The organism is Nocardia sp. NPDC051030, from assembly GCF_040683015.1.
Taxonomy (GTDB): Bacteria; Actinomycetota; Actinomycetes; order Mycobacteriales; family Mycobacteriaceae; genus Nocardia.
Window position 1 is genome coordinate 112,704 of the sequence record NZ_JBFBCD010000003.1, and the last position, 56,896, is coordinate 169,599.

Here is a 56,896-nt window from a genome sequence, read left to right on the forward strand (position 1 = left end):
GGCCGTACTCGGTGTCATTGGCGATGCGCAGGGCGTCGGCCTCATCGTCGAAGGGCAGGACGCCGACGACCGGGCCGAACACTTCCTCGGTCAGCACCCGATCCTCGGGGCCCGAGGGCAGCACAACCGTTGGTGGGAACCAGAATCCGGGGCCTTCGGGCCGGGATCCGGTGAACGCGACCTTGGTGGACGGCTCCAGGAATCCGGCGACCCGCTCGCGGTGCGCGGCCGAGATGAGCGGTCCCATCTCGGTGGCCTCATCGGCGGGATCGCCGACGCGCACGCCCTGGACCGCGGGTTCCAGCAGTTCGAGGAATCGATCGAAGACGCTGCGCTGCACCAGAATCCGCGAGCGGGCGCAGCAGTCCTGCCCGGCATTGTCGAAGACGCCGTAGGGGGCCGTGGCGGCGGCCTTCTCGATATCCGCATCGGCGAACACGATATTGGCGCTCTTACCGCCCAATTCGAGGGTGACTCGCTTCACCTGCTCGGCGCATCCGGCCATGATCTGCTTGCCGACCTCGGTGGAGCCGGTGAAGACCACCTTGCGCACGGCGGGATGGGTGACGAACCGTGCGCCGACCACCGAGCCCCGGCCGGGAATCACCTGAAAGACGTTCTCCGGCAGGCCCGCCTGCAGTGCGAGTTCACCGAGACGGATCGCGGTCAACGGGGTCAGATCGGCGGGTTTGAGCACCACGGTGTTCCCGGCGGCCAGCGCGGGGCCGAAGCCCCAGGCCGCGATCGGCATGGGGAAATTCCACGGCACGATAATGCCGACCACGCCGAGCGGTTCGTGGAAGGTGATGTCGACGCCACCGGCGACCGGAATCTGATTGCCCAGCAGGCGTTCCGGCAGTCCGGCGCTGTAATGCAGCACGTCGCGGGCATTACCGGCTTCCCAGCGGGCATTGCCGATGGTGTGGCCCGCATTGCGCACCTCGAGCTGGGCCAGATTCTCGAGGTCGGCGTCGATGGCCTCGGCGAATCGGCGCAGCAGGCGGGCGCGATCGCCCGGTGCGATATCGCGCCAGCCCGGCGCGGCCTGCTGGGCGCGCGCGATGGCGGCATCCGTCGCGGCCTCATCGGCCAATTCGATGGAGGCCACGACCTTTTCGGTCGCGGGGTTGACGAGCTGCGTCGTAGTCACCGGTTGCGTTCCCTTTCGTATGCTGTCGCCCGCTCCACCAGGGCTCGCATGAGCCGGTCGTCGGTCGTGTTCTCCTCCGGATGCCATTGCACGCCGAGCAGGAAGGGGCCGGAGCCGGTTTCGACCGCCTCGATGGTGCCGTCGGCAGCGTGCGCGGTGGCGGTGAGTTCGGGGGCGAGCGTATCGATCGCCTGATGGTGGTGGCAGTGCGCCTTCACCTCGGGGCCGACGATCTCGGCGACCTGACTGCCGGGCAGGGTCCGGACGGTCGTGACGCCGAAGGTGCCCATGCCGCCGGAGTGGTCGGCATGACCGACGACGTCCGGAAGATGCTGGTGCAGTGTGCCGCCGAGCGCCACATTCACGAGCTGCAGGCCACGGCAGATCGCCAGTACCGGCATGCTCGCGGCACGGGCGTATTCGAAGAGCGCGAACTCCGATTCGTCCCGGTCCGGACGGGTTCCGAGCGTCTCGGGATGTGCCTCGGCGTGGTAGCGGGACGGGACGACATCCGCGCCGCCGGTCAGCACCAGTCCGTCCAGCCGCTCCACGAGTTCCGGGCGCGCGGGTCCGGCGGGCGGGAGCAGTACCGGGATGCCGCCTGCCTGCGCGACGAGATCGACATAGGTGCGGGGGAGTACCGCGCTGTCGACATCCCACTGCGTGTACCGGGTGCGTTCGGAGTAGGTGGGCAGGCCGATGACCGGCCTGCGCGTCTCAGAGTCGTTCGAAGCCACGGACTCGCTCCCAATCGGTCACCGCGGCGTCGTAGGCGTCGAGTTCGACCTGGGCCGCATTCCGGTAGTGTCGCACCACCTCGTCGCCGAAGGCGGCCTGAGCGATCTTGCTGTCGCCGAACAGTTGAGCGGCCTCGCGCAGGGTGCGGGGGACGCGCGGGCGTTGGGACCGGTAGGCATTGCCGTGGAATTCAGGTTCCAGGGGCAACCGTTGTTCGATGCCGTGCAGTCCGGCCGCTATGGAGGCCGCGACGGCGAGATACGGATTCACATCTCCGCCCGGTACGCGGTTCTCGTAGCGCAGCGAGGGACCGTGACCGACGACCCGCACCGCGCAGGTTCGATTGTCTCGTCCCCACGCGACGGCGGTCGGCGCGAAGCTGCCCGCCTGGAATCGCTTGTAGGAGTTGATATTCGGGGCGAGCATATAGGTGAATTCGCGCAGGCAGTCGAGCTGTCCGGCGATGAAGTGCCGCATCAGTGCCGATCCGCCGTCGGCATCGTCCCCGGCGAAGACCGGCTTACCCGCGTCATTGCGCAGGCTGAGGTGAATGTGGCACGAATTGCCTTCACGCTCATTGTATTTGGCCATGAAGGTGATGCTGCGACCCTCCTGGGCGGCGATCTCCTTCGCACCGGTCTTGTAGATGCTGTGGTTGTCGCAGGTGATCAGCGCCTCGTCATAGCGGAAGGCGATCTCGTGCTGTCCCGGATTGCATTCGCCCTTGGCGGACTCCACATACATTCCCGCGCCGGACATTTCATTGCGAATGCGGCGCAGCAACGGTTCGATGCGGGCCGTACCGAGCATCGAATAGTCGACGTTGTACTGGTTGGCTGGCGTCAGGTCGCGGTAGCCGCCACTGTAGGCCGCCTCGTAACTGTCGTCGAAGACCAGGAATTCGAGTTCGGTGCCGACATAGGCGTGCAGGCCGTGCTCGGCCAGGCGGTCGAGCTGGGCGCGCAGCACCTGCCGGGGTGAAGGCTTGACCGGTTGTCCGGTCGCCCCGTGCGGGTCCACCTGCTCCACATCGCAGAGCACCAGTGCGGTGCCCGGCCACCAGGGGACGAGCCGCAGCGTGGTGAGATCGGGTCGCAGCACGAAGTCGCCGTATCCGGTGTCCCACGAGGACATGGCATAGCCGTCGACCGTCGTCATATCGACATCGACGGCCAGCAGGTAGTTGCACGCCTCCGTGGCGTGGTTCAGCACCTCGTCCACGAAATATCGCGCCGAACAACGCTTTCCCTGCAATCGCCCCTGCATGTCGGTCATGGCGACCAACACGGTGTCCAGCATTCCCGCCTCGACCTGCTGTACAAGATCGGCAGCAGTCAGCATTCCGGCTCGCATCAAGACCCCTCTCGGCATCAACTTGCTCACGCTAAGCGAAGCGGGGGCCGGTGCGTGCCGGAACACGCAATGCCAGTTATCGGGTCAGTGCGACAAGGTCGTTCGAGGCCTGACGGCCGGTGACGCGTTGCAGCATGGGCGTCACGATGAGCGGCAGGGCGAGTTCGAACACGATCATGGCGAGGAAGAACGCGTTCGGCCAGCCCACATAGGCCACGGTCAGCAGCCGGACCAGGCCGCCGACAAAGAACAGCAGCATGAGCAGATGAATCAGCCCGGCATGCTTGTCCAGATCCCGCGCCGCCCACACACAGGCAATGCCGAAGGCGAGGAACAACACCATCACCATGCGGATATCGCCGTCCAAGCTGGGGTTCGGGGTATTCGCACCCGGAATGGTGCTCGGCCCGATCACGATGTGCGACAAGGAGATTGCCGCGCAACCGACTCCGAAGACGATGAGAATCCATTGCAATGCGGTGCGCATCGCCGCCCCTTCCCCGAGTGGAGGATGCCTGCGACATCCCTTAGTGGATGCGTGTCTACTAGCTGTGCATGCAGCCTACGACCGCTAGTAGACGCGCGTCAACTAGTGTGGGTGCGTGCCACCCCGCCGCCGACTCACCCCCGAACAGCGTCGCGCCGAACTACTCGACGTCGGCGCGCGAATCTTCGCCGAACGCCCCTACGACGCAGTCCAAATGGACGAGATCGCCGATCGCGCGGGCATCTCGCGCGCACTGCTCTACCGGCACTTCCCCAACAAGCGCGCCCTCTTCGCGGCGATCTACCAGCTCGCGGCCGACACCCTGGCCGCCACAGTCGAACTCGACTCCGGCACCCCACTGCACGAACAGGTCACCGCGGGCCTGGACGCCCACTTCGACTACTTCGCCGCCAACCGCAATACCGTGCTCGCCGCCAACCGGGCACTCGCCGGTGACCCGGTCATTCAAGCCATCATCACCGGCGAACTCGTCGCCGTACAGCAGCGCATGCTCGACGCCGTCGCCCCCGGCAACCTACCGCGCGAGGTCGCCGCCGCGATCCTGATGGCCTGGCTCACCTTCGTCCACAGCCTGTGCCTGGACTGGCTCGAACGCGGCACCCTGACCCGGGAACAGCTGCGCGACACCTGCATCGGCGCACTGGCGGGCGCGATGTCCGCCATTCAGCAGAATGAACGCACCTGATTGACTCTGGTGTATGAGTCTTTCGGCGCATCTCGAGGATGTAGGTTTCCCGCTGGTCGAGCGGCAGCTGGAACACCCCACGGTGGTGGGTATTGCCAAAGGTGAGCTGCCGGAAGCGGTCTTTCGATCCTGGCTCGAACAGGACTACCTGTTCCTACTGGATTATGTGCGGGTGTTCTCCCGGCTCGCGTGGCAAGCGCCCGCGGCGCATCTGGGCGACCTGGTGGATCTGGCGCATGCCACCTATCACGAGGAGCTGTCGCTGCATCGCTCGCTGGCGGGGGAGTTCGGGGCCGACCTCGACGGCGCGGTGAAAGGCGCGCCGTGCCAGGCATATACGACATTCCTACTCGATTCGGCCGCCTCCTACTCCGACGGCCTGGCCGCGCTCTACCCCTGCATGTGGGGCTACTCCACCCTCGGCTCGATCCTCGCCCGGAACCTCCCGCAAGAGCCCCGCTACCGCCGCTGGGTCGAGACCTACTCCGATCCGGGCTTCGCCGCACTCACCCGCCGCTGCGCCCAAATGCTCGACGAGTCCGATGCCGATCCCGCACGTGCCGAAACACTCTTCCTGGAAGGCATGCGTCACGAACTCGCCTTCTGGAACGTCCCCGACTGACTCGCCGGAAATTGGCTGGACATGCGGTGATGCGGTTCTGCACGATGCACCGATGACCTTCGACGTGCGCACCGCGGATCTCGACGCGCTCAATAGCGCGACCAAGTATCCGTCCATTCAGACCTACCACCAGCTTGGTGAACGTGGGTCGCTCACCGATGCCTTCACCGAGTTTCGTGGACCGGTCATCGGGACCGAGAAGGTCGACGGGAGCAATTCGCGAGTGATCTGCCTGCCCGACGGCTCCTGGCTGCTGGGCAGCCGGGAGGAATTGCTGTGCGCCAAAGGGGATTTGATCGGGAATCCGGCGCAGGGGATCGTCGCGGCATTGCGTGAGTTCGCGGATGCGCTGCCGCCGGTCGCGGAGGCGATCCGGGTGTACTACCTGGAGCTCTACGGGGGCAAGATCACCGCGGCAAGCAAGCAGTACACCGGGACCCGGACCGTCGGCTACCGCCTGTTCGACATGGTTGAGCTGCGGGACTTCCAGTCCGTCCTTGCCATGCCGGTCGCGGCGATCTCGGCCTGGCGGGAGGCGGGCGGGCAGCCCTTCGCACCCGAGCCCGAACTGGCCGCCGCTGCCGATCGGTCGGGTCTGGAACTCACCCCGCGCCTGTTCACCGTGGACGGCTCGGAACTGCCCGGCGAGATCGGTGCGATGCGGGAATTCCTCGCCGAGCACATGCCGATGACCCGATGCGGGCTCGACGAGGGCGGTGGCGGTCACCCGGAGGGGATCGTGCTGCGCACCCCGGATCGGTCGGTCATCGCGAAGGCCCGATTCGAGGACTACGACCGGACCCTGCGGCGACGGCAGCCCGCCGCCCGGTGAGCCCGCCACACCGAGTGGCCTAGGCGGTGACGTTGGGAGGGTGTTCAAATATTGGCGTGGGCGCAGGCCAGTGCGGCGGTGCGCTGCGCGGTAGTACGGCGGTGGAACCATGCCGCGCGCGCATCGCGTTCCTCACGGACCCGGATCCGGGCTTTCGCCAGCGCCAACTGCTCTTTGGAATGGTGCCGGTGATTCACGCGCGGCGTACCGGTCGGATCGATATGCGCCGGTGCGATCCACGCGGTACGACCCGGGAACTGCGAATCAGCACCGAGTTTCACCGTCTTCCAGCCGTCGGGGCCGTCGTTGACCAAGGCGTGGCAGTGATCGCACGCCAGCGTCAAGTTTTCGATGTCGGTGTTTCCGCCGTCGGCCCACTCCGACACATGATGCACCGCAGTGAGAGTGGCCGGGGCGTTGCAGCCCGGGCGGGTGCAGCCCCGCTCGGCGGCAATGAGCGCGAGCCGCTGTGCGGGGTTGGCCAGGCGCTGCCCACGCCCGAGGTGCAGCGGCATACCCGCATGATCGAACAAGGCCAGGAACGGCAACGCCTTCTCCGCCAGCTTCAACGCGGCCGGAATCGACACCGTCCCACCCGAAGCGGTGGTGACGACACCGGCGGCGGACTCCAACTCGGCCAAAGACATGGTGATCACCGTCGACACCGGCAGCCCACGATGGGAGCCGAGTTCGGTCGGTCCCATCTCCGGGCGCAGCAACGCCTGCAACGCATCGTGATTGCGTTGTGCGGCGCTGCGGTGATCCCGCTGGGCGGCCTGTTCGACCTGCTCGCGCGGCACCGAATCATCGGCCACCCACGGGCTTTGCGGGTCTTCGGGGTTGCACATGCCCGGGCGTGCCAGCTTCGCGAACACGGGGTCGAGCAGGGCACGCAGGCTCGGGGTGAGTTCACCCTTGATCGGGGACATCCCATCGGCACGCTGGCGCCCGATCACAATCCCGCGCAGGCGGGCGCGGTCGGAGTCGTCGGTGAGTGTGCCGTCCGGGTCCAGGTGATCGAGGATGCGTGCACCGACCTTGATCAGGTCATCCGGGGAGGCGGAGCGCGCCAACTCGACCAGGATCTGTTCGGCGGCTTCGCGGTCCTCGCGCGGGATCAGGTGCGGGATCCGGTCGGTGATCTTCGCGATCACGCGGGCATGATCGGCGGAGATCTCCCCGGCGGCTTGCGCGTTCGCGGTGTGCGCGAGCATCGGCGCCAACGCCCGCCCGCTCACGTCATGCCAGGTCCCCAGGTGCTTGGCGGCGTTCACGCGCGCGATGGCATCGGCGTGGGACAGGCGCAGGGTTTCTTCCAGGAACCGTACCGGTGATCCCGCCCCCACTCGCTGGGGCAGCGACCGTTCGCACGCTTCGACCAGGAGTCGGTGTCCGAGTGCGGCCAACTGGCGGGTGCTGGTTTCGATCTCGTGCAGCAGTGCGGTGAGATCGGATTCGGGCAGTGCGGTGAGGGAGGTGTCGAGCAGGGCATTCACCGCGGTGGCCAGCGTACCGGCCCCCGATGCGGTGAGAACTTCCCTGTTCGAACTCATGTGCTAATTCTACCGTGAATGATCAAGCAAGAGAAGGGAATACAGCATCTGAACTGCGGATATTCAGACTATCTCGTTGTTCGCAACCGGGCTGTTTATCCACAACCATTCGCGGCATTTGTCCTCATTTCATAGCGGCTTGTACGCGACGAGAGGCATACCAGGCCAACAACTCCGGCGAATCCACCGCAGTCGGGTCAACGACCGTCGTTGAATCTGCGCCCTGCAGTATGCGTTTCAAAGGAACCTCAAGCTTCTTACCTGTCCGGGTGCGGGGAATACCCGGCGCCTGGATGATTTCGTCGGGCACATGCCGCGCGGATACCTCGGTGCGGATGCGGGAGACGGGTGGGGTCCACCATGGGACCTGCATGGGGGCGACTGCCGGGCCGCGCCGCCCGAGGTGGGAATCGAGCATCACCCATCAATCAATGCAATTCCGATGTACTGCCGTGCCCCTTCGGGGCTTGCCACCCAACCTTGTTGCCACACAGGACATATTGAGCCGACTTTCACTCCAGGAGGTCGGCTGAGCATGACCTGAGCCGGAGCCGCTGACCGAGGGGGACCCACGAACACTCGCTCATGCCGAATCGAGGGCGTGTCACCACGGCCGGAGGCGGACTGAGTGTCAGTGTGGCTGGGTAGGATTCGCGACGTGTCACAGACTCTGAACGGCGGCTGTCTCTGCGGCAATATCCGGTTCTCCGCGACCGGCGAACCGGACTTCCCACATTTGTGCTCATGTGTGCACTGCCAGCGGCTTTCGGGTGCGCCGGTGATGTCCTGGGTGTCTTTCCCCGTAGAGGGCTTCGAGTGGACTGGGCCAGGCGGGGAACCGGCCTGGTTCGAGACTTTCAGTAGGTCTGTCGCGGGTTTTGCCCGGTCTGCGGATCGACCGTGGCGTCCAAAGGCGATGAGGCCGGCTTTGTCGGAGTCACGATAATGGCGTTGGACCATCACGCAGACCTGGTGCCAGTCAAGCAGAGCTTTGCCCACAACGCAGTCCCGTGGCTGCCCCGCTGGGATGATTTGGTGCGTCGGCGATACATCCGCAACTGCCGCGTATCGCGCTGTTTAAACCGGCCAAAGCGATGAGGCTGGCGGGTGAGATCCGCTGCGGCGCTAAATGTCCGCTCTTGCCGAGGTCCGGATTACCGGCCTATTCATGCACTAACCTCTGTTGCTGGTCAGTTTTCTGACTGTTCATGGGTCTAATTGCATGTTCAGGCCGGACGCGATCGCTGCAGTGCCTTCCGAACGCGGCATCCTGTCATGCCGCTGATCGCGCTGGATTGGTAGCTTGCACCGGCGTTAGTGTGCCGGATCGGCCCGGAGCTACATCCCCGACATTGTCGGATGACTGAATCGTGGTGCAGTGGCTACGATCCGCTTCGGTGTGCCGCGGGTAGCGGTATTTGTGGATGTGGGGGCGGATTGTGATGTTGCGGGCGTGGCTGGGACTGCGGAGCCGCTCAGATGTGCTCGCCGGGGTGCAGCGCAAGCACAGAGTGTATCGGCGCGCGGCATTCGATCTGGTCTGGCGGTCGCTGGTGGCGGACCAGGGTGACCGCGCCAACCATACGATGCGAACCAAACGCGTTGTCATCCTAGTCGTTTTGACGCTGGTCGCGGTGTTCGGCTGCTCCTCATGTTCGGGTCCGTCGGTCCATTTCACTCGACCCTCGAAATACGACGGCGCGAAGTTGTGTGATCGCTACCAGACCTTTCTGCGGAGCTCGCTGTCGATCACAGACGCTGCGGCGGACACTCTTACCTTCGAAGAGGGCGGCACCGTCGGATGGTCGACCATCTGTACCGGCCGCCACTCCGGCCTCGGCCTAATCGGCGCGCTCCAGGTACACAACCCACGAATAGACGACGGCGAAATCGACGGCATACCCACCGACTACCCGGCAGTTCCCGGCTTCGAAGGGAAAGCGTGGGTAGGAGCCCCGCTGCCGTATTGGACGGAAGTCCACGTCCAGGACGGACTTTGGAGTGCGGAAATGCGATTCGTGAAGGAGAGCCCCGAACAGGAGCTACTCAAGCCCGCCGACGTCCAGGCGGTGACCACGTTCCTGGTCCAGGTCGCACACGACCTCAAGGACTGATATCTAGTCGGCGCTGTTCCGGTCTGATGGGCTACGTGACGCGTTGTAATGCCGCGACCCGGGCGTTCTGAGGGACGTCGATAAGGTTGTGGCCGGATCGGTTCTGGTGGCCGGAATGGTTGTGCGGGAACGGTTGAGGCATGCGGGCGAAGCTGGTTGGCGTTCTTGTTGTGGGTCTGGCGTTCGGGGCGGTGAGTGGCTGTTCGGACTCGGAGAGCACTCCGACGGGGATGTTTGATCCTTGTGCGGAAATCTCGGACAACGCGATAAAGAGTGCTGGGTTTGATCCGGCCACGAAGGAGTCCGTGCAGGGCGTTACGCCCTACTCGGTGCGGTGCCGGATCTCTTCGTCCGGTCGCTCCGGCAGCTTGGGTCTCGAGCATCCCAACGGCGTGGCTCCCCCTCGGACCTATGAGGCCTATCTCGCCTCGGCACAGTCGGTTGCCAATAGCCCTGGCGGGCAGGCACCTACCGTCACCCAGATCAACGGTCGCGATGCGTACGTTGGTCCGCAGTCCATACTTGGTTGCGCAGTCCACCTCCGTACCGCCACCGGGGTATTGAGCATCAGTGTGAACTACTTCGACGCGAACAACTGTCCAAGCGCCGAAAGGGTATCCGCGATCCTCGAACCAAGCATTGGTGACCGCTGACCGCACGAGGACTTCGGCCGGACACTGCGGCGGCGGCAACCCGCCACCCGTTGAGCCACGCGCGACTGTCTCCGTACGTGCGGTGACGAGGCTTTGCTCCGGAGTCTCGTAACGTGAGCGGCATGAGTGAGCGGTTGGTGGTCATCGGTGGGGATGCGACCGGGATGTCGGCGGCCTCGCAGGCGCGGCGGCTTCGGAAACCGGGTGAGCTCGAGATCGTGGTGTTCGAGCGCGGGCATTTCACCTCGTATTCGGCGTGCGGGATTCCGTACTGGGTGGGTGGTGAGGTCGAGGAACGCGATGATCTGATCGCGCGGACGCCCGAGGAGCATCGGGCGCGGGATATCGATCTGCGGCTGCGGACCGAAGTGTTGGAGATCGATATCGACGGGCGGCGGGTGCGGTCGCGGGACTTGGAGTCCGGGGTTGAAACCTGGACTGGTTACGACAAACTCGTGTTCGCCACCGGGGCGACTCCGATCCGGCCGCCGCTGCCCGGCATCGATGCGCAGGGCGTGCACGGCGTGCAAACGCTCGACGATGGTCAGGCACTGATCGACACCCTCGAATCAATTGAGGGCAGGCGCGCGGTAGTGGTGGGTGCGGGTTATATCGGCGTGGAGATGGCGGAAGCGCTCATCCACCGCGGCTACCAGGTCACCATGGTCAACCGCAGTGCGGAGCCCATGTCCACCCTCGACCCTGATATGGGCGCTCTGGTGCGTAAAGCCATGGAGGGCATGGACATTCAGGTAGTCAGCAATGCCGAGGTGACCGGCATTCGCGCCGACGAGGCAGGTCGCGCACGAGCCGTCACCACCTCCGACGCCGAATACGAGGCTGATGTAGTCGTCCTGGGGATAGGCGTCCGCCCCAATATCGACCTGGCTCGCGCCGCCGGTCTCCCCCTGGGCCCGAACGAAGGCATCCTCACCGACCTTTCCATGCGCGTGCGAGGCCACGAAAACATCTGGGCCGGAGGCGATTGCGTCGAGGTCCTGGATTTGGTCTCCGGTTCTCTCCGTCACATCCCCCTGGGCACCCACGCCAACAAGCACGGCCAAATCATCGGATCCGGCATAGGCGGCGACTACGCCACCTTCCCCGGCGTAGTAGGCACAGCCATCAGCAAAGTCTGCGACCTCGAAGTAGCCCGCACCGGCCTCCGGGAACAAGACGCCCGCACCGCAGGCCTCCAATACGTCACCGTCATCATCGAATCCACCAGTCGCTCAGGCTATTTCCCCGGCACCGCCCTCATGACGGTGAAGATGCTCGCCGAACGCCGAACCGGCCGTCTCCTGGGCGTCCAAATCGTAGGCCGAGAAGGCGCGGCCAAACGCATAGACATCGCCGCGGTAGCCCTCACCACTCGCCTGACCGTCGAACAAATGACCGCCCTGGACCTCGGCTACGCTCCGCCCTTCTCCCCGGTCTGGGATCCGATCCTGGTCGCAGCCCGCAAAGCCGTCACCGCAGTCCGCCGAAACCCCTAGCGCCGCCAGGGGTTTCGGTAGTCGTACACCTCAGAAGACGAAGCCGCGCAGGGCCAGGAAGCGGGCTCCGCCGACCGCGGCCATGATGACGATTACGGCGGTTGCCTGCGCGATTTCGCCGAGGCCGGGGGCCCAGAAGCCGAGGGCGGCGAGGGCCGCGGTGCTGATCGCGAGGCCGATGAGGGCCAGGCCGCCGCCTTCTATCTGAGCGGTGAACCAGTTGACTCGGTCGGCCGCCTGGAAGGTGAGCTGACGGTGCAGTTCGTTCGCGATGATCGTGCTGACGATCGAACCGGCGATATTCGCGATGAGCGGGCCGGTTCCGCTCATGGCCATGAACAGCAGGACGTAGGCGATATTGCTGGAGCCGCCGACCAGGGCGAAGCGGATCAGCTGGGCGAAGACATGGTCACCGCGCAGGTACCGGCCGAGGCGGGCGAGCCGATCGAGGGATGTCGTGCGCAGCTCTTCGCCCGCACCGATGATCCGATCGAGGTCGTCGAGGATCGACTGGTCGGCGAAGGCGGTACCGGGGGTGGCGAATGCTGTGCTGTTCACGAGGGATACTTTCGCGAGCCGCGCTGTCACGGAGCTGTCATCGCGCTGACGCGGCGCTGACACGGCCGCTGACGTGATGTTCGTACTGGTCAGGTGGGGTAATTGGTGGTGGTGTCGAGATGCTCCGGGCGGTCATGAAGGCACCGCCTGGCGCGGCCTGTCAGGTACCTGTGGGTACGGTTCGAGTTCCGCCGCGGTTCAGCTCACGGTCCAAGGCCGCAGTTTCTCCGGATTGCGGATGGCCCAGATGCGGGTGATCCGGCCGTCGGCAATATCGAACGCGTAGACCGACACGACGCTGTCGCCGAGCCGCGCCACCAATCCGGGCTGGCCGTTCACGGTGCGCTCGATCAGCGTGACCTGCGGGGCCCGGGCGGTGATCTCGAGCCAGGTGCGGACGATCTGTTCGCCGCCGACGATCGGGTGCCGGAAGGCCTGAGCCAGGCCGCCGCTGTCGGCGGTCGCGATCGCCTGCGGATCGAGCAGGCCGATCAGCGCCCCGATATCGCTGGTCTCCCAAGCTCGTTTGAAGTCCCTGACCACCTCGGCGCGCTGCGTGCTCGACGGCTCCGACGCGGTGCGGATGCGGCGGCGTGCGGAGGAGGCGAGCTGACGGCAGGCCGCCGGAGTGCGCCCGACCACGTCCGCGACCTCGGCGAAGGAGTAGCGGAAGACATCGTGCAGGACGAACGCCACCCGCTCGGCGGGCGTCAGCGAATCCAGGACGACGAGGAAGGCCATGCTGATCGACTCATCGAGGGTGATCCGGTCGGCGGGATCGGCGGGGGCGGGAGCGCCGAGCCATTCCGAACTGTCCGGCACCGGCTCCGGAATCCATTCGCCCACATAGCGTTCCCGCCTGGCGCGCGCCGATCCGAGCAGGTCGAGGCAGATCCGGCTGGCCACCGTCGTCAACCAGGCTCCGGGATTCGCCACCTCACGGCGCTGCGGCTCGGAAAGCGCGTACCAGCGGGCGTAGGTCTCCTGCACGACGTCCTCTGCCTCGGCCAGCGAGCCGAGCAACCGATACGCGAGGTTGATCAGCTGACGGCGTTCGCTGATCACCGCACTGAGGTTCGGATCGGTCATCTCGGCTCCTTCGGTCGATGCGGGCCCTCACCGAACCGACGAAACAGCGACCCGGAATGTGAGGCGGCCTGACATTCCGGACGGCTGCGTCGTCGGTAGGACATGACCAAAATCGCCATCATTCTCGGCAGTACCCGTCCCAACCGTAGAGGCCCGCAGGTCGCGCAGTGGGTGTTGGACAAAGCGATTCGCCTCGGCAACGCCGAGTTCGAGCTCATCGATCTGTGCGATCACCCGCTACCACACCTGGACGAGGCGGTACCGCCCATGTTCGGCCCTTCCGCGAACGAGCACACCCGGGCCTGGGCCGAGCGGATCGCCCCGTTCGACGGCTTCGTGATCGTGACGCCCGAATACAACTACTCCGCGCCCGGAGCGCTGAAGAACGCCCTGGACCATCTGTTCGCGGAATGGGCTAATAAGGCGGTCGGCTTCGTCTCCTACGGGGTGGGTGGCGGCGTCCTCGCGGTCGGTCAGCTGCGATTGGTGTGTGGCGCACTGGGTATGGCCGATGTGAGCCACTATGTCGCGATCTCGGTGCTCACCGATTTCGAGGACCACACCGTCTTCACGCCGAGCGAGCGGCATGTCACGGGACTGAACAGGATGCTGGAGCAGGTTGTCACCTGGAGCGATGCGCTCGCGCCGCTGCGCGCGCCGCTCACCGTCGCCTGACATTCGATACAGAAGGGAGTGGGTAGAGATGCCTACGCAACGCGAACTGGACGAAGCCACAATCAGGCAGCAAGTTGGAAAGATGGCCGAAGCGATCCACTTCAAGGATCTCCAAGGCCTGCAACAGCTCTACACCATCAACGTCGTATCCTTCGACGTCGAGCCGCCGCTCCAGCATGTCGGGATCGCGGCGAAAATGAAGAACTGGGCCACCGTGTTCACCCTCTTCGAAGACGTGACCTACGAGATCCGCGACCTGACCCTCACCGTCGGCGAAGACGTGGCATTCGCCCACGGCTTCGGTCGCCTCAGCGGCACTCTCGCCAACGGGCCGGAAACCAAAGGCATGTGGGTCCGAATCACCCTCTGCTACCGCAAGATCGACGGCGACTGGCTGATCACCCACGACCAGGCCTCCGTCCCCTTCGATAATGCGAGCGGCAAGGGAGTATCCGACCTCGAGCCCTGAGTCGAAGGCCACGCCCCCGCTACGCACCGCCGACTACACTCGGACACGATCGTCGATCGCATACGGTCTCAGGGGGTTCGGGCGATGTCGCCACTGTGGGGGCTGGAGTTCAATTCGCGAGTGTTTCATCATCGCCCTGCGCGGGCTCGCAGCCGGAGGCGAAATGCTCACCATCCGAATCGATCTCGACTGAGGTGAATCAGCTACAGGCGGGCGAGGTTTGGTTGCCCAGCGACAACGTATTGCAGATCCACTCCTTCTGCACCTTCCACTTGCCCCCTTCGGCCACGAACGGGACGACCACCTGCTGCGGCTGTCCACCACCGATACTCGCCTGGGCGTCGGCGGTCACGGTCCCATTGCCCAGATCGGTGACACCGGTGACGACGACGGTCGCATTGTTCTGCTTATAGATGTCGGCCAGCCGCTGCGGGAGCGTCGGGTCCGCCGAAACGCCCTGCATGAACTCCAGCTTCTGCTCATTCGGAACGTTCGGATCCAGAACCGTCTGAAACTCCGCATTGAGTTGGTCGACGGTCGGCGTCGGCGGGTAGTTCGTCTGCGTCACACTCGTCTGCGAGGTCTTGGCGTGCTTCGGCTCCTTCGCGTCACTCCCGCATGCCGACAGCCCCAAAACCGTCGACACTGCCAGCACGGCAACCGCAATCCGCCCACTCCTGTGAAGCTTCAACTGACTGACCCCCGATTACTCCGTAGCACCACTGATTGCGGTGCCGATCGGTGCCCGACGGTACCCGCGAAACCGGCCCGAAAGCCGGTCCACGCCCCTTTCATCCCGAATCCACATAGTTCCCGCAGCCCGCTCTTACACGGCTATCGGTCGTAAATCCTTGCCGCGATTGTGGTCACGGGGCGGTGCTAACGTGTGGCCGAAGGAGGGCCCGGTCCGGCACCGGGTGTGGGGGATGATCTACGAAGAGCGATACGGCTTCAACCCAAAAACAGTGCTCGTGCTGCTGATATCCGGGTTGTTCGTGGCAGCCACGATCTTCATCCCCGATATGTCCACCGCCCTGCGGATCGTCATGCTGCTGCTGTTCGGCCTCGGTGGCCTCCTCATCCTGGCGAACTCCTTGTCCCGCAAGGTCGCTCTACGCATCGATCACACCGGCATCACGCTGGGCGGCGCTCCCATGCGCTATCGAAAATCCACCCAACACCTACCCTGGCCCGACCTCGAAGCCGTGGTCCTATGGCGCCAACACACCGCCCAGAACCTCCCATGGATCGGAATCCTCCGCCGCACCGACGCCCCACCTCTGCACCCCGCCACGAACGGCCGCCGGGCACTGATGTCCACGGCCACAGCCCTCAGCGGAGCCCCGGACGAGCGACTGATGCAGTGCGCCAGAACAATCACCGGCTGGAAACTCGACACCGTCCAACTGTCAGCCGCCCTCCAAACCCTCGCCCCTCACGTCCGCTTGATCGATCACCGCTGACCCTGCCGGTTGTGACTGGGCTTGGTGAATTCCTTGATCAGGACGGGGTATTGGTCGGAGCCGTGACCGGCGGCGATCGCGCGGTCGGCCATTGCCTTGATCAGGCGGGGGAGTTCGGTGTTGATTCCCGCGGCCTCGCTCTCCTCGATGAGGTGGGTCATGGTGTGGGCGTCGGTTTCGAGGGTGGAGACTTCGGCGGGGAAGGAGTCATTGTCGATTTGGGTGGCATAGCCGGGGAGCCATTCGGCTACGCCGGTGGCGATCTGCTGGGCGAAGGGGGCGAAGGTGGCGGCGTCTATGCCCGCGGTTCGGAGTAGAGCGGTGCCGTGGAGCCAGGCATTGAGGACGCTCCACATCATGGTCAGGCCTGCCGTGTCGTAGAGGGAGGCCAGGCCGTGATCCGGGCCCAGGTGTTCGACGGTGCCCAGTGCTTCGAGAGTTGCCTTGTGCGCGTGGAAGTCCGAGTGCGGGCCGCTGTGCAGGATCACCGCGTCGGGGGTGCCGATTGTCGAGGGGATGGCCATGATCGCGCCGTCGAGGTAATGGGCTCCGTGCTGCTCGGCCCAACCGGCGGCCTCGCGGGCCTGCGCCGAGTCACCGGAGGTGAGGTTGATCAGCGTGGTGCCTCGCAGGCTGGGCTCGTTCGCGTCGAGGAGTTTGTACACGGCCTGGTAGTCGGTGACGCAGATGATTGTCAGCGGACTTGCCTGAAGTGCGTCGGCGAGGGTTGGGGCCAGATGTGCGCCTGCTGCTACCAACTGGTCGGCTTTGACGGAAGTGCGGTTCCACACCGTCGTCGGATGCCCGGCCTTCAAGAACGCACCAGCCAGCGCCCGACCCATCAATCCGAGTCCGATAACCGTCACGGGAGAAGCGTTTTCATTGCTCATGGCAACATCGTCAACGTTGATACCGGTGTGAAGGTCAAGTGAGGTTTCGATGCGTATCGGAGAACTGAGTCGCCGCACAGGCGTCAACACCCACCAGCTGCGCTACTACGAAGCGCAAGGACTCCTCGAGGCAGACCGCAAAGCAAACGGCTACCGCGAGTACGACGAAGACGCCCCCCTCCGTGTCAAACAAATCCGCCACCTCCTAGCCGCAGGCCTATCCTCCGAAGACATCGCTTACCTCCTACCCTGCGCAATCGGCGAAGTCCCCGAACTAGCCGGTTGCCCAGACCTCATCGCCGCCATGCGATCCCGCCTCGACCGAATCGAAGACCAAATCCGCCGCCTAGCCCAATCCCGCGAGGCCCTCACCACCTACATCACCGCAGCCGAACAAATGGCCGACGAGCACTACCCCCCATTCGACGGTGCGGTCGCGGACCCCGTCCCCGCCTGAGATCCGCGACCCGCGATCAAGATCAAGGAGCACTGAACGCGGAATCTCGCCCGATTTCCCACCACCACAGCTCCCTCGGACGTCCCGGCGGGCGGTGGCTGCGGCGGACGCGGAAACGCATGCCGCGCTTGTCGGAATCATCGGCATCCAGGTGTCGCACTGAGCTGCATCGGTGTCGGGGGGCGAGGATGGTGGATATCGTTGCGGGCATGAGTTCGTTGATGCACCGGATCCTTGATATCGCGCCGGTGTGGGTTTACGTCATCGTCACGCTATTGGTGTTTGTCGAGGACGCGATATTTGTGGGGTTCGTGGTGCCGGGGGAGACGGCGGCGGTGTTGGGTGGGGTGGCGGCCAGTCAGGGGCATGTGGCGCTGTGGGCGATGATCGTTCTGGTGGTTGGTGCGGCCATTGTGGGGGACAGCGTGGGGTATGAGGTCGGGAAGCGGGTCGGACCGCGGATATTGCAGGCATCCATACTGGATCGGCATCGCGCCCGGGTGGAGAGCGCTCAGGAGTTCCTGGCTCGGCGAGGTGGCTGGGCCGTCTTCCTGGGCCGCTTCACCGCCTTCTTCCGTGCGATGATGCCCGCACTGGCAGGCACCTCGCAGATGCCGTATCCGCGCTTTCTGAAGTTCAATGCCATCGGTGGGATCGTTTGGGGCACAACGTTCGTGGTGCTCGGGTTCGTTGCGGGACAGTCCTATGAGGCGGTGGCAAAGACCGTCGGCCGGGATATGGCGTTCGGGGCGGTAGGCATTGTCATTGTGGCGCTGATCATCTGGAAGATTCGCGAACGCCGCCGCGGGCGCACCGCCGAGGCCGAGTACAAGGCCACCCACCCGGTCGAGTGACCGCGCCCTGCATCGCGGGCGTGATCGGACTGACCACCATCCTCACCTTCTGGACCTCCACCGAGGCGACCGAGATTGGTAGGTGGTCGTGACTCTGAAGCAGGCCATTCCCTGGTTCTTGCCGATCCTGGTTCTCGCCCTCGCGGCCACCGGTGCGAGCGGGTTCCGGATCAATGCGCGGGACGGCCTGCGACTCATCGGTCGCGGATGGCTGGATCTGCAATAGTCGTGTCATTGACGCCATGGCCGGTGAACCCGCAGGCTGGGGGCATGCGGGTGGTGCTCATGGTGATCTTCGACGGGTTTCAGCTCCTTGATCTCGCCGGGCCCTCCGATGTGTTCGCCGGTGCCGCGGCGCTGGGGGCGAATCCGGGGTATCGGGTCGAGGTCGCGGCCCTTCGGGCCGGGCCGGTGCGCTCGGCGTGCGGGATCGAGGTGCTGGCCACGCGCGACCTCGAGAGCTGGTCGGAGCCGGTGGATACGCTGCTGATCGCGGGCGGGTTCGCGGCCTGGGACGCGAGCCAGGACTCTGTCATGGTCGGGGCGGTGCGCCAGGCCGCCGAACATGCGGACCGCGTGGGGTCGGTGTGTTCGGGAACCATCCTGCTCGCGGCCGCCGGACTGCTGGACGGCCGCCGGGCCACCACACATTGGGCCGGTGGGGAATTGCTGGCCCAGTCGTATCCCGGCGTCCGGGTCGAACCCGATCGCATCTATGTCCGCGACGGGCGGGTGTGGACCTCGGCCGGGGTGACCGCGGGAATCGACCTCGCCCTGGCCATCGTGGCCGCCGATCACGGCCCCGACCTGGCGCGGGAGATTGCGCGCTGGCTCGTGGTGTACCTGCATCGGCCCGGCGGGCAGAGCCAGTTCAGCGCACCCATCGCGGCACAGACGCCGAAACGCGATTCGCTACGCGCGCTTCAGGTGTGGCTGGAAGAGAACGCGGCGGGCGACCTGTCGCTGGCGGCGCTGGCCGAACACGTGGGGATGAGCACCCGCCACTTCTCCCGCGTCTTCGCCGACGAAACGGGTACAACGCCCGCGCGGTATGTCGAGCGCGTGCGCATCGGGGCCGCGCGACGACTGCTGGAGACCACCGATCAACCCCTGGATCGGGTCGCGGCCGCGGTCGGACTGGGCAGTCCCGAGACCCTGTATCGACTCTTCCACCGCCACTTGGGTATTGCGCCCGGTGAATACCGCGCCCGCTTCACCCGCTACTGAAAGAGAGAGTGCCCCATGACCTTCCAGATCGCGATCGTGCTATATCCGGGAATGACAGTCCTGGACGCGATCGGCCCGTACGAGGTGATCCGCAACCTGCCCGACAGCGAATTGCGTTTCGTCTCCAATGAAGTCGGCCCCATAGTCTCCGACAGCGGTGTACTCGTCCTTGGTGCAACCCACACCTTCGCCGAGACGCCCGCACCCGACCTGGTACTGGTACCGGGCTCCGAGGCCTCCACCACCGAAGCCATGGCCAATGGCGAACTCATCGAATGGCTGCGCGCCGTCCACCCGAAAACCCAGTGGACCACCTCGGTATGCAGCGGAGCCCTGATCCTGGCCGCCGCGGACATCCTGCGCGGCCACCCCGCCACCACCCATTGGGCCGCCCAGCCCGCCCTGGCCGCCTTCGGCGCCGAGTCACGCCCCCATGAGCGAGTCGTCCGCAGCGGCAAAATCGTCACCGCCGCAGGCGTTTCCGCCGGTATCGACCTGGGCCTGTGGCTGGTCGGCGAGATCGCGGGCGAGGAGTTCGCGCAGCTGACGCAGTTGGGCATCGAATACGACCCGCACCCGCCCTACGACACCGGCCACCCCGACAAGGCCCCCGCCGACCTCCTCCGCAAGGCCAAGCTGGACATGGCCAAACGCGCCGCCACCCCCCGAGTCCCCCTCGACGTCGCCACCACAATGTGGCGCCTCACCCTCAACCGCATCCGAGACCGCGCCGCCGCCAAGCGCTGATCGCTCCTCCCTCGCTGCGGCCGAGCGAAATCAAGATCAGGGAGCACTCATGGCGCGGAATCACCCCGATTCCCGCCACCAGTGCTCCTTGATCATGATGGTTCCGCTCCGATCTGCTCGACTGTCGGGCGGGCAGTGCGCCGCGCCGCTACGGTTGTCGTGTCGTGGCGGGAGGAGATCGGGATGGAGGGTGCGGTTTTCGGGCCCTACCAGCTGCGGCGGCTGCTGGGCGAGGGCGGCATGGGGCAGGTGTTCGAGGCGTATGACACTGCCACCGAGCGGGCCGTGGCGCTCAAGTTGCTGCCTCGACAGCTCGCGGGGGACAGCATGTTCCGGGCGCGCTTCCGGCGCGAGGCGAATGCGGTATCACGGTTGACCGACCCGCACGTGGTGCCGATTCACACCTTCGGCGAGATCGACGGCCAGTTGTTCCTGGACATGCGCCTGGTGGCCGGGGGCAATCTGCAGGAGCTGCTGCGGGGGACCGGGGCGCTGACTCCTGAACGGTCGGTGGTCATTGCCGAGCAGGTGGCCGCCGCGCTCGACGACGCCCACTCACACGGGATCCTGCACCGCGATATCAAACCATCGAATGTGCTCATCACCGCGCGAGACTTCGTCTACCTCATAGACTTCGGCATCTCCCGCACCGCCGACGACACCTACCTGACCACCACGGGCCAGGCCATCGGAACCATCGCCTACATGGCCCCCGAACGGTTCGGCGGCGGCCCGGTCGATGCCCGCGCGGATGTCTACGCGCTCGCGTGCGTTCTGTACGAATGCCTGACCGGCATCGGCCCGTTCTCGCAACCCCGGATCGAACAGCAGATCGCCGCCCACCTAGCGGCAATGCCACTGCCGCCCAGTCGAATTCGGCCCTCGGTGCCGCCCGTGCTCGATGCCGTCCTCGCCCGCGGACTTGCCAAGGATCCCGGTGCCCGATATGCGACCGCGGGTGAGTTGTGCGCTGCCGCGCGGGATGCACTCGATCCAACGCGACCGAGTGGCCCGGTAATCGAGGCGACGCAACAGCACAGCGCGGCGACCGACATCACGCAACCCAGGGAAGTGTCGATGGAGGCGACGCAATTGGACAGTCCGGCAGTCGATCCGCCGGAACCGCCGTTCCCCGGCTTCGAAGTGTGGCATCAGAACGCCATCAGCCAGGCGCTGGGCGCGCCCATGCCGCAAGAGGACGAAAGGCCATCCCCGCCGCTATCGGTCGAAAAGCCACCCCCGCCGCAATCGGTCGTAAAGCCATCCCCGATCGGTCGCAAGCGATTGTCCCGCACCATGATTCGGTCGGCGCTCATTGTGCTCACCGTCCTCGTCGTGGCAGCCATCGTGGTGTGGCGCTGGCCTCGATCATCGTCATCGGCGGGGCCGTCGGTGCAGCTTGTCGCGACGATCGAGAATGTGGGGCAGTATCCGGAACCGCTGGCCGTCGATGTCTCCGGGCTGTCGGTGTATGTCGGGGCGAGTAGCAATGCCAATGACTGCACGATCTCTCGGATCGATCCGGCCAAGCAGGCCGTCAATGATTCCTTCAAGACCGGCAACGTATTCCCGACGTACCTGTTCGCCGACGTGAACGACCTGATCGTGCTCGATGGCAGCACGCTCACGGTATTGAATCCGTTCGGGCACAACGTCAAGAGCAATATCCCATTCGTCGCGACCCACGCCGCGTTCGACCCGGGTAGCCGCCTGCTGATCACGGACAATGCGGCCGGACTCCGATTCTTCAGCACCGAGTCCTTCGCCGAGGGGACCGTGGCCCTGCCCGGTTCCATCCGGGATATCGCGGTCGATACCGACGACCACACCATCCTCGTGCTCACCGAGAAGCAGCTGCACTGGATCGATCCGGTCAGCCGGACAGTGACGGCGAGTATGGATATCGAAGGCGTGCGGGTGGCTGTCGATCCCTTCCGCAAGACGCCATATGTCCTGCTGAGCGATGGCACGGTGGCGGTGATCGATCCGTATGCGAAGACTGTCTCCACCCGGGTGGCTCCACCGCCCGGAACCGAGATAACTTCCGAGACAAAACTTATCGTCGGCAGCACGTGGGGAGCGCTCGTCAATGTCAAGCGCGGCGACCATGACATCGTCTCCGCCATAGATCCGGACAAGCCCACCTCGTACGCGGAGATCGACATCCCCGGCACATCGCATGGAATGGTGCTGGACCAGAGTTTCCTCTATGTCAGCAACGACAATGTGGTGTCGGTGTTCAAGTACAACCGCTGACGGCTCCGGTCAGGATTGGATGAGCTTCCAGTCCGATGGCAGGCCTTCCACTTTGACCGTCGCGCCTTCGGCTTCGATGGTCACCGTTGCCGGTCCCAGCCGCAGATCGGCGAGGCGAACGCGGCCCGCGCGCTGCGGGATCTGGGCGGCCAGCGTCAGAGTGCGTTGCGGGACATCGGGATCCAGTCCCAGGAACGAGCGCATCAGCAGCAACGGCGCGGCGCTGGACCACGCCTGAGGTGAGCAGGAGGTGGGGTAGGGGATGGGCGCGTTGAAGTCGGTGCGGGCGAAGCCGCAGAAGAGTTCCGGTGGGCGCGAACCGAATTCGTGGACGGCTTCGAGGAGACCGCTCGCGAGGCGTTCGGCAAGTTCCACAGCGCCCGGGATATGCCGGTAGCGCAGCAGACCGGCGATCGCGATGGCGGTATCGTGCGGCCAGATCGAACCGGTGTGGTAGCCCATGGGATTGAAGCGATGCATGGCGGAAGACATTGTGCGCAAACCGAATCCGCTGTCCATATCGGAGTTGCCGAGGCGTTCGATGAGGGTCGCCGCACGCGTGTCCTCGACAATGCCGGTCCACAGGCAGTGGGCGGTATTGCTGGAGAGCGCGTCGATCGGGCGTTTGGAGGCATCGAGCCCGAGCGCGTACCACCCCCGCTCCGGGAGCCAAAAGGCTTCGTCGAAGCGATGTTTCAACTCCGCGGCCTGTGCACGCAACCGATCCGCGGTGGCGTGATCGCCATACGCCGCGGCGATATCGGCCCTGCCGAGCCGCGCGGCATACACATACCCCTGCACCTCACACAGCGCGATGGGCGGTTCGGCGAGGCGGCCGTCGGCGAAGCTGATCGCGTCCCAACTGTCCTTCCATCCCTGATTGGCCAGTCCCTTATCGGTTTTGCGCCGGTACTCGACGAATCCGTCGCCGTCGGCATCGCCGTAGTCGTCGATCCAGCCGAGTGCCGCGTCCGCGGCGGGCAGCAGTTCGGTGATGGCCTCCGCGTCCACGCCCCAGCGCCTGCATTCGGCGAGCAGCATCACGAATAGCGGTGTCGCGTCCACGCTGCCGTAGTAGACGGACCCGCCGAGCACTCTTTCGCCGCCAGGGCCGTGTCGCATTTCGTGCATGATCCGGCCGGGCTCCTCCTCGGTCATCGGATCCACCTGTGCGCCTTGCAGTTTCGCGAGCTGACGCAACGTGCCCAGGGCCAGGTCGGAGTCCAGCAGCAGCGCCATCCAGGAGGTGAGCAGGCTGTCGCGCCCGAAGAGCGCCATGAACCAGGGCGCGCCCGCGGCCACATAGGAGGTCTGCTCGTCCGGATCGTCCATGCGCAGCGCACCGAGATCGCTCTCGGTGCGTTGCAGGATGGCGGTGAGATTGACCCCGCCCGCGGCGAGGCTGGTGGCGCTGGCCCGCCACGCCCGAATCTTATTGGTGGGATTGTCCTGATCGTCATTGTCGAGGTTCATCGGCACAATGCGATGCTCGAGCACCGGCTGGCACTGCACCACCGTCCGCCAGCTGCCGTGCCGTGGCACTACAATCCGCCAACGCAGCGATCCGGGGTGGATGACGGGGTGGCCGTCCGCGGTGATGGTGAGCCCGCGCCCCGGATCATTGCGGTCGATCAGATGCAATGCGCTCTCGGTGGCGCTGAGTTCACACCCGCCACTGCCCGCGCGACCCTCCTTGACCGCGAACAGATCCGCGAAATCGGAGTCCACACCGAGCGTGACCGTCATGGCCGTGTCCTCGTCGCCCAGATTCTGGATGGTGATGGACTCCCGCATGCCATTGCCGATCATCCGGCGTCGCACGATCAGCACCGTGGCGTCGGCGACGCCCGGCGCCGGATGCTTGCGCCCGACGAACCGGGCCCGGAACGCCTCCGGCAACATGACCGAAAGCTGTTCCGGCGCACGGCCGTCCAGCTGCAACTCCCACCGGTCGAGCACCCGCGCATCCCGATAGAACAGCCCGTGCGACGTACCCGAATGAATATCGCCGAGCGGATCGGACAGGCAGAAGGTGCTCGCCTCGACCATGGTGACGACGCCACCCCGGCCGCTGATCGCGGCCGGGGGGCCCGCATTGAACACACTCACCAAGCGCTCCGGACCGTGCCGCCGGACTTGCGGCTCAGCGACGGCACCATGGTCGCCCGGCGATGGCGGCCGATGGAACGCCCGGAATCGATGCCGGTGAGAACCGCCTGCCGATAGACCGCGTCATACCCTGCGGCGAAACGATCGGTGGCGAACAGTTCCTCGACCCGGCGGCGGCAGGCGTGCGGGTCGATCTCGCCGACGCGGGCGATGGCGTCCGGCAACTCGTCGGGATGGTCGCAGATGAAGCCGGTCACCCCGTGCTCGATGACCTCCGCGACCGCGCCGCCACGCAAGGCGACCACCGGTGTGCCGCACACCATCGCCTCGATCATGACAATGCCGAACGGCTCATCCCAGCTGATCGGGAACAACATGCATTTCGCGCCCGCCAGCAGCTGCCGCTTGGCAATGGCGTCGGCCTCGCCGAACACATCGTCGGTGGCGGTCAGCAGGGGCTCGACATGCTCTGCGAAGTACGCCTTCTCGGCCGGTTCATTGCACTTACCGGCCAGAATCAGCCGGATACCGGCGGCGTGCGCGGCCCGCAATGCCACATCGGGACCCTTGTATGGGGCGTAGCGGCCCAGGAACAGCGCGTAATCCATTTTCTCGGTATGGAACGGCCATTCCTCGGGATTGATCGCATTGTGCACGCGGCCAATCCAATTCAGGTCCGGGGCCAATTCGCGCTGCCGGTCGCTGATGGCCACGAGTTTCATATTGCGGTCGAATGCCCGGTAATAGTCACACATTTCGGCGTCGACCGGACCATGGACGGTGGCGATGGCCGGTATCCCCAGCATCCGGTATCCCGCCGCATTGAGCGGGCCCGCGAACGTGTGGTCGTGGACGATATCGATCGGATCTTCCCGGTGCAATCGTTCGATAATTCGCCACACCTTCATGGCGTGCACGATCTCGGGATAGGGCTCGCCGAGCTTGGCGCTCTGCGGTTCGTCCCACACCCGGATGAACCGGGCCTTCGTTCCCGCCCGGCCCGCGCCGAGCAGCGTAACCCGACGTCCGCGAGCCACGAGCTCATCCGCGAGCGAGGCCACGACGGCCTCCACGCCGCCATAACCCGACGGCGGTACATCGAAATAGGGCGGAGCCACCAGCACGATGTGCAACTGCCGATCGGGGGCGGGTGCGGGGCGGTCGGCCACGGGAATCGACAACAGATCGCAAACGGAATCGGAGAAGGCGTCATCCGAGTGTCCGATAGTCATTCCATACTCCTCAGTCGAGGTCGAATGTTTTTGAATGCCGATCGAAAACTTCTTCACCGTGGCACGTCCTCGAACGCGCTTCAAGCGAATGAGAACGGGTAACCAGGATTCGTGACGGGATGGTTATCGAACCTCCTCCCGGCTACTTTTGGCACTTCTGACCGGTGCGATTGCCCCTTTGTCGAAGGATGAGTCGATCGCCCGATTCCCCCACTTGGACGCTTGTTCCGGAGGCGTTCGGCCCTCGTTTCGCGGAGTGGCCTAGATCACAGTTTGGTAGCGGTTCGCCCCAACTGCCGCAAACCCTTTCCATGGTCTTTGCATTGTCTTTACGATTACCCCCGTTCTTCGCCAGACATCAAAGCGTCGTGCTGACACAGCTACGCCCGCCGCTCGCTCTCGATGCCAGTACATGTTGACCGATGAACCGGACGGCGCTGCCGCTCCGGCGAAGGAGAAATATGTCCACCGACACCGATCAGCCTCCACGGACGTCGCTCATGAAGGGACAACTGCCCGGGCTCGCGGATCTGATGCGCCGCGATCTGCCCGCTTCCGTAGTGGTTTTTCTCGTCTCCCTGCCGTTGTCCATCGGCATTGCCGTGGCCGCCGGTGCGCCGGTCGCCGCCGGGCTCATTGCCGCCGTGGTGGGTGGCGTGGTCGCCGCCCTGGTCGGCGGCTCGGCCTTACAAGTCAGCGGACCGACGGCCAGTCTCACCGTGGTCGTCGCCGAATCGATCAATCAATTCGGCTGGGCCGCAACCTGTTTCATCACCGTCCTCGCGGGCGGATTGCAGATCCTGTTCGGATTGAGCCGGATCGCGCGCGGCGCGCTGGCCATCGCACCGGTCGTGGTGCACGCCATGCTCGCCGGAATCGGCGTGGTGATCGCCCTGCAACAGGTGCACGTCCTGGTCGGCGGCAATTCGCTGAGCTCATCCTGGGACAGCATCGTGGGCCTGCCGGAGCAGTTGCGCTCGGTGCATCCCGGCGATCTGTTCCTCGGCCTGCTCGTCATCGCCATCCTGGTCGGCTGGCGGCGAGTGCCCGCGCCGATCAAACGCGTGCCCGCCCCGCTGGTCGCGGTGGTGGTGGCGACGCTGCTGGCGGCGGTGCTGCCGACCACGGTGGAGCACATCGTGCTCAATGGCACGCTGCTCGAAGAGCTGCGGCTGCCGCAGGTTCCGCACGGCGGCTGGGCCACGGTCGCGCTCATGGCGGTGACCATCGCGCTGATCGCCAGCGTGGAGACCCTACTATCGGCCGTCGCGGTCGACCGGATGCGGCAGAACTCCACGCGCCGAACCGATTTGGATCGTGAGCTGATCGGCCAGGGCGCGGCCAATATGGTGTCCGGCATGATCGGCGGCCTGCCCGTCGCGGCGGTCATCGTGCGCAGCATCACCAATGTGAAGGCCGGAGCGCAGAGCCGGGCCTCGACCATGTTGCAGGGCTTGTGGATTCTGCTGTTCTCGGTGGCGCTGGTCGGCGTGGTGCGCCAGATTCCGAAGGCGGCGCTGGCGGGCCTGCTCATCGTGGTCGGCATCCAGCTGATCAAGCTGGCCCACATTCGGCGGGCGCAGCGCACCGGCGACCTGGTGGTGTACGCCGCCACCGTGGTCGTGGTGGTGTTCTGGAATCTCTTGCTGGGCATGCTGGTTGGTCTCGCACTGGCCTTCGCGCTGCTGCTGTGGCGGGTGGTGCGGGTGAGCGTGGTGGCCGAGGCGGTCGAGCCCGCGCGCTGGCGGATCACCGTGGACGGCACCTTCACCTTCCTGGCGCTGCCGAAGCTGTCCGCCGAACTGGCCAAGGTGCCCACCGGCGCGGACGTGACCATCGAGATGATGGTCGACTTCCTCGACCACGCCGCCTACGACGCCATTCAGGAGTGGGTGTGCGAGCACCGATCCGACGGCGGCACAGTCGAATTCGTGGAAATGGGCTCCGCGCGCATGGCCGATGCCACCGACGGCCCGCCCGCGCGCGGGCACTCCCGGCACATGCTCAATGAGGTGCTGGGTCCATGGCGGCGCACCGGCGCGGACGTGTCTCCGATCGTGGCGGGCGTCGCCGCCTACAACCGCAGTCACGCGCATGTGATGCGACCGCACCTGGGTGTGCTGCGCGATGGGCAGGAACCGGATTCGCTCTTCGTCACCTGCGCCGATTCCCGCATCGTCCCGAATGTCATTACCAATAGCGGTCCGGGCGATCTGTTCACCGTGCGCAATGTCGGCAATCTGATTCCGACGGGCGGACAGGACGCGTCCATGGAGGCCGCGCTCATCTACGCGCTCGACAAGCTGGATGTGCGCTCGGTGGTGGTGTGTGGGCATTCCGGCTGCGGCGCGATGGAGGCCTTGCATTCGGAGGCGGTGACCGGATCCGATCTCGACAATTGGCTGGCGCATGCCCGGCCGAGCCTGACCCGCTACCGGTTGGGTCATCCGGTGGCCTCGGCAGCGGCTGCCGCCGGTTTCGGTCCGGTGGATCAGCTGGGCATGGTGAATGTGGCGGTGCAGCTGGAGGCGCTCCACGCACATCCGGTGGTGCGGCGCGGGGTCGAGGAACGGGGCGTGGTGCTCTCGGGCCTGTTCTTCGATATCACGAGCGCTCGTGTGGTGGAGGTCACGGTCGACGGGATCGCCGAGATTGATGACGTGGGCCACCCCGTCGAGGCATTACCTGCGTGATTTGTGCAGTACCGGGCGTGAATCTGCAAAGATTCACGCCCGTTTTACATTGTGGCCCAGCTTTTCTCAGCCTTTGCTAAGTCTTTACTTCTAGCCTGGCCTGAGCTCGTCCGGTGAGTCTGTGGCCAATGGTGTCCACAGCAATTTTCGATGCCCCTACGCACATGTTCTCTTCCGAGGCGCAATGCCTCGGATGAAGGAGCGAATATGTCGATCGACACCGATTCACCGCCAGGTAGATTCGATGGCCGGCTCAATTCCGTGCTGCGCCACGATCTTCCCGCATCAATCGTCGTCTTCCTGGTCGCACTGCCACTGTCCCTCGGCATTGCGGTCGCCTCCGGCGCGCCCATTGCCGCCGGTCTCATCGCCGCGGTCGTCGGAGGCGTGGTGGTGGGCCTGCTCGGCGGGTCGCCATTGCAGGTCAGCGGTCCCGCCGCCGGTCTGACCGTGGTCGTCGCCGAGACCATCAACCAATTCGGCTGGAAGACAGCCTGTTTCATCACCGTCGCAGCCGGTCTGCTGCAAATCCTGTTCGGCCTGAGCCGTATCGCGCGCGCCGCCCTGGCCATTGCCCCGGTGGTCGTGCATGCCATGCTCGCCGGTATCGGCATCACCATCGCCCTGCAGCAATTGCATGTGCTGCTCGGCGGGGCTTCGCACAGCTCGGCCTACCAGAACCTGATTCAGCTGCCCGGTGAACTCGCCAATATCCACGGTGACGACTTCATTGTCGGCGTGGTGGTCATCGCCATCATGCTGAGCTGGAAGTATGTGCCCGGCAAGCTCAAGATGCTGCCCGGACCGCTGGTCGCCGTACTGGTGGGCACCGTGCTGGCGCTGGTGCTGCCCGGCAATCCGGAGCGAATCGTGTTGAGCGGCTCGCTGTTCGACGCCATCGGGCTGCCGCAGATTCCCAGTGGAGGCTGGGGAGCCGTGGCACTCGCGGCACTGACCATCGCGCTCATCGCCAGTGTGGAGAGCCTGTTGTCGGCGGTCGCCGTCGACAAGATGCACACCGGGCCGCGCACCAACTTCGATCGGGAGCTCGTCGCGCAGGGCGCGGCGAATATGACCTCCGGACTGCTCGGCGGCCTGCCCGTCACCGGCGTGATCGTGCGCAGCGCCACCAATGTGCAGGCCGGTGCGCGCACCCGCGCTTCGGCCTTCCTGCACGGCATTTGGATCCTGGTGTTCGCGGTGGCCCTGGCCTCGGTCGTGCAGCAGATCCCGAAATCGGCGCTGGCCGGGCTGCTGATTGTCGTCGGCATCCAGCTGGTGAAGCTCGCCCACATCCGATTGGCCCGGCGCACGGGCGATCTGGCCGTCTACGCCGTCACCGTGGTGTCGGTCGTCTTCCTGAACCTCCTGGAAGGCGTGCTCATCGGCCTGCTGCTGGCCTTCGCGCTGCTGCTGTGGCGCGTGGTGCGGGTCGTGGTGTCGGCCGGACCCGTGGTCGGAACCGACCGCTGGCTGGTCACCATCGACGGCACCTGCACATTCCTGGCGCTGCCCAAGCTGTCCTCGGAACTGGCGAAGGTCCCCGAGGGAACCGGTGTGCTGGTCGAAATGAGCGTGGACTTCCTCGATCACGCCGCCTACGAGGCCATTCACGACTGGGCCACCCAGCATGAAACCACCGGTGGCACAGTCGAATACGTCGAGCTCGGCACCGCTCACATGGCGGCTGCCCTGACCGGACCGCCCGTGCGCGGACGGGCGCGGGGCCTGCTCGACGACGTCCTGCGCCCGTGGCGCGACGGCAATGATGGCGATCCCATCACCAAGGGTGTGGCCGCCTACCACCGGCGCAATGCGCATGTGGTGCGCCCGCATATGGACGAGCTACGTGACGGACAAAATCCGCACTCGCTGTTCATTACCTGCGCCGACTCCCGCATCGTCCCGAACGTCATCACCAATAGCGGGCCCGGCGACCTGTTCACGGTCCGCAATGTCGGAAACCTGGTGCCCTCGGGTGGGCGGGACAACTCGATCGAGGCCGCCCTGGCCTTCGCATTGGATGAGCTGGAAGTGGACAACGTGGTGGTCTGCGGCCATTCCTCCTGTGGGGCAATGAATGCTCTGGTCGCGGGTGCACCCACCGGTTCCGGGGGAGGTCTCGGTGCCTGGCTTGCCCACGGACGGCCCAGCCTGGACCGTTTCCGTTCCGGTCACCACCCCGTGGCAGCCGCAGCCGCAGCCGCCGGATTCGGTGTGGTCGACCAGCTCAGCATGGTCAATGTGGCAGTGCAGCTGGAAGTCCTGCGAGCACATCCGGTAATCCGGAATGCCGTCCTGTCCCGCGGAATCACGGTATCCGGCCTCTTCTTCGACATCGGCTCCGCCCGAGTCCTGGAAGTAACGGCCGACGGCATCGCGGAAATCGCCGACGCCGACCTATCGGCCCTGGCCGCAGCAATGCCCTGAGATTGGTAGTGGGTGGCCAGACTCCGCCCCCTTTGTTGACGAGCATGCAATGGCTGAGGCCCCACTCGGGCTTTGCCCCAGCCATTGCATGCTCGTCGCGGTGTATCGACAGTTGGGGCCGGGCATGTTCTGCCGGGTGTGTGATGGTGGAGGGTGTTCCGGCGTGTCGTCTGCACTATTGAACGCTCGGTGAGGTGGGCGGCCTACGCTGGCGCGGATCGTGACATTGTGGTTGGTGGAAGCCTTGTGTCGGCCGGATCGGAGTCGAATGGAAATGGTTGCGGAGCCCCCTGTTTCGATGGCCGTCGTGCCGGGAACCGAGCTGTTGCGGGAGCAGTGGCTGGGGGAGCGGATCGCCGAGATGGGCATTTCTTGGGGGACTGGGGATAGTCGGGTTTCCGGGACTTTGTGGTGGTGTATGGCCGCGTCGTCGCTGGTGAATCCGATTGTTACCGCCTTCGCGACCGGGCGGGCCGCCATGGATCCGACGCTCGAGCACATTGCGCTGGAGATTCGGCCCGATGGCGGCGTCGAGCGGGTGCTGCCCGCTATGGGTTCGGCGGATGACGCGCATTTCTCCGCGCTGACGCAGGGGGTGGCGGAATTCGGGCTGGATGTGAATCAGTCGGATGCCGGAGACTCGTGCTGCGGGACCGCGACGGCGAATTCCTGTTGTGTCGCTTCCCCCGCCGGGCATGCGCTGCGGCAGACCCTGTCGCGAGTGATTCCCATGGTCGCCGAGGTATCCGGGGCCGGAGTGGCGTCACTGTGGGCGATCGTGGCTGATGCCGTGGGCAATCGGGCCTTGGACAGTGGCGATCAAGAGGCCGGGGCCAGGCTGGCTCGGGAGGTGGCCGGGCGGCTACCGGTGCCTCGATTCGCCGATTTCGGTGGCCGGACCTTCGTGCGCCGCATCTCCTGCTGCCTGGTGTTCGAGGTGCCGGGGTGCGAGATGTGCACGAGCTGTCCGAAACGTCCTGCGGCAGAGCGGGAAATGCTGCTGGCGGAGTTGGCGGCCCGCGGCTGAGGATTTCGCCGCTGCCCACCGGCATCCGCTGTGCGCCGCAGAGTGATTCGCATGGCCGATGAGGTGATTCGCGCGGTAGCTGAGGTGATTCGCGCAGTCGATGAGACCGATGTCTGCGGTGGTCGACGCCGGATGACCTGCCACTGCCGAAGAGGTCGGCAGGCCGGGGTCCGCCGCCGGTGTTGAGCGACGCGATGTCACCTGTGGCTGCATAACCCGAGGTCGGCCCCGGTGTCGCGGGTGCGACCTGTGCGGCCGGGCGGGGTGGCGACGCGGCGGGGCCGGTCCATCGGCGCGCGGCCACCTCGGTGCCGATAGCATGGTGCGCGCCGGAGTAAAGCGTTTCGCGGAGTATGGCGAGCGTGACCGGCCGTGATAGTGGGGAACCCTCCCCACGTATCTGCCCGCAGGACCATTCAGACGATCGGCCGGATCTACCGTCCGCCGCCATATTGCCAAGGAGTGCGCAGCCGTGACCACCTCAGCCGCAAGGACCCCAGCCGCCCTCGTCCGGGTGCCGGCCGGGACTACGGCTGGTGCCGCGGTGCGCGAGGCCGAACTGCCGAGCAAGGGGCCGGACGCGGTCATCGTTGTTCGTGATGACGAGGGCAACCTCAGGGATCTGTCGTGGACCCCGGAGGTCGATGTCGAGGTCACGGCGGTCACCGCCGATTCCGAGGACGGCCGCAGCGTGATCCGGCATTCGGCCGCGCATGTGCTCGCGCAGGCCGTGCAGCAGGAGTTCCCCGAGGCCAAGCTGGGTATCGGCCCGTTCATCAAGGACGGCTTCTACTACGACTTCCAGGTGGACAAGCCCTTCACCCCGGAGGATCTGACCAAGCTGGAATCCCGGATGAAGAAGATCGTCAAAGGCGCGCAGCGGTTTTCGCGCCGCGTGATCGAGGTCGAGGATGCTCGCGTCGAACTGGCCAAGGAGCCGTTCAAGCTGGAGCTCATCGCCGATAAGTCGGGCATCGACGATCCGGAGATCATGGAGGTCGGCGGCAAAGAGCTGACCATCTACGACAATCTGGACCCGCGCACCGGGGAGAAGCTGTGGGGCGATCTGTGCCGCGGCCCGCACATCCCCACCACCAAGTACATTCCCGCGTTCAAGCTGACCCGCAGCTCCGCCGCCTACTGGCGTGGTGACCAGAGCCGCGAGGACCTGCAGCGCATCTACGGCACCGCCTGGGAATCGCAGGAGGCTCAGGACGAGTACCTGCGCCTGCTGGAAGAGGCCGAGAAGCGCGATCACCGCAAGCTCGGTCTGGAACTGGACCTGTTCTCCTTCCCTGATGAGCTGGGTTCCGGCCTGCCGGTGTTCCACCCCAAGGGCGGCATCATCCGCAAGGAGCTCGAGGACTACTCGCGTCGCCGCCACGTCGCCGCGGGCTACGAGTTCGTCAATACCCCGCACATCACCAAGGGCCACCTGTTCGAGGTCTCCGGCCACCTGGACTGGTACCGCGAGGGCATGTTCCCGGCCATGCATCTGGACGCCGAACTGAACGAGGACGGCACCGTCCGCAAGCCCGGCCAGGATTACTACGTCAAGCCGATGAACTGCCCGATGCACAATCTGATCTTCCGTTCGCGCGGCCGGTCCTACCGCGAACTGCCTTTGCGCATGTTCGAATTCGGCTCGGTGTACCGCTACGAGAAGTCCGGCGTCGTGCACGGCCTGACTCGCGTCCGGGGCATGACCCAGGACGACGCGCACATCTACTGCACCAAGGAGCAGATGCACGCGGAGCTGACCTCCACGCTGCAATTCGTGCTCAGCCTGCTGCGCGACTACGGCCTCGACGACTTCTACCTCGAGCTGTCCACCAAGGACCCGAAGAAGTTCGTCGGCTCCGATGAGCTGTGGGAGGAAGCCACCGAAACCCTGCGCAAGGTGGCCACCGACTCCGGCCTGGAGCTGGTGCCGGATCCGGGCGGGGCCGCGTTCTACGGCCCGAAGATCTCGGTGCAGGCCAAGGACGCACTGGGCCGCACCTGGCAGATGTCGACCATCCAGCTGGACTTCAACCTGCCGGAGCGGTTCGAGCTGGAGTACACCGGTTCCGACGGCGGCAAGCACCGGCCGGTCATGATCCACCGGGCGCTGTTCGGGTCGATCGAGCGGTTCTTCGGCGTGCTCACCGAGCATTACGCCGGTGCCTTCCCGGCCTGGCTCGCGCCGGTGCAGGTGGTCGGCATTCCGGTCGCGGCCGACTTCGCCCCGCATCTGGACGCGGTTATCGAGGCATTGCAGTCGCACGATATTCGCGCCGAAGTGGATCGCAGCGACGATCGCATGCAGAAGAAGATCTTCAACCAGACCGCGCAGAAGATCCCGTTCATGCTGCTGGCCGGTGCGCGCGATGTCGAGGCGAACGCGGTGAGCTTCCGCTTCCGTGACGGCACCCAGGTCAATGGTGTGCCCGTCGCCGATGCGATCGCCACCATTCGCGACTGGGTCGGCCGCCGCGAGAACACCTCTCCCACCGCGGAGGGCTTCGAGATCCGATCGGCACAGGCATGAATGGTCAGGGCCCGGAGGCGGTAGCTTGCGTAACCACGCAGGGCCCCCAGTCATGCCTCAGGGGGACAACAGCATGACGGAACGTAGGGGACCCGGGGGTCTCGCGGGTGAGGCTGCCGGGCAACAGGATTCGGCACCTCGGGAGCAGATAGTGGATGGTGGCGCGGCGGGGGAACCGGATCGCTTGCAGCGCTTGTGGACTCCGTACCGGATGTCCTACATCACCGGGGCGGTCGTGGAACGCGATGCCGCACAAGAGGATGCGCCGAAGAAGACCGGGCATCCCTTCACCGACATCCCGCAGATGACCGATGAGGACGGGCTGGTCCTGGCGCGCGGTCAGTGGGTCTACGCGGTGCTGAATCTCTACCCGTACAACCCCGGCCACATGATGGTGGTGCCCTACCGCCGCGTCGCCAATCTGGAGGACCTGACGCCGGAGGAGAGTGCCGAACTGATGGCATTCACCCAGCAGGCCATTCGGGTCATGAAGCGGGTGTCGCGGCCGGAAGGCTTCAATGTCGGCCTGAATCTCGGTGGCGTTGCCGGTGGTTCACTCGCCGATCACCTGCATCAACATATCGTGCCGCGCTGGAGTGGAGACGCGAATTTCATTACGGTTGTCGGCGGCGTGAAGGTAATGCCTCAGCTGCTGCGGGAGACCCGGGCGCTGCTGGCGGAGGCATGGAAGGAATCCGAATAGCGTGCTGAGCTTCTTCGGTCGCGAGACGTTCGCCAAAGCGACTGCCCCCCTGGGTAAAGCATTGGTGAGCACCGGTCTGACCCCGGACGCGATGACGCTCATCGGCACCACCGCTTCGATTGCCGCGGCGGTGACACTCTTCCCATCCGATCACCTGTTCTGGGGAACCATGGTGATCTGGCTGTTCGTCATGTTCGACATGCTCGACGGAGCGATGGCGCGGGCGCGCGGCGGCGGCACGAAATACGGTGCGGTGCTGGACGCCACCTGCGACCGGGTCGCCGACGGCGCGATCTTCGGTGGCCTGGCCTGGTGGTCGGTGTATCACGCGCACTCCAAGCATCTGTTCGTCGCGACCCTGGTGGTGCTGGTGACCTCGCAGGTCATCTCCTATGCCAAGGCGCGCGCGGAGGCCAGCGGACTCTCGGCGGACGGTGGGCTCATCGAGCGTCCCGACCGCCTGGTCATCGGCCTGGTCGGTGCCGGATTGACCGGTATCGGTGGGTATTTCGAGATCGAGTGGCTGTCCTACGCCGTCTATGTGGCCATCTACATTCTGGCGGTGCTGAGCATCGTCACCGTCTTCCAGCGGGTGCTGGCCGTGCGCAATTCGCCTGGCGCGCGCGACATTATCGCCCCGGCGGCGAAGGCTCCGGAGGAACCGCAGCGGTGAATACCGATTTCACGTCCGCGATGACCGATAAGGCATACGCGGCCGGGTGGGGTCTTGTCCGCGGTCTGCCGGAAGGTATGGCGCGGCGCACATTCGACCTCGGCGCGGACGCCGCGGCGCGTAAAGCCAATAAGGCGGCGCATCACGGACATCCGAATCAATTGCGGCGCAACCTCGCCCGCGTGCTCGGCACCACTCCCGAGCAGGTGCCGGACGAGCTGATTCGCGACAGCATGCGTTCCTACGCCCGCTACTGGCGCGAGGCGTTCCGGCTGCCGACCATGGATCATGTGGCACTGGGGAAATCGCTGCGCGTGGCCGGTACCGAACATCTCGACGCGGCCCTCGTGCAGGGGCGCGGCGCACTGCTGGTGCTGCCGCACTCGGGCAACTGGGATATGGCCGGTGTGTGGCTGGCGCAGAATTACGGCAGGTTCTCCACCGTCGCGGAACGGCTGAAGCCGGAATCGCTGTACAAGCGCTTCATGGATTACCGGGACAGTCTCGGGTTCGAGGTCTTCCCGCTCACCGGCAGCGAGCCGCCATTCCCGCGGCTGGCGGAACGCCTGCGGCAGAACAAGATTGTCTGCCTGATGGGGGAGCGCGACCTCACCGGCAAGGGTGTTCCGGTCGACTTCTTCGGTGAGCGCACCTGGCTGCCCGCGGGCGCAGCCAGACTCGCCATCGACACCGGTGCGCCGCTCATGCCCGTGCACTGCTGGTTCACCGGGGATCGGGGCCGTGAAGACTGGGGCATGGAAGTGCATCGGGCCCTGGACACCTCGGGTGGTGTGCAACCGGCCACCCAGGCCCTCGCGGATCGTTTCGCCGCCAATATCGCCGCGCATCCCGCCGACTGGCACATGTTGCAACCGCTGTGGGAGAGTGACTTGTCGGAGGCCCGGCTGGCGCGCATCGAGGCGGCGCAGCAGGCATTGGGGTATCGGGATCCGGTGGCGGGCACCGGGACCGAGGGGGACTTGGGAGACGGCGCGCTATGAGAATCGGCATGGTCTGCCCGTACTCGTTCGATGTTCCGGGCGGGGTGCAGTCGCATGTCGTGGAGCTCGCGCAGGTATTGATCGAACGCGGGCATCGGGTCAGCGTGCTCGCGCCCGCCGCCGATGACACGCCGCTGCCGGAATATGTGGTGTCGGCGGGCAAGGCCGTGGCGATTCCCTATAACGGGTCGGTGGCGCGACTGTCCTTCGGGCCCACCGCCTATACCCGGATCCGGCGCTGGATCGCCGACAATGACTTCGACGTGCTGCACATTCATGAGCCGAACGCTCCGAGTCTGTCGATGCTGGCATTGAAGATCGCGGAGGGGCCGATCGTGGCCACCTTCCATACCTCGACCACGAAATCGTTGGTGCTCAGTACTTTTCAGGGTGTGCTGCGGCCGTATCACGAGAAGATCAGTGGGCGGATCGCGGTATCCGAGCTGGCGCGGCGGTGGCAGGTGGAGGCGCTCGGCGGGGACGCGGTCGAGATTCCCAATGGGGTCGATGTGCCCGCGTTCGCGCATGCGCCGTTGATGGAGGGCTATCCGAAGCCCGGGAAATCGGTGCTGTTCCTGGGGCGTTTCGACGAGCCGCGCAAGGGTATGGACGTTCTGCTGGGTGCACTGCCCGAATTGGTGCGCCGCCATCCCGATCTCGAAGTGCTGATCGTGGGCCGCGGTGACGAGGACCGGTTGCGGCGTGAAGCCGGTGAAAATGCCAGGCATCTGCGCTTTCTCGGCCAGGTCACCGATGCGGAGAAGGCTTCGGCCATGCGCAGCGCCGATGTGTACTGCGCGCCGAATATCGGCGGCGAGAGCTTCGGCATCGTGCTGGTGGAGGCCATGGCCGCCGGAACCGCCGTTGTCGCAAGCGATTTGGATGCCTTCCGTCGGGTGCTGCGCGACGGCACCGCCGGAATGCTGGTCCCCGTCGGTGATTCCGATCGACTCGCGGAGGCCATCGACACCGTGCTCACCGATACCGATCGTCGCGAGGAACTCATCCGCACGGCCAATCAGGTTGTCGGCGAATACGATTGGCCCGTCGTGGCGGAGCAGATCCTGCGCGTCTACGAGACCGTCACCGTCGGCGGCGTACCCGTCAGGACTGCCGGATGATCACATTCTCCGCGACGACCATCCTGGTCCTCGCACTCGTCGCCGCGCTCATCATCACGCTCGGCGTCTGGGCCTACACCACCGCGAACCGCCTGGACCGCCTGCACGTGCGCAGCGACCAGGCTCGCCTCGCCCTGGACGCCGCCCTGGCCCGCCGCGCGGTCGTGGCTCGCTCGGTGGGTGCGGTCCTCGCCGGTCTCGATTCCGATGTGGAGTGGGTCGAACGAGCCCGCCGTCTCTCCACCTTCGCGGACCGAGCCGAACGCGCCAACTGGCACGACCGCGAAACCGTCGAAAACCAGCTCGCCGCAGCACTGTCGGCCGTCGACATCGCGGCCCTCCCACCCCAGTTGGTGGCCGAGTTGGCCGATGCCGAAGCGCGAGTCCTCATCGCCCGCCGCTTCCACAATGACGCCGTCCGCGACACCCTCGCCCTGCGCACCCGACGCTCGGTCCGCTGGCTGCACCTCGGCGGTACCGCCCCCCTCCCCACCTACTTCGAAATCGCCGAACGAGTAACCCCCGCAGCATCCACCGGCCTCGAAGTGGACACCGTCCGAACCTCGGCCCGAGTCGTGTTGCTGGACGAAAACGACCGCGTTCTCCTCCTCCGAGGCCACGACCCCAAAATCCCCCAGGTCGAATTCTGGTTCACCATCGGCGGCGGCGTAGACCCCGGCGAATCCCTCCGCGACGCCGCCATCCGCGAACTCCACGAAGAAACCGGCCACACCGCAGACCCCTCCGCCCTCTGCGGCCCCCTCTGGCGCCGAGTAGCCGTCTTCCCCTTCAACGGCGAACTGATCCGCTCCGAAGAACTCTTCTTCATCCTCCGAGTCCAACAATTCGACCCGGAGCCAGCGAATCTAACCTTCCTGGAACGCCGCTCCATCACCGGCAACAAATGGTGCACCCCCGCCGACATAGTCGCCCTGGACCTCTCCGGCGAAACCGTCTACCCCTACCACCTCGACCAACTCCTCCCCGAAGCCATCAAGGCAGTAGACACCGCCCAAGCCCCCGAAGTCCGCTCCATCCGCTGACCCGCCCGCCGAGGGAGCTGTGGTGGCGTAAATCAGGCCCCGATCCCGCCACCAGAGCTCCCTGATCTTGGTGAGTGGGCCGCGCCCCGGTCACGCCATTCGCCTGCGAGGTCGAGGATGGCGAAGGTCGGGGTGAGAGATTGCGGCGCGATCACGCGAATCGGATTGGAATCCGGTGGGCGGGATGGGGGAGCGAGAACCGGTTACAGCGGGCGATTGCGGGGCTACGGTGGGCCGGTCAATGGTGATCTGTGGCAAGGACTTCGGGATGAAGCTGATGTATGCCCTGTGGGGCGAGGGTTTGGGCGAGCGGTTGCACGGGGCTGAGTTGCGGCGGGAGTTGGCGGCGGCTGGGGTACCGAGTTGCAGGTCAATATTCGTGATGCGGATGTTGAGGCGGCTCAGGTGCGGCATAGCACGTATGACGAGGCGATTGCGGCCATTGTGAGTGTGCGGACCGAGGGTTCACACGAATCGATCACTGCCGCACTGGCTTCCGTGGCCAAGGAGGTGGACGGGTGGATTGTGGAGGAGCGCACGCCGATCGTTCCGCCTGCGGTTGAGAGCGGTGTGCGCACCGATGCCCTCGCGAACTTCGCGCTGCTGCGGATCCCTGCCGATCTCACTCGCGAGGAATGGTTGCATCGCTGGCATGACCTGCACACCACGGTTGCCATCGAAACTCAGGACACCTTCGGGTATGTCCAGAACACCGTCCGCGAAGCCATCACCGACGGTAAGCGGGTTGATGCGCTGGTCGAGGAGCTGTTTCCGATGGCGGCCATGACCAGCGCGCACGCCTTCTACGGTGCGGCCGACGACGCTGAACTCCAGCAGCGGGTTACCCGGATGATGGAAAGCGTCGTCTCCTTCGGCGCACACCTCGATCTGGACCTGGTTCCCACTAGCCGATATGTATACCCGCTGGCCTGATGGCCTCAGCCGAAGTGTGAGCTTCGGACCGGGCCTGGGGAATTCATCGGGGTGCGCGGGCCGGTGAGCCAGGTGTCGCGGGTTGCGGTGATGAAGGCCGCGAAGGCTGGGTCGAGGTCGGGTGGGGTTTCGTCGTCGCCGGTGTCGGGGGTGCCGTCGGCGAGGACGATGTCGACGGCGATTTTGGGCTCGCGGCGGGTGTCTGCGGGCAGGGGGTCATTGTCGACTCGTTGCTTCGCTGCCCAGGGTTCCACGACGACCTGGTGCAGCAGTCCGCTGACGTCTGCGCTTACCGGGGGTGGGGAGGTCCAGCAGGTGGCGTGTTCGTAGAGGATTTGGCCGTCGGCTCGTTCGCGCAGGGTGTTCAGCAGGTCGGGGTCGAGGTCGCGGAGGTTGTAGGCCACGACCACCGTGTCTGTGCCGCCCGGTGCGTACGGCTGGATGGGGAGGCCGAGGAGTTGGCCGGCGGCCAGGCCGAGGATGGCGCTCGAGCGGTCGGGCAGCATGGAGACCGAGCGGGGGCGGCGTCCGGAGGCGTTGAGGATCAAGGAGAGTCGGTCGAGGCTGTAGCGGCACATTTGTGGGCTGTCGCCGAGGTATGCCCAGCGGCCGGTCATTCCGGCGCGGAAACCGTAGGGGGACAGGGTGGCCAGGTAGCCGCCGGTCAGGGTGAAGTGCCAGCCGCGCAGGTCGTGGTGGTCCAGTGCGGAGATCGGCTCGACGCGGTCCGCGCGTGAGAGCATCCGGGCCACGCGGTCGCGGGCGAAGAGCCATCGGTCGTCGTCGGGCGGGGTCAGGCGGGCGAATTCGGTACGGGCGCGCGGCAGGTCACTGGCGAGGATGCTGTTGTAGACCAGCAGGTAGCGCTCGGGCCAGGGCCGCAGCATCGATTCGTTGGCGATGAGTACCTCGGCGGCCTCATGGTGGCGGTATTCGTCTTCGAGGGCGGTGACCAGCTCTGCGAGTGCGAGATGCGAGTCGGGTGCCCGCAGCAGAGCCTCCCGTAGGAATGGGACGGCGAGGAAGGACACGCCGCGTTCGACGCATTCGTATCCGAAGACCGTGAGGGCCTTCGCGTCCGCCGGTTCGGAGGCCACGGCCCGTGCGGCGGTGGCCAGATCGTCGAAGTCGGCGGCGGTTGCCAGCTGTTGCATGATCACCGCGAGATCGACCAGCGGAGCTGCGTCCGCGGTGAATCGCAGGGCGCGGATTGCACCCGGCACATCGCCTTCGTCGGCGAGTCGGCGGGCTTGTTCCAGTTCATTTGTCATCGCTGTCGATTTTCAGGGAGAGAACGACTGTCGGCAAACGAGATTCGAAGCTTCCGGATGAATACCGGCGCGTTCTCGACTAGGGTCCGGGATGGTTTGCTGCGCAAAGGAAGCGGCTGACCTTGTGTGGAGGTGAATGCTTTCGTGTCTTACCTGCTTTTCGATTTCCTGGAGCCGTACCTGGGTACGTCTGCGGCCGAGTATTGGGCGACTCTGCTCGTCCTGCAGCCGCTTGGAATAGCGACGCAGTAGCTCCTTCTTGGGCTGAATCGCGTTGGATGCTGTGACGCCCGTCATCGTCCTCGATGGCGGGCAGTCCAGTCGTGTCGGACTGGCTATCAAGTGGCCTGATGTGGACGCCTAGAATCGGGTTGTTCGATTCCGAGCGATTCGATTGGCCCAGATGACACAGGAGTTTGCCGTGACTACGCCCGACACCACCCCGACCATCGGTACCGCCCGCGTGAAGCGCGGTATGGCGGAGATGCTGAAGGGCGGCGTGATCATGGATGTCGTCACGCCGGAGCAGGCCAAGATCGCCGAGGACGCCGGCGCCGTCGCCGTCATGGCGCTCGAGCGGGTGCCCGCCGATATTCGCGCCCAGGGTGGCGTGTCCCGCATGTCGGATCCGGACATGATCGACGGCATCATCGCCGCGGTCTCCATCCCGGTCATGGCCAAGGCCCGCATCGGCCACTTCGTCGAGGCGCAGATCCTGCAGTCCCTCGGCGTCGACTACATCGACGAGTCCGAGGTGCTGACCCCGGCCGACTACGCCAACCACATCGACAAGTGGAACTTCACCGTTCCCTTCGTCTGTGGCGCCACCAACCTGGGCGAGGCGCTGCGCCGCATCACCGAGGGCGCGGCCATGATCCGCTCCAAGGGTGAGGCCGGCACCGGCGACGTCTCCAATGCCACCACCCACATGCGCACCATCCGCGGCGAGATCCGCCGGCTCACCTCGCTGTCCGAGGATGAGCTGTTCGTGGCCGCCAAGGAACTGCAGGCCCCGTACGAGCTGGTCCGCGAGGTCGCCGCGACCGGCAAGCTGCCGGTCGTCATGTTCACCGCCGGTGGCATCGCCACCCCGGCCGACGCCGCCATGATGATGCAGCTCGGCGCCGAGGGCGTGTTCGTCGGCTCCGGCATCTTCAAGTCCGGCAACCCGGCCGAGCGCGCCGCCGCCATCGTGAAGGCCACCACCTTCCACGACGACCCGGATGTGCTCGCCAAGGTTTCGCGTGGTCTGGGTGAGGCCATGGTCGGCATCAATGTCGAGGAGATCCCGCAGCCGCACCGGCTCGCCGAGCGCGGCTGGTAATTCGGCTCGCGCGGCTGGCCGGTGAGCGCAGCCGAACGCTGAACTCTGAACCGCCGGATGGTCCTTCGGGACGGTCCGGCGGTTCTTTTGTGTGCCGCAGTGTCTTTCGGCCCTAGTCGCGGTTGCGGGCGGGGTGCTACATGTCAAGGGAGCCAGACGCGGAACGTGCACGGCCGACCGGTCCGGTGAAATTCCCGCTACCTGCGTGCATGCCACTCCAGCAAACTCAGCTAATTAACTAGGATTGTACTGCGGCAAATTTACTACCTGGCGATTCCTCGCTAATGTTCGGCTCGAGCACCTGCTCGACAGTCGAATAGAGCTTTCTGGCAAGGAGTCCGCATGCTGGAGATCGACCAGTTCACCTATGGCTGGCTTACCCCGGCACTGGCCTATCTCATGTCCGTCATCGGCTCGTTGCTGGCCCTGCGCTGCATGGTGCGGGCCCGCAGTCAGAACGGGCATGGCGGCTGGGTTGCCATCGGTGCCATCGCGTTGGGCGGCACCGGGATCTGGGTCATGCATTTCATTGCGATGCTGGGCTTTTCGGTGCGGGACGCGACCATTCGCTACAACGTGCCGATCACCTTGTTCAGCGCCGCCATCGCGATGGGCGTTGTGTGGCTCGGACTTTCGATCGTGGTGCACCGGCATGCGGAGGCGTTCGCGCTCATCGTCGGCGGCACGATCACCGGGCTCGGGGTCGGGGCCATGCACTACTCCGGCATGTACGCCATGAAAACCGATGCGACCGTGCGCTATGACCCCTGGATCGTCATGCTCTCGCTGGCCATCGCGGTCTTCGCCGCCACCGCCGCACTGTGGTTCGCGCTGCATGTGCGCGGCATTCTCGCCACCATCGGCGCGGCCCTGATCATGGGGGTCGCGGTGTGCGGCATGCACTACACCGGCATGTTCGCCATGCATGCCCATGTGGCCGAGCACATGCACGCGCCCTCGGGTGCGCAGGCGAATCAGCTGCTGACCCCGCTGATCGTCGCGGTCGGCATGGTGACCATGCTCATGCTGCTGCAGGTCGGCATCACCGATGTGGACGAGCCCGACCTCAGCCGCATTCGCGGCCAGTACGCCAGCCGGTTCTGGCCCAGCCGCAACACCACGGAGTACCAACATCGCGGCTTCCCGCCGGACGATTTCCCCACCGAGACCTTCGATCCGCGCCACCGCCGCCGGTAGCCGCGGGCCGGAAATCCAGGCGACGCAGCGCATCCGGTTTTGACACGATGCACGGGTGACGACAGGGCGAGTTCGAAGCGCACCTCACCGTGCGCGCGGCACACCTATCCGCCAGGAATGACGTCGTTTATTGGCCGCCGTGGTGGCGTGACTCGACCGACGCGCTGCGGAAGTTTGCCCGCCGGGGATCTGATCAGTCCGGCAGGCCGGTGCGGCGGATGATGGGGATGCCGAGGATGTCGCGGATGTAGATCTCGATGAATTCGGGTAGCCAGGGGTTGGTGGCCATTCGGGCGAAGTGGTCGGTGAGGCGTTGGTCGGGGGTTTCGGTGAGATGGACTGTGCGCCAGCAGTTCAGGGGCTGGTTTTCGCTGCCGGAGACCGAGTGTTCGACGTGGAAGACCGGTTGGCGGCTGTCGGCTTGTAGGGGCTCGCCGTCGGGGCCGGGGAGTTCGGCCGCGCCGATGAACGTGACGGTCTGAGCGGCGTCGTCGAGCTTGGTTTGCTCCAGGACCAGGCCGTATGTATCCGGTTGCAGCCACAGGCGTTGCATGGACCGTCGCACGAAAATATCGCCTTCGCCCCATGATTCGGCCGTGCCTGCGGCAACTACGTAGGGAATGAACAGGTCCGGTCGCCGCGCCTTGCGTCGTTCCATGTCCCACAGCATCGTTCGGGTGAAGACAACCGGTGCGCCGAGATCGTAGCGCTCGGCCAGCGCCCGATTGACGTCCGCCGGGGGTAGCTCGTAGCGGGTGGCGGACGGGTCCTCCCAGGCCAGGGCGAAGATCTTCTCGTGGTCGATGCCGGGCATGGTGCCTCCCTCGTAAAGCGGTTGGGCTGCACGCCATTATCGTCCGACCGGTGTTTGCCGCAGGCATATTCGCGGTCGCGCGGGAGAGGGCGATCACCGATTTCACCGGTCCGATGCGGAGGCTGGTGGCGCATGTGCGCGGCGAGTGGACGTTCGCCCCGGGCGGCTCGGATTGCCTTGTCCGGTGGACTTATTCGTCTTATCCGCGACCGGGACGACGGTTCTTGATCCGGGGCGTGGCCGCACCGCTGTGGCGGCGCTATGCGAAGGCCACCCTCGCGAGGACGGTCGCGGTGGTCGAAGCGCACTGACCGACGGGCGTCAGGGGCGGGTTTGCGGATCGTCGATGAGGCGGCGGTGCAGTTCGGCGGTCATCTGGTGGATGGCGCGGGTGAGTTCGGTATTGGTTTTGAGTTCGAGTTCCTGTTCGTTGAAGTCGTGGTCGGCCTTCAACTGCTGGAATTCGGCCTGCCGGTTCTGGCCGATCATGACGAAGGTGGAGAGGAAGATCGCTTCCAGGGAGACGGCGAGGGTCAGGGTCGGCCAGGGGCTCTTCTCGAAGAAGATCATCCATAGCGCGAAGCCGACGGCGTGGATGTAGACGAACCGCATGGAGCCCGCGAACTTGGTGATCCAATCCGCGACTCGGAGTTGAATACTCGCGGCGCGCTGCTCGCGCAGGGAGACGACGGCGGGATGCTGGTCGACATGCTGGTCGAGGCGCGGCGGCTGAGTCATGGTCGAAGAGTAAGCGGTGCGGAATCATTTCCAGCCGTGTCGGTTCCGCGTGTTACCGTGACCGGTCCGCGGCACATCTGATCGCGGAGTGAGCGATCAGGGGAAGTACCGCGCGTCATGTTCCACCGCACCAAGCTGTCGAAGTTTCTGCTCGTGGCGGCGCTCGTGGCCGGATTCTCGGCGGCCTTACCGGTGACGGCGAATGCCCAGGTGGCGGTGTATCCGGGCATGACCATTCGCACCAGTGACCGGCTGTGCACGGTCGGCGCGACCGGTGAGATCGGCACCCAGAAGTACGCGGTCACGGCCGCGCACTGCGCCGAGCCCAATGCGACCGTCTACGACGACAATGGCACCCGCATCGGCTGGTACGCGGAAACCTCCGGCGATGACGTGACCACCAATAGCCTCGGCTTCGCCCTGGTCCGACTGGACAAGACCGTCGCCGCGCGTGCCTCGAACGGCTCCTTCGGCCTCGGTTCCGCCAATACTGAGGCCTACATCGGTCAAGGCGTCTGTCACATCGGCTGGGCAACCCGCAGTTGCGGCGCGGTCGTCCGCAATGCGGCCAACTACTTCATCACCGACTTCACCTCCGACAAGGGCGATTCCGGCGGCCCCGTCTTCCACACGAACCTCAACGGCGGCGCGGATTTCCTAGGCCTCCTCATCGGCACCAACCCCGACGGCCAGGTCATCGTCGAAACAGCCGCCTACGTCCGCGAGCAGATAGACGCCACCTTCAATGGCGCGTACCACTTCACCTGGTACACCTCATGATTCAGAACTCAGGTGGCTGAGCGGCGGATTGCGGGCCGGTCGGGGTGATCCCAGGCGATGAGGAGGTCGGGGGATTCGGGGTTGGTGCGGGTGTGTTCGAGGATCGCGGTGATGGTGAAGTGGTCGTCGGGGGAGGTGTGGCGGCGAAGGGCGGCTTCGGACATGTGGAGGGTGACGGTGAGGTCGTAGGGGAGGTTGCGGCCCAGGAGCATCGGGCCCGCGAGGAGCAGGAGGGTGCCGGGCGCTGCGGTGCGGATTCGGGCTCGGGCGGAGCGGTCGGTGTGTTCGTTCCAGAGGGCGGGGAGGTAGCGGCCCTCCTTGCGGAGCGAGGTGAGGACTTCTCGGTCGAGGGCGGGGTAGTCGAACCAGGCTGTGCGGTAGGTGAATTCGCTGTCGCGGTCGTATTCGAGGCGGACCGAGGCGGGGCGGACGAAATCGTGGAGGGAGATCACCTCGGCGGGGCGGCCGCCGGTGTGCAGGCGGTCGGCGACGGAGCGGGCGAAAGAGAGCGGGTCGGCGGCGTCTGCTCCGTCGATGGCGATCACCGCGTGACCCGGGAGGTCGGCGGCGCGCTCGGTGACCAGGTCGATCAGGCCGTCGGGGGTGATGGCGGTGAAATCGGGCACTCGACCATCATGATCGAACGGTGACGAACACCGATGTTCGAGCACGTCGCGCGGTTGCCGAGGGTGTGCGATTGCTAGCCTGAGCCCGACAATCCGGAAGGGAACGGTGCATGGCGACGATCGAAGAGGCGCTGGAGATCGAGCAGATCGAGCGGGACATCTTCCGTGGCGCGTCCACGAAGACCCAGCTGCCGCGCACGTTCGGCGGTCAGGTCGCCGCGCAGGCGCTGGTGTCGGCGGTGCGCACGGTGGATCCGGAGTATCAGGTGCATTCGCTGCACGGATACTTCCTGCGGCCGGGCAATCCGGTCGAGCCGACCGTGTACCTGGTCGATCGCATTCGGGACGGGCGCTCCTTCTGCACGCGACGGGTCACCGGCGTGCAGAACGGCGAGGCCATCTTCACCATGTCGGCGTCATTCCACATCGGCGACGAGGGGCCGGAGCATCAGGACGTGATGCCGACCGTCACCGCACCGCTCGAACTTCCCGACGCGCGCACCAGCATGAGCCCGGAACGACTGTGGGCCATGCGCGAATGGGAGCACTGGGATATCCGCACCGTCCCCCAGGAGGAGGTGGACCGCCGCGACGGTCTGGCCGCCCAGCAGCAGGTGTGGTTCCAATACCGCCACGAACTGCCGGACGACCCGCTGTTCCACGTCTGCACGCTCGCCTACATGAGCGATATGACCCTGCTGGGCTCGTCGAAGGTGCCGCACCCCGACGAGCCCACGCAGAACGCCTCGCTCGATCACGCCATGTGGTTCCTGCGCCCCTTCCGCGCGGACGACTGGCTGCTCTACGACCAGCAGTCGCCATCGGCGGGGTTCGGCCGGGCGCTCACCGGCGGCCGGATCTGGAATCAGCAGGGCCATCTGGTCGCCGTCGTCGTCCAGGAAGGCTTGATCCGGACCTTCAAGGACAAGCAGGCGAAATCCTTCCCGCCGGGCACGAACTGAGCCGTCCGCGCCCGGCCGCGGTCGGCTAATTCCGGTAGCGGAAGATGATCCGGCCCCGGGTGAGGTCGTACGGGCTGAGCTCCACCAGCACCCGGTCATCGGGCACGATCTTGATGTAGTTCATCCGGATCTTCCCGCTGATATGCGCGAGAACCTGGTGCCCATTGTGGAGTTCGACTGTGAACGTGGCACTGCGCAGGCACTCCACCACGCGGCCTTCGATTTCGATGGCTCCCTTCGTCATCGGCGCACCAACTCGAGGCTGCTGCTCACCTGTCGAGCGCCGATATTCTCGAACAATGCCGTTGCCGCGGCATTGGATTCGTTCAGTTCGGCACGGACCGCCGTAATGCCGGACCGGTGCATCGAACCCAGCACATGTGCCAGTAGCGCGTGCGCTATGCCGCGCCGGTGCACGCCGGACCGGACCGCGATCAGCTTGATCCGCGGTAACCGGATCGTCTGCACCCCAATGAGTCCCACATAGCCATCGGGTTGTACCGCGACCACATGGTTCGAGGGGGTCAAAGCGAAGGGCAACACCTCGGCTGGCATTACCTGCCATCCGAGGGTGGCCTCGACCTCATCGTAAATCGCCTGACGGAGTTCGCGTAGCGAATCTGCTTCGGCCGCACCGAGATCCAGGATGGTCAGGTCCGCCGGTTGTACGTGTGAATCGAGTCCCGTGACCGCCGGATCGGTGGGCACCGAGTACTCCCAGTCGCGTCGGCAGGTCGTGAAGCCCGCCCGTTCCCAGTTCGCGATCAGGTCCCGATCGTCCTCGTCGACCACCGTGTACAGCGGAGCCGGCAGGTCGGTGAGCATTGCGGCGGCAAGCTGGTCGAAGACCTCGTCCTGCCACGCATCGATACTGAGGAAGACCCGCCCATCGGATCGCGGCGAGGCCTCGCCCCGGCCGACCACCTGGTCGCCGTCCATCGCATGCCACTGCCATTGCGTGAGGCGCGTGATTACTGCTGTAGAAGATTGCATGATTTTGCCTTTCGGGATCGCTTATGCGCACTCCCGATGACAAAATGCGTCAATCGTCCGATCGCGAAAGCGGGGAGCGCCCAAAGAATGTCGTGTTAATGGGACTCACCTCCTCATGTCGTCAGGTCGGACGCGTCGAGGCTAGCAGCACGCCGGTGTCACGCCAATCCCTTTTCCGAAGCACCCATCCCGCCGGGCCGCGCGTGTAACGATCACCGGTGACGCTTTCGATCACTGTGCAATCGGTGCGCGCTGTTCCTAGGGGGTTGTGGTGGATCTGCGGATGCGGCTGGAACATGAGGACGCGGAGGCGTTTCGAGCACTGGACCTGTGGCTGCGACGCGAACCCGACCTGCGCGGGCGGACGAGTCTGGTCCGCACGGTCCCGGGGCCCGGCGAAATGGGCGGGGTCGCTGATGTACTCATGATGGCGGTCGGCGGTGGCGGTGCGTTCACGACGCTGGCCGCGTCGCTGCGGGTGTTCTTCGCGCAGCCGCGCCGATCTGATCTGACAGTCCGGGTCGAGACCCCGGACGGGCGGACGATCGCGGTCGACGCCAAACGGGTCGCGAACCCCGAGGACCTGCAGCGCGAGATCCTGGGGAACAGCGGCGAATCATGAACCCCGAATGGATCCGAGGCCGGTTGGGCTCGGCGGCGGCGCAGAGCTGTGCTCGCGCTGCTCGCCGCCGACTCGGATTACCTTGATGGGCAAGTGTTCTGAGCGCGGCTCACGCCGTCTGCACGCGTAGATGGCAGACCACGGTGTCGGGCATCTTGCGCAGCACCCGCTCCAACTCGTCACTGCGATGGCTGGGCAGCACGTGATTCCAGCCTGCGGGCGGTTCGATCTCGGCGATCACCACGACCTTGCGGCGACCGGCGAAATTCTCGCGCACATAGCGTGCGACGGGGCCGCCGACGGTGGCATCGCCATCCTCGATCAGGATCAGCCGCACGTCGGGATGCCAGGCCTCCCATTCCTTGGTGAACAGGTTGATGTTCTCCCCGGCCAGGCACACGTGGACGGCGGTGACATCGCGGCCCAGTGACATGGCCGCCGAGAGTGCCTCGCGGCTGAGTTCGGAGACTTCCGAGACCGGCACCACGATGGCGGTATCGGTCGGGCGCGGGGTGGCCGGGACGCAGCCCGCACCCTTGCAGCCGTCGATTCGGTTGTAGGTCTTGCGGATTCGTTCCATGCCATAGACCAGCAGCGGTAGCACCAGCACGATGAGCCACGCGCCCTCGGTGAACTTCATCGAGGTGGTGACGATGGCTGCCACGAAGGTGAGTACCGCGCCGAAGCCGTTGAGCGCGATCCGCCACCTCCAGCCCGGGCTGCGGGTGGCCAGCCAGTGCCGAACCATGCCGACCTGGGCAATCGTGAAGCCGACGAACACGCCGATGGCGAACAGCGGGACCAGGGCGTTCATATTGCCCTCGGACGCCAGCAGCAGTACCGCCGCCGAAACACCCAGTGCCAGAACGCCGAACCGGTACACCTGCCGCGGCGAACTCACTGCGAATCGGTGCGGCAGACAGTTGTCGTCGGCCAGGATCTTGGTCAGCGTCGGCAGCCCGCCGTAGGAGGTGTTGGCGGCCAGCGCAAGCAGGATCACGGTGGCGAATTGCACTACGTAGTAACCGAATCCATGCCCGAGTGCCGCCTCGGTGAGCTGCGACAGCACAGTGGTGCCCTCGATCGGATGCACCTCGAACTTCTCGATCAGCGTTGCCAGCCCGATCAGCATGACACCCAGCAGCACGCCGAGCGCAACCTCCGCACGCTGTGCTCGCCGCACCTTCGGCTGCGCGAAGCTCGGCACCGCATTGGCGATGGCCTCGACACCTGTCAGCGCCGCACACCCACTGGAGAAGGCCTTGAGCAGCAACAGAATTCCGATGGTGTGCGCATCGGTGGCGACGGCCGCGCCGGTGGCCACACTGGCCGGTTCCGACCGCAACAGACCGCCGATGATCACCGCGAAGATGCCGAGCACGAACACGACCGTCGGAATCATGAAGGCGCGGGCGCTTTCCCGGATGCCGTACAGATTCAATGCCGTGACGCCGACCAGAATGGCCAGGCAGATCCACACGGTATAGCGGTGCAGCTCCGGAAACGCGGATGTCAGCGCGGCCACGCCCGCGGCAATGGACACCGCGACATTCAGCACGTAATCGACGATCAGCGACGCCGCGGCAACCAGGCTGGTGCGGTGCCCGAGCCGCTCCTTGGCCACCGCGTACGCACCGCCGCCATTCGGGAACGCGGCGATCACCTGTCGATAGGAGGCGATGAGCACGGCCAGCAGCACCACGATGGCCAGGGTCACCGGCAGCGTGAAGCCCAGCCCGGCGGCTCCGGCGGCGGCCAGCACCAGCACGATGGCTTCGGGGCCGTAGGAAACCGAGGCCATGGCATCGAGCGAAAGCCCCGCCAAACCGGTCGAAACGGTCAGCCCGTGCCGGGGTGGCGGCACGTCTACTCCGCCGCGCGGCCCGGTCGAGGTTTGCGGAAGAACATCAGTCACAGAGGGAGTGTTCTCCCGAAAGGGCAACTGGACACGCGTCCTAACGAAACCCTGACGCCCCGGGTGAGGACGGCCACATACCCGGCGAAACGTATGCTCGACGGCGTGAAACCGACGATTGGTGTGCTGGCCCTGCAGGGCGACGTGCGCGAACACCTGCATGCGCTGACCGCGTGCGGCGCGGAAGCGGTGCCCGTGCGCCGCGTGTCCGAGCTGGCCGCCATTGACGGATTGGTGCTGCCCGGCGGTGAATCGACCACCATCAGCAAACTGCTGGAAGTCTTCGAACTGCTCGAACCGCTGCGCCAGCGACTGCGCGACGGCATGCCCGCCTACGGCTCCTGCGCGGGCATGATCCTGCTGGCATCCGAGGTCCTCGATACCCGCCCGGATATGCAGGCGTTGCACGGCATCGATATGACGGTGCGGCGCAATGCCTTCGGCCGTCAGGTCGATTCGTTCGAGACGGATCTGGACTTCACCGGCATCGATGACGGGCCGGTGCGCGCGGTATTCATTCGCGCGCCCTGGGTGGAACGGGCCGGTGACGGCGTCGAGGTGCTGGCGCGGGTGCCCTCGGGTCCGGCGGCGGGACAGATCGTCGCGGTGCGCCAGGGCAACGTCATCGCCACGTCCTTCCATCCCGAGGTGACCGGCGACCTGCGGGTACATCAGCTGTTCGTCGATACCGTGGTCCGGCCGCGCGCCGGAGTGTGATGCTTGCGCAGTAGTAGGCTGGGGCGGTTGTACGTGCCCCCTGAAACGAGGAAGTAGGGAATGAGCGGCCACTCCAAATGGGCCACCACCAAGCACAAGAAGGCCGGGATCGATGCGAAGCGCGGCAAGCTCTTCGCCAAGTTGATCAAGAACATCGAGGTGGCGGCCCGCACCGGTGGTAGCGACCCGGACGGCAACCCGACTCTTTACGACGCCATTCAGAAGGCGAAGAAGTCGTCGGTGCCCAATGACAATATCGAGCGCGCTCGCAAGCGCGGCGGTGGCGAAGAGGCGGGCGGCGCCGACTGGCAGACCATCATGTACGAGGGCTACGGCCCCAATGGTGTCGCCGTCTTGATCGAGTGCCTCACCGACAATCGCAATCGCGCCGCGGGCGAGGTCCGCGTGGCCATGACCCGCAATGGCGGCAATATGGCCGACCCGGGCTCGGTGTCGTACCTGTTCCACCGCAAGGGCGTAGTCACCCTGGAGAAGAACGGTCTCTCCGAGGACGACGTGCTCATGGCGGTGCTGGATGCGGGCGCGGAAGAGGTCAGCGACCTCGGTGACTCCTTCGAGGTCATCTCCGAGCCCAGCGACCTGATCGCCGTGCGTAAGGCATTGCAGTCCGCCGGTATCGACTACGACTCCGCCGAGTCCGGCTTCCAGCCGTCGATGTCCGTGGCGGTCGACGCCGACACCGCCCGCAAGGTCTTCAAGCTGGTCGACGCCCTCGAAGACAGCGACGACGTCCAGAACGTCTACACCAATGTCGATATCTCCGACGAGGTGGGCGCGGAGCTCGAGGCCGACTAGCCTCCCGCGACAAGCCATAAGCCAAGGCCGCCTCCACAACTGGAGGCGGCCTTGGCTTTTCCCCGGGTATCGGCCTTCGGATCGCAACGAGTGGAAGAATCGCCCCATGGCCGAATTGCTGGCGGTACAAGGCGATATCACCGAACAGGACGTGGATGCCGTGGTCAATGCGGCCAATTCGTCACTGATGGGTGGCGGGGGAGTGGACGGGGCCATCCACCGCAAGGGCGGGCCGGACATTCTGGCCGAGTGCCGGGCGCTGCGGGCTTCCCAATATGGGAAGGGCTTGAAGACCGGCCAGGCGGTGGCGACCACAGGTGGCCTGCTGCCCGCGCGATGGGTGATCCACACGGTGGGCCCGGTCTGGTCGGCAACCGAGGACCGCTCGGACCTGCTGGCCTCCTGCTACCGCGAATCCCTCCGCGTAGCAGACGAATTGGGCGCGCAGACAGTGGCCTTCCCCGCAGTCTCCACCGGCGTCTACGGCTGGCCGATCCAAGATGGTGCCCGCATAGCCGTAGAAACCGTCCGCACCACCCCCACCAAAGTCCACCAAATCCGCTTCACCCTCTTCACCCCAGAAGCCCTGACAGCCTTCCTCTCGGCCCTGGCATGACAACGAGTGTTCAATCATGCAGGCGTTTCCCGAGTGACCACCTGCATGGTTGAACACTCGTTGCGGGTCGTGTCCTTGGGGAGGGGATCTGCCGGTCTGCGTTAGACTCTCGAACAATTGTTCGTGTCAGGGTGAGAGGGGATTTCGTGCGGGTGATGGGCGTCGATCCCGGGCTTACCCGGTGCGGGCTCAGCATGGTCGAAGGCGGGGCGGGGCGTCAGGTCACCGCCTTGCAGGTCGATGTGGTGCGGACACCGCCCGAAATGGATCTTGCGCAACGGCTTTTGCGGATCGCCGATGCGGCCGAGCTGTGGATGGATACGCATAAGCCGGAAGTGGTTGCCATCGAGCGGGTGTTCTCGCAGAACAATGTGCGCACCGCCATGGGGACCGCGCAGGCGGGCGGGGTGATCGCGCTCGCTGCCGCGCGCCGGGAGATTCCGGTGCACTTTCACACGCCCAGTCAGGTCAAGGCCGCTGTCACCGGGAATGGTTCGGCGGACAAGGCGCAAGTGACGGCCATGGTGACACGTATCCTCGGGCTGGCCGTCGCACCCAAACCCGCCGACGCCGCCGACGCGCTCGCCCTGGCCATCTGCCATTGCTGGCGGGCGCCGATGATCGATCGGATGGCGAAGGCGGAGGCGATGGCCGCGGCGCAGCGGCGCTTGTACGAGGAAAGGCTTGCCCAGCAACGCAGTGACGGTCGTCAAGGCAGTGTCAGTCGTCAAGGCAGTGTTAATCGTCAAGGAAAGGCGGTAACGCGGTGATCGCGTCGGTTCGCGGTGAGGTGCTCGAGATCGGGCTCGACCATGTGGTCCTGGAGGCCGCCGGGGTCGGGTATCGGCTCAATGCCACCCCCGCCACTCTCGCCGGGCTCACGCGCGGTGAGGACTCCCGCCTCTACACGACCATGATTGTGCGTGAGGATTCGCAGACCCTGTTCGGCTTCGCCGATACCGAGGCGCGGGACCTGTTCGGGCTGCTGCTCACGGTCACCGGGGTCGGGCCCAAGCTGGCCATGGCGGTGCTCGCGGTGCTCGAACCCGAGGCGCTGCGCAAGGCCCTCGCTGAATCCAATGTGGCCGCGCTGACCCGGGTGCCCGGCATCGGCAAGCGCGGCGCCGAGCGCATGGTCGTGGAACTGCGCGACAAGGTGGATCTCGTTCCGGTGCAATCCGGTCCGCCCGGATCCGGCCCCGCGCCCATGGTCACGCCGGTGCGCGAGCAGGTGGTGGAGGCGCTCATCGGCCTCGGCTTCGCCGCCCGCCAGGCCGAACCCGCCGTCGACGCGGTGCTGGCCGATCAGCCCGAGTTGGGCACCTCGCAGGCGCTGCGTTCCGCGCTCGGCCTGCTGGGCAAGAACCGATAGGCGATCATGTTCGACGACGACGAAACCGAAGACATCGAATCCCAGGTCTCCCCGGAACTGCTGCAATCCGACGGTGAGATCGAAGCCAGCCTGCGCCCGAAATCCCTGGACGACTTCATCGGCCAGCCGCGCGTGCGCGAACAGCTCGCTTTGGTCTTGCGTGGCGCGAAACAGCGTGGCGGGACTCCCGACCATGTTCTGCTGTCCGGCCCGCCCGGCCTCGGCAAGACCAGCATGGCCATGATCATCGCCGGTGAACTCGGCACCGCCCTCCGTTTGACCTCCGGTCCCGCGCTGGAACGTGCGGGCGATCTGGCCGCCATGCTCAGCAACCTCGTCGAAGGCGATGTCCTGTTCATCGACGAAATCCACCGCATAGCAAGGCCCGCCGAGGAAATGCTCTACCTCGCGATGGAGGACTTCCGAGTCGACGTGGTGGTCGGCAAGGGCCCGGGGGCCACATCGATTCCCCTCGATATTGCCCCATTCACACTGGTAGGCGCGACAACTCGCTCCGGAGCCCTCACCGGCCCGCTCCGCGACCGCTTCGGCTTCACCGGCCACATGGACTTCTACGAACCTGATGAACTCCAACTCATCCTGGAGCGCTCGGCCCGAATCCTCGGTGTCCGACTGGAATCCGATGCCGCCGCCGAAATCGCGGGCCGCTCCCGAGGTACGCCGCGCATCGCCAACCGCCTCCTCCGCCGAGTCCGCGACTACGCCGAGGTGAAAGCCGACGGCCTGGTGACAATGGAAATCGCCCACGCGGCCCTGGCCGTCTACGACGTGGACGCCCTGGGCCTTGACCGCCTCGACCGCGCGGTCCTGGGAGCCCTGGTCCGCAGCTTCAATGGCGGCCCGGTCGGCGTCTCCACCCTGGCCGTAGCGGTAGGCGAGGAATCCGCCACCGTAGAGGAAGTCTGCGAACCCTTCCTGGTCCGAGCAGGTTTGGTCGCCCGAACGCCCCGAGGCCGCGTGGCCACGGCTGCCGCCTGGGAACACTTGGGCCTGGTCCCACCCCCCGACCTCATCTTCGGCTCCATAGAAGTTCGCTCCCGCGAACCCCTCCCCGGCTTGTTCGACGCACAGCCCTAACTGTCTTCGCGCATGAATCTGGGTCTTTGCCCACGCAATTGCGTGAGCAAAGACCCAGAAACGCAGGTGAAGTCAGTGCCAGGCGCGTCTGCCGCTCAGTCCAGCAGACAGGTGTGGTGGGCGCACCCTCGCTGTTGCAGACCGGCGCGGTCGGCGGCGGTCGTTCCGTGTAGGCGCGCACGCGATCAGGTGACCCGCCCCGCTTGCAGGGGTTCCCGACAGTTGCAGGGGTTGTATGGCCTGCAACTGTCGAGAAGGCCTGCAACTGTGGGCTAGTCGACGGTGAGGACGATTTTGCCTACCGTGCGGCCGGTGTCGCCCAGGGCGTGGGCCTTGGCGGCGTCGGCGAGGGGGAAGACTCCGGCGATGGTGGGGCGGAGGGTGCCCGCCTCGGCGAGGTTCGCGAGGGCGGTCATGCCGGTGTGGTCGGCTTCGACCAGGAGGATTTCGGCTCGGCCGCCGAGCTTTTCGGCTTCCTCGAGGAATTCGGTGCCGAAGGCGCGGATGGAGACGACCACACCGGTGGGGTTGAGGGTACGCAGGGAGCGGATGGCGTGCGCGGCGTCGATGGGGTCCAGGACCATGTCGATGTCGCGTATTTCCTCGGCGAAATCTGCTGTGCGGTAGTCGAATACCTCGTCCGCGCCGATCTCGCGGAGGAAGTCGTGATTGGGGGAGCTGGCGGTGCCGATGACGTAGGCGCCGAGCGATTTGGCGATCTGGACGGCGAAGTGGCCGACGCCGCCTGCGGCCGCGTGGATCAGGACACGTTGTCCTGGTTGGACATTGGCGGTGTCGACCAACGCTTGCCAGGCGGTGAGGGCGGCCAGGGGGATGGCGGCGGCCTCGGTGTGGTTGAGGTTGGCGGGCTTTCGGGTGAAGGCGCGCGCGGGGCCGGTGACGTATTCGGCGGCCGCCCCGTGGCCGTGCGGGTAGGGGAGCATGCCCATCACCTCATCGCCCGGCTTGAACAGGGTGACGCCGGTGCCGATTGCCACGACTTCGCCGGACACATCCCAGCCGAGCACGAAGGGCGGCTCGGGCAGGAACAGCCCGCCGATCGCGCGGTGCTTCCAGTCGGTCGGGTTGAGGGCGGTGGCACGCACCCGCACCAGGATTTCGCTGGGTCCCGGCTGCGGGACCGGCAGTTC

Annotated in this window: 56 protein-coding genes and 1 pseudogene (2 of these 57 only partly in view); 37 read left to right on the top strand and 20 right to left on the bottom strand. The window is 65.7% G+C overall.

Annotation, left to right across the window (positions count from 1 at the left end):
* From AB0N05_RS09575 to AB0N05_RS09590, 4 genes are all read right to left on the bottom strand, one after another.
* Positions 1-1,150, bottom strand: the 5' portion of a protein-coding gene (locus AB0N05_RS09575; protein WP_364689988.1) for an aldehyde dehydrogenase family protein. Its footprint begins 212 nt before the window's first position; 1,150 of the gene's 1,362 nt are visible here — the first part of the coding sequence; its start codon is at positions 1,148-1,150; its stop codon lies off the left edge, out of view.
* Positions 1,147-1,887: a gamma-glutamyl-gamma-aminobutyrate hydrolase family protein gene (locus tag AB0N05_RS09580; RefSeq protein WP_364689991.1), complete on the bottom strand. Its 741-nt coding sequence runs from the start codon at positions 1,885-1,887 to the stop codon at positions 1,147-1,149. The genes AB0N05_RS09575 and AB0N05_RS09580 overlap by 4 nt, the downstream gene beginning before the upstream one ends.
* Positions 1,868-3,241: a glutamine synthetase family protein gene (locus tag AB0N05_RS09585; protein WP_364689994.1), complete on the bottom strand. Its 1,374-nt coding sequence runs from the start codon at positions 3,239-3,241 to the stop codon at positions 1,868-1,870. The genes AB0N05_RS09580 and AB0N05_RS09585 overlap by 20 nt, the downstream gene beginning before the upstream one ends.
* Before the next feature lie 76 nt (positions 3,242-3,317).
* Positions 3,318-3,728 carry a DUF4345 domain-containing protein gene (locus AB0N05_RS09590; RefSeq protein WP_364689997.1) on the bottom strand — a complete coding sequence of 137 codons (411 nt, stop codon included), beginning with the start codon at positions 3,726-3,728 and terminating at the stop codon, positions 3,318-3,320.
* 115 nt (positions 3,729-3,843) lie between these two features.
* Between AB0N05_RS09590 and AB0N05_RS09595 the strand changes: the two genes are divergently transcribed.
* Genes AB0N05_RS09595 through AB0N05_RS09605 form a run of 3 tightly spaced genes read left to right on the top strand, consistent with a single transcriptional unit; the run spans position 3,844 to position 5,888 of the window.
* Entirely contained in the window at positions 3,844-4,434 is a 591-nt protein-coding gene (locus tag AB0N05_RS09595) for a helix-turn-helix domain-containing protein (RefSeq protein WP_364690000.1), read from the top strand.
* Positions 4,435-4,447: 13 nt separating this feature from the next.
* Positions 4,448-5,056 carry a transcriptional regulator gene (locus AB0N05_RS09600; RefSeq protein WP_364690003.1) on the top strand — a complete coding sequence of 203 codons (609 nt, stop codon included), beginning with the start codon at positions 4,448-4,450 and terminating at the stop codon, positions 5,054-5,056.
* A 52-nt stretch (positions 5,057-5,108) separates the two neighbouring features.
* Positions 5,109-5,888, top strand: a complete 780-nt coding sequence (locus tag AB0N05_RS09605; protein ID WP_364690006.1) for an RNA ligase family protein — start codon at positions 5,109-5,111, stop codon at positions 5,886-5,888.
* 44 nt (positions 5,889-5,932) lie between these two features.
* Here the strand turns inward: AB0N05_RS09605 and AB0N05_RS09610 are convergent, their stop codons facing one another.
* Together AB0N05_RS09610 and AB0N05_RS09615 are read right to left on the bottom strand one after the other, a co-directional pair.
* Positions 5,933-7,441 (bottom strand): DUF222 domain-containing protein, encoded by a 1,509-nt coding sequence (locus tag AB0N05_RS09610; protein ID WP_364690009.1) that lies wholly within the window; start codon positions 7,439-7,441, stop codon positions 5,933-5,935.
* A gap of 124 nt (positions 7,442-7,565) precedes the next feature.
* Positions 7,566-7,778 (bottom strand): annotated as a pseudogene (locus tag AB0N05_RS09615) (acetoacetate--CoA ligase); the annotation flags it as partial.
* A gap of 1,282 nt (positions 7,779-9,060) precedes the next feature.
* On the opposite strand from AB0N05_RS09615, the gene AB0N05_RS09620 reads away from it, so the two are divergent.
* The 3 genes from AB0N05_RS09620 (at position 9,061) to AB0N05_RS09630 (ending at position 11,704) form a co-directional block, all read left to right on the top strand.
* Entirely contained in the window at positions 9,061-9,555 is a 495-nt protein-coding gene (locus AB0N05_RS09620) for a hypothetical protein (RefSeq protein ID WP_364690012.1), read from the top strand.
* A 140-nt stretch (positions 9,556-9,695) separates the two neighbouring features.
* On the top strand, positions 9,696-10,208 hold the full coding sequence (locus AB0N05_RS09625; protein ID WP_364690015.1) for a DUF3558 family protein: 513 nt from the start codon (positions 9,696-9,698) through the stop codon (positions 10,206-10,208).
* Between the two features lie 122 nt (positions 10,209-10,330).
* On the top strand, positions 10,331-11,704 hold the full coding sequence (locus AB0N05_RS09630) for an FAD-dependent oxidoreductase (protein ID WP_364690017.1): 1,374 nt from the start codon (positions 10,331-10,333) through the stop codon (positions 11,702-11,704).
* 30 nt (positions 11,705-11,734) lie between these two features.
* On the opposite strand, the gene AB0N05_RS09635 is transcribed toward AB0N05_RS09630, so the two are convergent.
* Both AB0N05_RS09635 and sigJ read right to left on the bottom strand, forming a co-directional pair.
* Positions 11,735-12,187 carry a GtrA family protein gene (locus tag AB0N05_RS09635; RefSeq protein ID WP_364692238.1) on the bottom strand — a complete coding sequence of 151 codons (453 nt, stop codon included), beginning with the start codon at positions 12,185-12,187 and terminating at the stop codon, positions 11,735-11,737.
* Positions 12,188-12,460: 273 nt separating this feature from the next.
* Entirely contained in the window at positions 12,461-13,351 is an 891-nt protein-coding gene (sigJ, locus tag AB0N05_RS09640) for an RNA polymerase sigma factor SigJ (protein WP_364690020.1), read from the bottom strand.
* 102 nt (positions 13,352-13,453) lie between these two features.
* Between sigJ and AB0N05_RS09645 the strand changes: the two genes are divergently transcribed.
* Together AB0N05_RS09645 and AB0N05_RS09650 are read left to right on the top strand one after the other, a co-directional pair.
* Positions 13,454-14,026, top strand: a complete 573-nt coding sequence (locus AB0N05_RS09645; protein WP_364690023.1) for an NAD(P)H-dependent oxidoreductase — start codon at positions 13,454-13,456, stop codon at positions 14,024-14,026.
* An 82-nt stretch (positions 14,027-14,108) separates the two neighbouring features.
* On the top strand, positions 14,109-14,495 hold the full coding sequence (locus AB0N05_RS09650) for a nuclear transport factor 2 family protein (RefSeq protein WP_364690026.1): 387 nt from the start codon (positions 14,109-14,111) through the stop codon (positions 14,493-14,495).
* Positions 14,496-14,694: 199 nt separating this feature from the next.
* On the opposite strand, the gene AB0N05_RS09655 is transcribed toward AB0N05_RS09650, so the two are convergent.
* The gene (locus tag AB0N05_RS09655; protein ID WP_364690029.1) at positions 14,695-15,141 is read right to left on the bottom strand and encodes a hypothetical protein; all 447 of its coding nucleotides are present in this window, start codon (positions 15,139-15,141) and stop codon (positions 14,695-14,697) included.
* A 280-nt stretch (positions 15,142-15,421) separates the two neighbouring features.
* Between AB0N05_RS09655 and AB0N05_RS09660 the strand changes: the two genes are divergently transcribed.
* On the top strand, positions 15,422-15,958 hold the full coding sequence (locus AB0N05_RS09660) for a hypothetical protein (protein WP_364690032.1): 537 nt from the start codon (positions 15,422-15,424) through the stop codon (positions 15,956-15,958).
* Here AB0N05_RS09660 and AB0N05_RS09665 read toward each other — a convergent pair.
* Positions 15,949-16,848: an NAD(P)-binding domain-containing protein gene (locus AB0N05_RS09665; protein ID WP_364690035.1), complete on the bottom strand. Its 900-nt coding sequence runs from the start codon at positions 16,846-16,848 to the stop codon at positions 15,949-15,951. The genes AB0N05_RS09660 and AB0N05_RS09665 overlap by 10 nt on opposite strands.
* Positions 16,849-16,897: 49 nt before the next feature.
* Here AB0N05_RS09665 and AB0N05_RS09670 point away from each other — a divergent pair, with 49 nt between their 5' ends.
* The 6 genes from AB0N05_RS09670 (at position 16,898) to AB0N05_RS09695 (ending at position 22,389) form a co-directional block, all read left to right on the top strand.
* A complete protein-coding gene (locus AB0N05_RS09670) occupies positions 16,898-17,305 on the top strand; it encodes a MerR family transcriptional regulator (RefSeq protein WP_364690038.1) in 408 nt (135 codons plus the stop codon).
* A gap of 209 nt (positions 17,306-17,514) precedes the next feature.
* A complete protein-coding gene (locus AB0N05_RS09675) occupies positions 17,515-18,159 on the top strand; it encodes a DedA family protein (protein WP_364690040.1) in 645 nt (214 codons plus the stop codon).
* Between the two features lie 88 nt (positions 18,160-18,247).
* The gene (locus AB0N05_RS09680) at positions 18,248-18,385 is read left to right on the top strand and encodes a hypothetical protein (RefSeq protein WP_364690043.1); all 138 of its coding nucleotides are present in this window, start codon (positions 18,248-18,250) and stop codon (positions 18,383-18,385) included.
* 2 nt (positions 18,386-18,387) lie between these two features.
* Positions 18,388-19,386: a GlxA family transcriptional regulator gene (locus tag AB0N05_RS09685; RefSeq protein WP_364690046.1), complete on the top strand. Its 999-nt coding sequence runs from the start codon at positions 18,388-18,390 to the stop codon at positions 19,384-19,386.
* A gap of 15 nt (positions 19,387-19,401) precedes the next feature.
* Complete coding sequence (locus AB0N05_RS09690) at positions 19,402-20,133, top strand: DJ-1/PfpI family protein (RefSeq protein ID WP_364690048.1); 732 nt, start codon at positions 19,402-19,404, stop codon at positions 20,131-20,133.
* A 183-nt stretch (positions 20,134-20,316) separates the two neighbouring features.
* Positions 20,317-22,389, top strand: a complete 2,073-nt coding sequence (locus AB0N05_RS09695; protein WP_364690050.1) for a protein kinase — start codon at positions 20,317-20,319, stop codon at positions 22,387-22,389.
* Between the two features lie 9 nt (positions 22,390-22,398).
* On the opposite strand, the gene AB0N05_RS09700 is transcribed toward AB0N05_RS09695, so the two are convergent.
* Both AB0N05_RS09700 and AB0N05_RS09705 read right to left on the bottom strand, forming a co-directional pair.
* Entirely contained in the window at positions 22,399-24,438 is a 2,040-nt protein-coding gene (locus AB0N05_RS09700; RefSeq protein ID WP_364692241.1) for a glycogen debranching N-terminal domain-containing protein, read from the bottom strand.
* 56 nt (positions 24,439-24,494) lie between these two features.
* Complete coding sequence (locus tag AB0N05_RS09705; RefSeq protein ID WP_364690052.1) at positions 24,495-25,730, bottom strand: glycosyltransferase family 4 protein; 1,236 nt, start codon at positions 25,728-25,730, stop codon at positions 24,495-24,497.
* Positions 25,731-26,191: 461 nt separating this feature from the next.
* On the opposite strand from AB0N05_RS09705, the gene AB0N05_RS09710 reads away from it, so the two are divergent.
* The 10 genes from AB0N05_RS09710 to AB0N05_RS09755 all read left to right on the top strand — a co-directional run bounded on the left by AB0N05_RS09710 (position 26,192) and on the right by AB0N05_RS09755 (position 39,884).
* A complete protein-coding gene (locus tag AB0N05_RS09710) occupies positions 26,192-28,423 on the top strand; it encodes a SulP family inorganic anion transporter (RefSeq protein WP_364690054.1) in 2,232 nt (743 codons plus the stop codon).
* 207 nt (positions 28,424-28,630) lie between these two features.
* Positions 28,631-30,853 (top strand): bifunctional SulP family inorganic anion transporter/carbonic anhydrase, encoded by a 2,223-nt coding sequence (locus tag AB0N05_RS09715; RefSeq protein ID WP_364690057.1) that lies wholly within the window; start codon positions 28,631-28,633, stop codon positions 30,851-30,853.
* 418 nt (positions 30,854-31,271) lie between these two features.
* Positions 31,272-31,880: a (2Fe-2S)-binding protein gene (locus tag AB0N05_RS09720; protein WP_364690060.1), complete on the top strand. Its 609-nt coding sequence runs from the start codon at positions 31,272-31,274 to the stop codon at positions 31,878-31,880.
* Positions 31,881-32,352: 472 nt separating this feature from the next.
* Positions 32,353-34,410: a threonine--tRNA ligase gene (thrS, locus tag AB0N05_RS09725; RefSeq protein ID WP_364690063.1), complete on the top strand. Its 2,058-nt coding sequence runs from the start codon at positions 32,353-32,355 to the stop codon at positions 34,408-34,410.
* Positions 34,411-34,483: 73 nt separating this feature from the next.
* Entirely contained in the window at positions 34,484-35,113 is a 630-nt protein-coding gene (locus AB0N05_RS09730; protein ID WP_364690066.1) for an HIT domain-containing protein, read from the top strand.
* 1 nt (position 35,114) lies between these two features.
* Entirely contained in the window at positions 35,115-35,786 is a 672-nt protein-coding gene (pgsA, locus tag AB0N05_RS09735) for a phosphatidylinositol phosphate synthase (RefSeq protein ID WP_364690069.1), read from the top strand.
* A gap of 20 nt (positions 35,787-35,806) precedes the next feature.
* Positions 35,807-36,787, top strand: coding sequence for a phosphatidylinositol mannoside acyltransferase (locus AB0N05_RS09740; protein ID WP_364692244.1), 981 nt, complete (start codon positions 35,807-35,809; stop codon positions 36,785-36,787).
* Complete coding sequence (locus AB0N05_RS09745; RefSeq protein ID WP_364690073.1) at positions 36,784-37,908, top strand: glycosyltransferase family 4 protein; 1,125 nt, start codon at positions 36,784-36,786, stop codon at positions 37,906-37,908. The genes AB0N05_RS09740 and AB0N05_RS09745 overlap by 4 nt, the downstream gene beginning before the upstream one ends.
* Entirely contained in the window at positions 37,908-38,951 is a 1,044-nt protein-coding gene (locus AB0N05_RS09750; protein WP_364692247.1) for an NUDIX domain-containing protein, read from the top strand. The genes AB0N05_RS09745 and AB0N05_RS09750 overlap by 1 nt, the downstream gene beginning before the upstream one ends.
* 405 nt (positions 38,952-39,356) lie before the next feature.
* Complete coding sequence (locus AB0N05_RS09755) at positions 39,357-39,884, top strand: hypothetical protein (RefSeq protein WP_364690076.1); 528 nt, start codon at positions 39,357-39,359, stop codon at positions 39,882-39,884.
* Between the two features lie 5 nt (positions 39,885-39,889).
* On the opposite strand, the gene AB0N05_RS09760 is transcribed toward AB0N05_RS09755, so the two are convergent.
* Entirely contained in the window at positions 39,890-41,155 is a 1,266-nt protein-coding gene (locus tag AB0N05_RS09760; protein WP_364690079.1) for a hypothetical protein, read from the bottom strand.
* Between the two features lie 421 nt (positions 41,156-41,576).
* Between AB0N05_RS09760 and pdxS the strand changes: the two genes are divergently transcribed.
* Positions 41,577-42,479, top strand: a complete 903-nt coding sequence (gene pdxS / locus AB0N05_RS09765) for a pyridoxal 5'-phosphate synthase lyase subunit PdxS (protein ID WP_364690082.1) — start codon at positions 41,577-41,579, stop codon at positions 42,477-42,479.
* A gap of 342 nt (positions 42,480-42,821) precedes the next feature.
* Positions 42,822-43,676 (top strand): MHYT domain-containing protein, encoded by an 855-nt coding sequence (locus tag AB0N05_RS09770; RefSeq protein WP_364690085.1) that lies wholly within the window; start codon positions 42,822-42,824, stop codon positions 43,674-43,676.
* Between the two features lie 193 nt (positions 43,677-43,869).
* Here AB0N05_RS09770 and AB0N05_RS09775 read toward each other — a convergent pair whose 3' ends face one another.
* Positions 43,870-44,490 carry a hypothetical protein gene (locus AB0N05_RS09775; protein WP_364690088.1) on the bottom strand — a complete coding sequence of 207 codons (621 nt, stop codon included), beginning with the start codon at positions 44,488-44,490 and terminating at the stop codon, positions 43,870-43,872.
* A 50-nt stretch (positions 44,491-44,540) separates the two neighbouring features.
* On the opposite strand from AB0N05_RS09775, the gene AB0N05_RS09780 reads away from it, so the two are divergent.
* Complete coding sequence (locus AB0N05_RS09780; protein WP_364690091.1) at positions 44,541-44,801, top strand: SRPBCC family protein; 261 nt, start codon at positions 44,541-44,543, stop codon at positions 44,799-44,801.
* Positions 44,802-44,811: 10 nt separating this feature from the next.
* Here AB0N05_RS09780 and AB0N05_RS09785 read toward each other — a convergent pair whose 3' ends face one another.
* Complete coding sequence (locus tag AB0N05_RS09785) at positions 44,812-45,228, bottom strand: DUF1003 domain-containing protein (RefSeq protein ID WP_364690093.1); 417 nt, start codon at positions 45,226-45,228, stop codon at positions 44,812-44,814.
* Positions 45,229-45,345: 117 nt separating this feature from the next.
* Between AB0N05_RS09785 and AB0N05_RS09790 the strand changes: the two genes are divergently transcribed.
* On the top strand, positions 45,346-46,008 hold the full coding sequence (locus AB0N05_RS09790) for a hypothetical protein (RefSeq protein WP_364690096.1): 663 nt from the start codon (positions 45,346-45,348) through the stop codon (positions 46,006-46,008).
* Positions 46,009-46,016: 8 nt separating this feature from the next.
* Here AB0N05_RS09790 and AB0N05_RS09795 read toward each other — a convergent pair whose 3' ends face one another.
* Positions 46,017-46,634, bottom strand: a complete 618-nt coding sequence (locus AB0N05_RS09795; protein ID WP_364690099.1) for a hypothetical protein — start codon at positions 46,632-46,634, stop codon at positions 46,017-46,019.
* A gap of 110 nt (positions 46,635-46,744) precedes the next feature.
* On the opposite strand from AB0N05_RS09795, the gene AB0N05_RS09800 reads away from it, so the two are divergent.
* Positions 46,745-47,596 carry an acyl-CoA thioesterase II gene (locus AB0N05_RS09800; protein ID WP_364690102.1) on the top strand — a complete coding sequence of 284 codons (852 nt, stop codon included), beginning with the start codon at positions 46,745-46,747 and terminating at the stop codon, positions 47,594-47,596.
* Between the two features lie 25 nt (positions 47,597-47,621).
* On the opposite strand, the gene infA is transcribed toward AB0N05_RS09800, so the two are convergent.
* Positions 47,622-47,840, bottom strand: a complete 219-nt coding sequence (infA, locus tag AB0N05_RS09805) for a translation initiation factor IF-1 (protein WP_364690105.1) — start codon at positions 47,838-47,840, stop codon at positions 47,622-47,624.
* Complete coding sequence (locus AB0N05_RS09810; RefSeq protein WP_364690108.1) at positions 47,837-48,589, bottom strand: GNAT family N-acetyltransferase; 753 nt, start codon at positions 48,587-48,589, stop codon at positions 47,837-47,839. Before AB0N05_RS09810 ends, infA begins: the two co-directional genes overlap by 4 nt.
* 271 nt (positions 48,590-48,860) lie before the next feature.
* Here AB0N05_RS09810 and AB0N05_RS09815 point away from each other — a divergent pair, with 271 nt between their 5' ends.
* Entirely contained in the window at positions 48,861-49,211 is a 351-nt protein-coding gene (locus tag AB0N05_RS09815; protein ID WP_364690111.1) for a hypothetical protein, read from the top strand.
* A 109-nt stretch (positions 49,212-49,320) separates the two neighbouring features.
* Here the strand turns inward: AB0N05_RS09815 and AB0N05_RS09820 are convergent, their stop codons facing one another.
* Positions 49,321-51,012: an APC family permease gene (locus AB0N05_RS09820; RefSeq protein ID WP_364692250.1), complete on the bottom strand. Its 1,692-nt coding sequence runs from the start codon at positions 51,010-51,012 to the stop codon at positions 49,321-49,323.
* 207 nt (positions 51,013-51,219) lie between these two features.
* On the opposite strand from AB0N05_RS09820, the gene pdxT reads away from it, so the two are divergent.
* The 6 genes from pdxT (at position 51,220) to ruvB (ending at position 55,745) form a co-directional block, all read left to right on the top strand.
* Complete coding sequence (pdxT, locus tag AB0N05_RS09825) at positions 51,220-51,843, top strand: pyridoxal 5'-phosphate synthase glutaminase subunit PdxT (RefSeq protein WP_364690114.1); 624 nt, start codon at positions 51,220-51,222, stop codon at positions 51,841-51,843.
* A gap of 60 nt (positions 51,844-51,903) precedes the next feature.
* Positions 51,904-52,659: a YebC/PmpR family DNA-binding transcriptional regulator gene (locus tag AB0N05_RS09830; RefSeq protein WP_364690117.1), complete on the top strand. Its 756-nt coding sequence runs from the start codon at positions 51,904-51,906 to the stop codon at positions 52,657-52,659.
* 106 nt (positions 52,660-52,765) lie between these two features.
* Positions 52,766-53,275 (top strand): O-acetyl-ADP-ribose deacetylase, encoded by a 510-nt coding sequence (locus tag AB0N05_RS09835; RefSeq protein WP_364690120.1) that lies wholly within the window; start codon positions 52,766-52,768, stop codon positions 53,273-53,275.
* A 146-nt stretch (positions 53,276-53,421) separates the two neighbouring features.
* Complete coding sequence (gene ruvC / locus AB0N05_RS09840) at positions 53,422-54,045, top strand: crossover junction endodeoxyribonuclease RuvC (RefSeq protein WP_364690124.1); 624 nt, start codon at positions 53,422-53,424, stop codon at positions 54,043-54,045.
* Positions 54,042-54,647 (top strand): Holliday junction branch migration protein RuvA, encoded by a 606-nt coding sequence (ruvA, locus tag AB0N05_RS09845; protein ID WP_364690127.1) that lies wholly within the window; start codon positions 54,042-54,044, stop codon positions 54,645-54,647. Before ruvC ends, ruvA begins: the two co-directional genes overlap by 4 nt.
* 6 nt (positions 54,648-54,653) lie before the next feature.
* Positions 54,654-55,745 carry a Holliday junction branch migration DNA helicase RuvB gene (ruvB, locus tag AB0N05_RS09850; RefSeq protein WP_364690130.1) on the top strand — a complete coding sequence of 364 codons (1,092 nt, stop codon included), beginning with the start codon at positions 54,654-54,656 and terminating at the stop codon, positions 55,743-55,745.
* A 272-nt stretch (positions 55,746-56,017) separates the two neighbouring features.
* On the opposite strand, the gene AB0N05_RS09855 is transcribed toward ruvB, so the two are convergent.
* Positions 56,018-56,896: the 3' portion of an NADP-dependent oxidoreductase gene (locus AB0N05_RS09855; RefSeq protein WP_364690133.1), read on the bottom strand. 87 nt of this gene lie beyond the right edge of the window; only the last 879 of its 966 coding nucleotides appear in the window; its start codon lies beyond the right edge, outside the window — the gene reads right to left on this strand; the stop codon is at positions 56,018-56,020.

Coding starts and splice junctions, on each gene's coding strand:
- AB0N05_RS09585 (WP_364689994.1), bottom strand. CDS start 3,241: ATGCGAGCCGGAATGCTGACTGCTGCCGATCTTGTACAGCAGGTCGAG.
- AB0N05_RS09590 (WP_364689997.1), bottom strand. CDS start 3,728: ATGCGCACCGCATTGCAATGGATTCTCATCGTCTTCGGAGTCGGTTGC.
- AB0N05_RS09600 (WP_364690003.1), top strand. CDS start 4,448: ATGAGTCTTTCGGCGCATCTCGAGGATGTAGGTTTCCCGCTGGTCGAG.
- AB0N05_RS09605 (WP_364690006.1), top strand. CDS start 5,109: ATGACCTTCGACGTGCGCACCGCGGATCTCGACGCGCTCAATAGCGCG.
- AB0N05_RS09610 (WP_364690009.1), bottom strand. CDS start 7,441: ATGAGTTCGAACAGGGAAGTTCTCACCGCATCGGGGGCCGGTACGCTG.
- AB0N05_RS09625 (WP_364690015.1), top strand. CDS start 9,696: ATGCGGGCGAAGCTGGTTGGCGTTCTTGTTGTGGGTCTGGCGTTCGGG.
- AB0N05_RS09630 (WP_364690017.1), top strand. CDS start 10,331: ATGAGTGAGCGGTTGGTGGTCATCGGTGGGGATGCGACCGGGATGTCG.
- sigJ (WP_364690020.1), bottom strand. CDS start 13,351: ATGACCGATCCGAACCTCAGTGCGGTGATCAGCGAACGCCGTCAGCTG.
- AB0N05_RS09645 (WP_364690023.1), top strand. CDS start 13,454: ATGACCAAAATCGCCATCATTCTCGGCAGTACCCGTCCCAACCGTAGA.
- AB0N05_RS09650 (WP_364690026.1), top strand. CDS start 14,109: ATGGCCGAAGCGATCCACTTCAAGGATCTCCAAGGCCTGCAACAGCTC.
- AB0N05_RS09660 (WP_364690032.1), top strand. CDS start 15,422: ATGATCTACGAAGAGCGATACGGCTTCAACCCAAAAACAGTGCTCGTG.
- AB0N05_RS09665 (WP_364690035.1), bottom strand. CDS start 16,848: ATGAGCAATGAAAACGCTTCTCCCGTGACGGTTATCGGACTCGGATTG.
- AB0N05_RS09670 (WP_364690038.1), top strand. CDS start 16,898: ATGCGTATCGGAGAACTGAGTCGCCGCACAGGCGTCAACACCCACCAG.
- AB0N05_RS09675 (WP_364690040.1), top strand. CDS start 17,515: ATGAGTTCGTTGATGCACCGGATCCTTGATATCGCGCCGGTGTGGGTT.
- AB0N05_RS09690 (WP_364690048.1), top strand. CDS start 19,402: ATGACCTTCCAGATCGCGATCGTGCTATATCCGGGAATGACAGTCCTG.
- AB0N05_RS09695 (WP_364690050.1), top strand. CDS start 20,317: ATGGAGGGTGCGGTTTTCGGGCCCTACCAGCTGCGGCGGCTGCTGGGC.
- AB0N05_RS09700 (WP_364692241.1), bottom strand. CDS start 24,438: ATGGTCGAGGCGAGCACCTTCTGCCTGTCCGATCCGCTCGGCGATATT.
- AB0N05_RS09705 (WP_364690052.1), bottom strand. CDS start 25,730: ATGACTATCGGACACTCGGATGACGCCTTCTCCGATTCCGTTTGCGAT.
- AB0N05_RS09710 (WP_364690054.1), top strand. CDS start 26,192: ATGTCCACCGACACCGATCAGCCTCCACGGACGTCGCTCATGAAGGGA.
- AB0N05_RS09715 (WP_364690057.1), top strand. CDS start 28,631: ATGTCGATCGACACCGATTCACCGCCAGGTAGATTCGATGGCCGGCTC.
- AB0N05_RS09720 (WP_364690060.1), top strand. CDS start 31,272: ATGGCCGCGTCGTCGCTGGTGAATCCGATTGTTACCGCCTTCGCGACC.
- AB0N05_RS09730 (WP_364690066.1), top strand. CDS start 34,484: ATGACGGAACGTAGGGGACCCGGGGGTCTCGCGGGTGAGGCTGCCGGG.
- AB0N05_RS09740 (WP_364692244.1), top strand. CDS start 35,807: ATGACCGATAAGGCATACGCGGCCGGGTGGGGTCTTGTCCGCGGTCTG.
- AB0N05_RS09745 (WP_364690073.1), top strand. CDS start 36,784: ATGAGAATCGGCATGGTCTGCCCGTACTCGTTCGATGTTCCGGGCGGG.
- AB0N05_RS09760 (WP_364690079.1), bottom strand. CDS start 41,155: ATGACAAATGAACTGGAACAAGCCCGCCGACTCGCCGACGAAGGCGAT.
- AB0N05_RS09770 (WP_364690085.1), top strand. CDS start 42,822: ATGCTGGAGATCGACCAGTTCACCTATGGCTGGCTTACCCCGGCACTG.
- AB0N05_RS09775 (WP_364690088.1), bottom strand. CDS start 44,490: ATGCCCGGCATCGACCACGAGAAGATCTTCGCCCTGGCCTGGGAGGAC.
- AB0N05_RS09785 (WP_364690093.1), bottom strand. CDS start 45,228: ATGACTCAGCCGCCGCGCCTCGACCAGCATGTCGACCAGCATCCCGCC.
- AB0N05_RS09790 (WP_364690096.1), top strand. CDS start 45,346: ATGTTCCACCGCACCAAGCTGTCGAAGTTTCTGCTCGTGGCGGCGCTC.
- AB0N05_RS09800 (WP_364690102.1), top strand. CDS start 46,745: ATGGCGACGATCGAAGAGGCGCTGGAGATCGAGCAGATCGAGCGGGAC.
- infA (WP_364690105.1), bottom strand. CDS start 47,840: ATGACGAAGGGAGCCATCGAAATCGAAGGCCGCGTGGTGGAGTGCCTG.
- AB0N05_RS09810 (WP_364690108.1), bottom strand. CDS start 48,589: ATGCAATCTTCTACAGCAGTAATCACGCGCCTCACGCAATGGCAGTGG.
- AB0N05_RS09820 (WP_364692250.1), bottom strand. CDS start 51,012: ATGGCCTCGGTTTCCTACGGCCCCGAAGCCATCGTGCTGGTGCTGGCC.
- pdxT (WP_364690114.1), top strand. CDS start 51,220: ATGCTCGACGGCGTGAAACCGACGATTGGTGTGCTGGCCCTGCAGGGC.
- AB0N05_RS09830 (WP_364690117.1), top strand. CDS start 51,904: ATGAGCGGCCACTCCAAATGGGCCACCACCAAGCACAAGAAGGCCGGG.
- AB0N05_RS09835 (WP_364690120.1), top strand. CDS start 52,766: ATGGCCGAATTGCTGGCGGTACAAGGCGATATCACCGAACAGGACGTG.
- ruvB (WP_364690130.1), top strand. CDS start 54,654: ATGTTCGACGACGACGAAACCGAAGACATCGAATCCCAGGTCTCCCCG.